Here is a 48108-nt window from a genome sequence, read left to right as displayed (position 1 = left end):
GATGAAAAAGTCAGGGGTGCTTACGAGCAGCTGAGTAACTATGGAGCTATCGCCGCCTGAAAGTGTCCGCGGTATTGCGGAAGGAGAGGGACTCAATAGGGAGCGTCAGGGCGTCTGGTTTATGTCGTGCGGCAATCCAGACCTGCACAAACAAGCCATCTTGAATGGTGGCGGGTTGATGGCTATTGGTGCGCACCTTAATGCGCCGGGAGCGATTGGCCAGGCTGATGGAGGGGCTGACAGACCAAACCTTGCCGACCATGATGTTGTCTGTCGGTATGGAGGCTCGAGCACTTTGATAGAGAGCATTGCTGTTGGCGCTGACCCAGGCAACCTGATTTTCTTGCAGCATGCGGGCCGACTGTTCTGGAATGTCGAGGGTGATTTCAAAACGATTATCATCAACGACAACAATAGCCGAAGCACTTTCTCGATCACTATTGCTGGCAACGCCGGCGGGTGGATAATAATAATTGCCTTCACGCAGGTTCATAACGGTAATCAAGCCATCAAAGGGGGCAAACAAACTGTCTTTGCTGAGGGTGACCCGTGCACCTTCCAGCTCCGCCGATAGGCTTTTGATCTCTGCGCGGGCCGAGGCTTCCGCACTTGTTGCCGCGCTGACGGCGGCTTGAGCATTGAGCAGGGCAGTGCGGTCACGATCGAGGGTGTCCTGGGATATCAGCCCGTCTTTGAGCAGTTGCTCGGTACGGTTAAAAGCTATCTCGGCCAGATTCAGGTCGTTATGGCTGCGCAGAGTGTTGGCCTTGGCCTCTTCACTGCGCTGGCGGGCAGACTGCAGACGAGCGGCCAGGCTATCGGCTGTTGCTGAGGTAGTGCGGGAATCCATACTGGCCAGATGCTGGCCTTTTTCTCCGGGAACCTTTGGGCCGGATACCCGCGAACCTTCCCGTAAGCTGGTGTGGTTTTCATCGTCTCCGATAGCGACAACTTTGCCCGCCCGTTCGAAGTTCAGGAACGCTTTGCGCTGGGCTTCTGCTGTGCCTTCTGCAAATACCCAGGCTGTGAGTGGTTTAGGTTCAACGGTAATGGCGCTGACCGTGGTAATCCGCTCCTGAGTATTCATTGCCGGTGGTTGCATGTAGCCATTCAGGCGATAGGCAGCCAATGACGTTACAGAGAGGACCACCGCAAGCCTGATAAGGTTTCGTTTTTTCATAGTTATCTTGGGGGAGGAAAGGAGAAATACCCTATTTGTAATGCTTTCATAATACATACATTCACAAATGTATGTAAGTTTAAGGTGTCTATTTCAGCTTTTTTTGAAGGGGTTTGCTTGCAGCACTGTTAGTGTAAATGCCACGCCAGTCAATTATTTTTGAAGCCTTTGTATTTCGCAAGAAAGGTGTATAAATGAGGCCATTGACAGCTACGCTGAAGAGTTTTTTGCCTTACATTACCGGACAGCAGGAAGCAAGAAGTTTCTCTTTGCCTGGCGTACCATTCTCCAATGTTCGACTTGCTCCTCTGGATTTTACTCAATGCAATCATTGTCTGGATCGGCGGATAGTTGCAAAACTCCCATGCGGACACAATCTGTGCTCTATTTGTGTTGAAGGGAGAACCAGCTCTGAAAACAAGGAAGATATTCTTTGCCCCTGTTCACAAAGCATTGTCCCTTACAGAGTAAGACTCTGCTTTTGCCTGGCAGGGCTCTTTACCTCAAAACTGGCATATCTCTCTGCCTCAGAAAAAGTGCTGTTAGACTCTCTGCTGCAGGCTGTTCGTTCCACTGATGAAGAAGAAAGAAGTGAAGCCTTGAACCGCGCCTACTCGATTGTGGTGTGCAAAGGTAAGAAGATTGATTTAGAAGCTTGGCATTTCGGGCTGGATAGAGAAAACCCAGTCAGCCTGTTTCACCTTGCTGTATTCAGTAACGACACAGAGCTTGTAAAAGCCATGATGTATCATAGTGGTGTGCTTTTGGGGGATGGATATGCGGACTTATTACCGTGGTTCTATAGAAACCATCCGATGGGAGAGAGGGCCGGGCCAAATAGCACAGTCCTGCCGATGATTGAGCTTCTTGTACAAAATGGAGTCGTTAACTGTAAAGACAATGGGTCAAGTCTATTTCGTTTGGCTCTGGAAGCGGCAGATACTAAGGTGCTTCAGTTTCTTATTGAATCAAACGCCACTCCTGACCCTCTGAACTGGGAGTATGCCTTCCTGGCTCCCAATGCAGAAATACTCGAACTCTTGATCAAAGAAGGAATCAGCTGTGAAGAGGTTAATGCTCTTGGAGAAACAGCACTTCACAACGTCATACGCACACAAAAATCACCCTCTAACATCGAGATGATCAAGGTCTTTATTAAATATGATAAAGGTAACTTTTTGGCTATTAATGACCGGGGTGAGACTCTTTTGGATATGGCGATTGAGCGATGGGATAGAGGTTTAATTTGCACGCTGCTCGCAAGACACACAACACAACAATGGTTAGAAGCATCCCGGAAAGACAGCTCTGTAAATAAGCTTGCAACACAGGCCTATTGTCTGAAAAAAGGGAAGTCATTGGATATAACCAAAAACCTTATAGATGGCTGGGTGAAAAATTCAGGCCATAGCGCACAATCGCTGGCTCGCTTGCCCTATGATGATACAAATGAAACTCTGTTTGAACTTGCTTGTCGCATAGGGAATACCGAAATTATTGAAGTCCTGACAGGCTATGGCTGCTCTCTCTTTACAGCTGAAGATGGTCGTCGTCCTCCTATAGATATTTGGTACCAATCTCGGGCTAAGATTTCCGAAAATGAAACGATTGAGCTTTTAAGTTGGTTGACTTCAAAGAGATACTTTCAGCAGAACTTTGACGAGCGTGGCAGCAGAGTGAACTGGCCGGTTGATGAGCATCATAACACTCTATTATCTCTTGCGGTTCAGGCAGGCTATAAACGGGCAGTAAGCCATCTAATAGCTTCAGGTGCTGATCCTTACGTCACCAACAGCTATGGCAAGAAACCTATAGATTATGTTAGTGATGATGTGCGCAGAGACATTAAAATCCTGTTAGTCTACCCGAACTGGGCATTTCTGCAGTCTTCGCATTCTCGAAAACGCCCAGGCCTCACTCTCGAAAGTGCACCAGCCCCGAAACGCACCAGAGAAATTTGCCTGGTCATGTAGCGAAGATTTCAGGCCGACAGGAAAAGCGTTATCCTAGCGCCATTTTTGTATAGACGGACCTCAACTCCATGCCTTTGTTACGTTTCGACGATGTTTCTGTCGCCTATGGTGACCAGCCACTGCTGGACAAAGCCAGCTTCCAGATTGAACCCGGCGAGCGGGTGTGTCTGATCGGTCGCAATGGTGCCGGTAAATCCACACTGATGCGGTTGGCTTCCGGGAAGATCCTCCCGGATGATGGTGTTGTACGCAAAGACGACGGCGTTAAAGTCGGCTGGCTTAACCAGGATCTGCCACTGGCGGATGATCAAACGGTATATGATGTCGTAGCTGGTGGACTTGACCGTGCAGGTAAGCTTTTGGCTGAGTGGCATACGCTGGCGCACCACATTGAAACCGATGCAGATATGAAGCGTTTTGAACGCGTTCAACATGAGCTGGAAGCCTTGGATGGCTGGCAGTTACAACAACGTGTTGACCAGATTCTCGAACGGTTGCAGCTGCCTGCGGACAAAACCATGGGTGAGTTATCTGGTGGTTGGCGTCGTCGGGTGGAACTGGCCCGAGCTCTGGTCTCTGATCCTGATATTCTATTGCTGGATGAACCGACCAACCATTTGGATATCATCACTATCGCCTGGCTGGAAAAGCAGATGAAGGATTTCCGTGGGGCGCTGTTATTTATTACCCACGATCGGGCATTTCTGAAATCTCTCGCTACTCGCATTATTGAGCTGGATCGCGGCAATTTATCCAACTGGGAGTGCAACTATGAGGAGTATTTGGAGCGTAAAGCCCATGCTCTGGAGGTTGAGCAAACCCAGAATGCTTTGTTTGATAAGAAGCTGGCTCAGGAAGAAGTTTGGATACGACAGGGTATTAAAGCTCGTCGTACTCGGAATGAAGGTCGGGTAAGAGCATTGGAGAAGCTACGCTCTGAGCGAATGGAGCGTCGCAACCTGCAAGGCAAAGCTGACTTTAAAGTTGAGTCGGCTGACCGCTCCGGAAAACTGGTTGTTGAAGCGACAGGCCTGACTCACGGTTACAGTGATGGCCTGTTGATGAAGGATCTTGATTTCACCCTGATGCGAGGTGACAAGATCGGTTTGATTGGTGCCAACGGTGTCGGTAAATCCACTTTGCTGAAAATCCTGTTGGGGGATCTTGAACCCCAGAATGGCGAAGTGAAGCGCGGTACCAAGATGGAAGTGGCTTACTTCGATCAAATGCGTGGCCAGCTTGATCTTGAGAAAACGGTTATTGATAACGTTGCAGAAGGGCGGGAGAAAATCTCCATTAATGGCCGGGATCGACATATCATCAGCTACTTGGAAGATTTTTTATTCCCTCCCCAGCGTACCCGGGTACCTGTAAAAGCATTGTCTGGTGGTGAGCGTAATCGTCTGCTTCTGGCTCGCCTTTTCAGTAAACCTGCCAACGTACTCGTGCTCGACGAACCGACCAACGATCTGGATGTGGAAACTCTGGAGCTGCTGGAAAGTATTCTGGTTGAATTCCCAGGCACAGTATTGCTGGTGAGTCACGATAGGGATTTTCTGGATAATGTCGTCAGCGGCTCTCTGGTCTTTGAAGGCAATGGAGTTGTTCGGGAATATATTGGTGGTTTTGAAGACTGGTTACGCCAGGGTGGTAGTATTGATCGTCTGTCTGCTACAGGTGATGGCGGTAAGGTCACGACCATGGAGGAAGTTTTAAAACCAGTAGAAACTCCCATTGCTGAACCAGCACCGGTTAAAAAGAAAAAGCTAAGTTATAAACTGCAGCGTGAGCTGGACATGCTGCCTGGTGAAATTGAGAAGCTGGAAGAAGAGTTAGCGTCACTCGAGGAGCAGACAGCTTCTAATGCCTTTTATCAACAGGATCAGGAGGCCGTGCAGTCAACTTTGGCGCGCCTCACTGAAGTGAACGAACGACTCGAAGCCAAAATGGAGCGCTGGAGTGAGTTGGAAGATATGCAGTAGTTAGCTCAACGCTTTCCATGAAGTTTGCACCAGTCTCTGCAGGACAACCTGCAGGGATTGGGGTTCTGGCAGCCACCAAAGTTCAGCGGCGCAGAGTGCTGTCATCACCACAGAGGAGGTCGGTGACTTTCTTGCAAAAGGTTTGATGGCGGAGCCAAAGGACTTTTTTACCTTTCCTTTTCCGATATTGATTGAGTAGAGTTCATCCAGTATCAGGTGAATAATAAATCCTGTTCCTGCAAATAACCCCATCATATAACCGGTTTGGACCGGCACACTCAGAAAATGGATTGAGATGAAAATGGTTGATAGCGAAGTGGCCAAAGCTGCCAGAAGGGAGTGGCAGTTACCCCTGTGAACCATGATTTTGCTGCACAGGGGAATAATCATCAAACGGAGCGCCAGAAGGGTCCCGGTTACTGTGGCAAGATTCCACAGTAGTGGGGTTGTTTCACTAAGATGATTCACCATAACTGCGGCAACAGCGACTAGAAATAGACTGGATAACAGCTGCAGGGAGAGTGAGCTTTCAGAATCGATATCGGGCAATAAACCGCTAAGTGTTCCAATACCCCAGAGAATCATCGCTGTCACTGGAGTGACCAGATCTGCATACAGTGCGGTGACTGACAGCGCACCAGTAAGAGTGCTGGCAACGATCAGGTGAGTCTGGAATGAAGCCATCGAGTATTGACGTGTAGTATCTGGCTGGAAATTACCCGATTGTAGTCGTTTACATTGGATAAAGATATGTAGGTTTCTTATCTAACTCTATGAAAAGTAGAGGTTTGCAGGATGGGATCAGTAGGGAGAGCTGCCATTGCAGCTCTCGTAAAATGGTTGATCAGCCGTGCTTGCCAACCCTTACAGCCAGTACATCACAAGATGCACCGTGAAGAATACTGGTGGAGGTTGAACCCAGAATCAGAGCAAGGCCGTGGCGTCCGTGACTACCGACCACAACAAGATCTATGTCTGCTTCTTCAGCGATACGGTGAACTTCCCGTTCCGGGCGCCCATAAACTACATGCTGCTCACCTTTTTCGACATGGATTTTGTCAGCCAGCTTGGCGATGCGTTCTCGTGCCTGTTGGGTAATTTCATCTTGAAGAGTAGTGAGATCTAGGGGGATATCGCTGCCATAAGCAACACTGAGAGGTTCAACAACATGAACGAGGGTGAGCTTGGCGTTGTTGGCTTCGGCGATGCTGCGCGCCTTTTCCAGAACCGCATCAGCTTCTTCGGTCAGGTCAATGGCCACCAGAATATGTTGATAAAGGCTCATGTTTGGATTCCTTAGGGCTCGTTATTGTCAAGTTCTTCCCAAGAACCCTTTAGCGGAATGCGCTGCAGGGGCTTGTTCCTCGGCTTGTTCACATATGATTCCTTGAGAACTGGCTTGAATCTACTCCATTCCTGCTCCTGTCTATTCCTGCTCCTGTCCGAGTAGCCCTCTCGAGTGTACCACGCCGAATCTGCCTCCAGTCTAAAACAAAACCGTACGCTGTGTGTGACTTGGCTCATCATTTTCCGATGAATACTTATATTTTCAGGGCATAAAAGCATTTTCTGCACAGCGTTCAGTTATAAAACCCATTGGGGGCGCTGAGTTGATGAACATCCTCAATGATTCCGCCAGGGTCATTAGCCCCCATCCGGTTTGTTGCCTTTTCCGGCTTTCCGAATTCGCGATCCAGTTCGAGCTGTCTTGCAAATCCCGAGCGGTAGTGTTCCGCCAGCCTGCTGGCTTTCTTGTGACTTTTATCTTTGTACTCTATCCATTCTGCCTGCTGTTCCAGAAAGGCGATCACGTCTTCTCTATCTATAGCTTCCAGCCAACCGCTAAAAGCCTTTTTAATGGACTGTTCTCCCAGAAGGCACAGGTTCTGCTGGTTAAAGGCCTGGGATGCCAGATGCTCCTGCATCAGGGCGCTCTTGCATTCAATGGAGAAATATTCAGGGTTTGATATTAAGGTAAAGAACTCTTCGAAGTTTGCAGTTTTGAACCATCCAGGTTTTTTGAGCCTGAAAGAGAAGGGGCTTATATCAGTGAAATCATATCGGGTGTAACTTCGATCTTGAACTGTTGGAAAAAGCAGTTTGACACTGTTGTTTTTTCCTTTGGCTTTCGTGTAAAGATAGTGAGCAAATGCTTTCCAGATGTATGGAAAATAGAAGTCACCCATCACATCACTTTTTAAAATATGTCCCGGAGGAAGTTCCCAGGTTGTCAGACCGTTATAATCAGGGGATTGCAGTTTTCTACTCAAGCACCCTTTGAATGTATGCATGAGCTCATGAACAGGTGCAATAATCATGGCAGGGCGTAGAACAGGCTTAGACTTGCTGATCTGAAAGGGAGACTGCTGCTGGATCATGCGCTCCAGGTTCAGCTTGCCTGGCGGTGTCATCCTGTAACCTATATCGGGCACCTCTCCCATCAACTGCCGATTCAGGGGAGTGGATTCCACATGGTGGAGCTTTTTCCAGGTAGCCTCGTACAGTCTCTGGAGAGGCGGTGTACGATGATTTGGTTTTATCTCGAGGCCTTTGTTCTGGCGTATTTCTTTGGTGAGTATCCCTTCGTAGTAATGAACCATATTTCTTTGCAGCTGAACGTCGTGAGCATGTTTCATAAGCACATTGACGCAGTGCACCGGAGACATCAGGAAGTCTGCGGGGAGCCATTTTTTTTGTACAACAAAATGTGTCAAGGTGCGGTGAATGCTCCAGATTTCCTCAGAATTTTCTTGAGTAGCCCTTTGGTCGAGATACCTAAAAAAACTAACGATAAACAATTGTTTGCGCTCGGTATCTGTACAGTAAGACCAGTACTCCTCCAGCCAGCGCTGTACTTCCCGCACTGTCAGGCTGCCATCGACAGCAATAACTGCGGAGGTACTTTGGCAGAATGTTTCTATCAAATAGCGGTATTTTGGGTGACTAGGCGGATATGTCAGCCATTTGGCGACAACTTCCGCAGTGTGGTCTGGCGAAAAACCAATTGCTTCCAAGGAGTTGTGAAGGGGTATGTCCGGAAAGTCCGGCTTTTCCTCAACGATCTTGCTGGGGTTTTTAACAACACCTTGCAGGTTAATGGAACGCCAGGTAAAACCTCCATTCTCTGAAATTTCAATACGCCCGGTACCAGCTTCACTATCAGTGATTCGGGCTGGAATACCAAACCAGGTTGCGAGTAGCCAGAAAGCGAACCTTTTCTGCTGCGGGGCATATGGTCTGTACAAAAACAACGCTTTTATTGTGTCTTTACACGTGCCGACGCATATGTCGCACTCTGTTTCGAATGACTGCAAAAATGTCTCTATAATCGTAAGTTTGTCTTCTAGCGGATAATCGCGGCAATAGCTGAGTTCTAAGAAAGATTCATAACGTTCGTTTTTTTCCTTTTTCCACTCATCACATAGCGCGTTCATGTGATGATTGACCCAGACTGCTGGCGACACGGAATTTTCCAGAAAGAGCTGTTCATTATCAACGATAAAACGGGAAGGTTCCGGCTCTATCAGAAAGTCGACATGATAATCTTCTCTCTGTTGGGCACCCGGTAAGTCGCCACCCCATAGTTTTATCAAGAACAGGCCAGTTCTTCGATCCTGAACAAGTTCAAATCTGCATGCGGGAGTCACTCTTATGCAGACTATTCGGGTTTGAGGGTGGTTTGCCAGCCCCGGTAAAATATGCCACTGGTTATCCCCCAGAGGGACTGCCTTCCGCCCCTGAACCTGGGGAGGGTGTACAAGAGTTGTGTCTGTGAGTTCTGTGTACTCAACATCACTGTAACCACATTCACTGAGGGGGTTCACTTTATAAAAGAGAGTCTCATCCTCATTATCGAAATCCGGTATAAGAATCTTTACCCGATTATCTGCTGCCGCCAGCCCTTTATAATAAGGCGTGACTGTATAGCTGCGGGTATCGTCTGCAGAAGGCAGAGCGAGGGATATCTGTTCTCTCCTTTGGGCTCCTGAAGGCAGAGCCAGGGAGGTTCTTTCTGTCCTTTGGGGTTCTGAAGGAAGTGGGCCGATATCAGTGGTGGTTTGGCAGCTCGTTGGCCATTCCTCTTTGATCGGCGTCGCCAGAATAACAAGAACTTCGCGATAAATAGCCAGTGAGGGTTTGAAAGCAATATCTGCAAGTTGTTTTTTTACCTGAAGAAGGATGGGCTGGTTGTCTCCCCTGTTCAGGGTTTTCTGTTCAATAAGTGTTGGTGAAAAATGTGAGATGATGGCCAGTTTCTGAGTTTCTGTCAGGGGAGCCGTGAGCAGTAATGACTGGGCAAAGGATTGCTTCCAGTAGGCCAGAACAGCCCTGGCCAGAGTATCTCCCCGTTGAGGAAATTCGGTAGGCATTCGTGACTCTTTCCAAAGGCCTTCAATAATAACTGCGGTGGCTCGAATGAATGCCTGCTCCGGGTTGAGACCGCAGCCGATACGTAGCTGGCCTGTTGCTTTGTCATAGGATTCTGGCTGGCCGTAAGTCATATAAATCGGGCCGGATTTTGGGAAGCAGTGGTAGAGTGTTTTTAACAATGCAGGCTGGCATGTTGATGACGCCGGGTCATCATCAGTCTCGTCAGTATCCATCTCTTCAGCCCTTGTTAAATCGCTTTGGGCGACGCCTGCCATCAGTAGGTAGGGGTGATACTGTTTTTGGAACAAAATCTGCACATCTTCGTCCGTGCAGTGCACGAGCCGGGAGAGATGCTCCAATAACGAAACAAGATCGCTGGTACAGGGAAGAGCAAGGCAACCGGACTTTATCGCCATTGCTCGAAGAGTGCAGTGTTGCCGGGTCACTGATGTGGCAAGCGTCTCATCCAGTTGAGTTCTGTTTTTGGCAATTCTCAGTAAATCACTGTCGCTGTAATCCCCAATTCTGTGTCGAACAAAACGGCTGTAGAGAGCAGGAGAGAACACCTCTCGTCCGGCAAACTCATGGGGGTTTATCGTACCTATCAAAAGAAATCCGGGGTGTGCATGTCCGGTTAAAAGGTCATTGAATTCTTCGAGATACTGGCTGGGGATCCTGTTTACCTCAGAGATCACAACAATATTTCCAGACTCCGCCGCTTCTCTGACGATCTCTTTCAGATCATCCCAGTGGCTCAGCCCGGCATTCATGTGAATGTAAGAGCGGTGATTCTGCTCTTTAATGACCATGTGATTATGGATATGCCGCCATAGCTCATCTTTCCCACGCCCTGGCGGTCCTTCAACCAGCAAGGCGTGTTTTCCTGGCATCAATTGGTTTTTTCGTACCTCTGACAGGTTTTTTTTCATCACCTGCCAGTATTTTTTGGCCAGAGCCCGAGTTGCTTCCCCCTCGAAGGTAAAGGTTGAGCTGAACGGGAGCGACCGGTAAAACTGATCAAACTCCTGCTCAGTCAGTTGATAAACCTGTTGCTCAATATTTGGGGCTGCATCTGCTGCGCAGATACCACCATGGATTTGATACCAGATGTACAGGCTATCCAGTTTTTGTCTGTCAGGGGGCAGTCCTCCAGCCAGGGTTTCATGGCAAGCCTTCCAGATCAGCTCGCTTAAAACCTGATCTGAAACGCATGTCTTTCCGTTTTGCAGCCACAGAGTCAGCAAGTCACAGATCTCATGGAGATCCCTTGCTGTCAGTTCATGATCTGGAAGTAATACCTGATACTGCTCCCATAGCAGCAGAATCTGTTCAATAGCCCTCTCTTTCTGCCCACCAGGATGGGAGGATTGCTCAAACAGAGGAGTCAGACTCTTTCCCAAAACACTGTGTTGGAGAACGTGTCGAGGTAGAGGTTGATAAAACAGTGTCACGGCCTGGTGGCGCAGAGAGGCTGGAAGTGATCTGCCCGGTGCTTTTTCTGTGTTCCCGGTCATGATGACTTTATGCTGTCTGGTGATCACAACACGTTCCCCTTTATAGGTGATATAAGGGGGAGTGCTGGCGAGCCCCTGAAAAATAGCCCATAGCTCAGGAGGTGCAAGATTGGCTTCATCAATAATCAGAATACAGCTTTCACCTTTTGCTACTGATTGTCTGGCCCATTGCAGAATAGGGCCTTCAACAGTCACGGTTTTTATATCACTGTATTTTTTCAACAGGGAGATGATTTCCTCACCATTGAGAGGAAAGCGTTTTTTTATCCTGCTCTTGCATGCGGGGGTGAGCTCAATGGTGAGGTATTCATCCTCATCCATGGTGTTTTCGCTGTCACACTCATCATGAATCAGCTGATACAGAGCCTGGACAACATCATTACCATAGCTCTCATTCAACGCCTGCACAGAACGCTCATTCAACGTGGCGACATGCACAGCCTTCTGGCTGCGCAGCAGGGTCGACTGGTTCGACTGAGGGCCTGGGTTAATAATGACAGGGGTCGTATTGCCTGCCAATTTTGAGGCAACGACATTGGCCGTATAAGATTTCCCTGAGCCTGCCTCACCTTTGAGGACAACAATATTGTTGACATCCAGTGCCTGCATCAGTTCCCGTTCGCGCACCTTTTCCCAGAGAGCAGGATTGCTGATTGAGGTGCGCTGCAGGTCGTCAACCAGGGAATGAAGACCTGAGTTAGAGTTATCATCCTCCATCGCTTCGGGCTGTTGTGTGGCGTTGTATCGTTGGGTTTTCCTGTATTGAATGGATTGCGCACACTGGGCGCGATCAAAGTCCGGTGGCAAACTTTTATGCAGATTGGACAGTCGTAAACGTTGGCTTAACAGCTTCCGGGATACCTCCGGGCAACAGGCCACCAACGCCCGGGCAATGGGTATATACAGGTGTGTCCTGGTGAAATCTTTGTTTGGGTATGTAGCCGGTGCTGGCCACTGGTTGACAGCTCTGGAGAGTTGCCAGAAGTGGCTTTTCAGGATGTCCAGATCAATCTCATAGTTGTGTTGTTGAAGAAAGGCTTTCAGACAGGTTTGGTCAACCCAGGGTGTTGATGGTTCGGGAAATCCTGAGGATGGGTCTGGTGGAAAATGCAGATCAAGCATCTGCTGTAGAAATGCGTATACCTCATCATGGCCTTGATACTCGTTGATGATGGCAACCTTGATAGCTTGACGCCAACACTCCTGCGTCAGAGTATCCAACTGCCAGAGTTCTTGCTCATGGAGAGCATATTTCAGGACTTTCTTCAGCACAGCCGGACAGTATTGTGGATGAGGGAAGGGCCAGAGCCGTCTTGAGCTGGATGACACGGTATGGAAGCATTCAAGAAACGTGTTTAACTGCAGACACTGCTTGCTGTTAACCGTTTTATCAAGCCCGTATTGGTCCAGCAGTGTCTCGCTCCACTGGGAAATAACACGGTTGGATGTTGGAAGCCTGGTCCACACTGGGGATTGGAAAGCTCTGCTATTTGCTCTGATGACATAAATTTGGGCTTTTGGAAAACTGTAACGTTTGCCGTTGATAATCAGGCAGCAGGGGCGTTGCAAAAGTCCTTCCAGCTGGTTTTGAAGCTTTTGATTACAGGTCAGGTTATTAATAATGATGGGCTGTCCACACTGGAGAGCCTGATAGAATCCTGAGGCTTTTGTCTCAAATGTTCGTCGACGAATAGACGCAATGTTGATATCACCGACAATGTCATGGAGTGAAAGATCGGGTGTAATCGTCAGCAGGAATGGCTCTTGCTTTTGTTTCTGCATAATATTGTGGCAGAGTTGCTCTGTCTCATGGTGTGGAAAGTCCACCCTGTAAACTGCAACCTGCTTAAGCATCTGCTCGTGCATCTGCTCATGGGGCTGGTCCCTGATAGAAAGAGGCTGTTCAGCTGGCGCGTCTGTACAGACTTTTACCGGGCCAGACAGTCGCCTTTTCTGTTGCAGTTTTCCGATCCTTTGTTCAAGGCGATGCCACTGCTCTTCCGATAACTTTGACGACACCCGCAGCCCAGAATGATTCTGAAGGATATCGGCGAGTGTGTCATAAATAATGCCCCTGTTATTAATCACAGCTGCGGTGGCCAGACACTCCTCAAAATTGTCTTCATTGATGATAAACATCGAGGCATCAGCCGGTTCACCCCATTGAAAGAATGTGTGGGGCTGGCTTGTTGTCCGGTTTTTGTCATCCAGTTGATGAAGATTGAGTGATCCGGTTGATATCTGTCTTCCGTTGGCCACGAAGTAACCTTTATGGCGCAGTTCCATAATGGCCAGTTCAAAATCAGGATTTCCCCAGGGTGCATTCTTGAGAACAACTTTCCGTTGAGTCTCTTGATTTTCCACTCCATGAAGGACTCCAGGCTGGTAGATTGCCTTGCCACCTGCATTAATAAGTGCTTTACCAAAAAGAAGAGCTCTCCAGTCGGGGCAGAATTGAAAATCAATAATCCAGTCGTTTTGGGTTATCTGCTGCGTGGTTTCCAGAACCGGGATGTCTTTCAGGGGCGCTTGAGTGTCCATCCCGTCCAGAGTCCAGGAATGGGTCGACTTGCACTGCCGCCTCCAAAAGTCCCCTCTGGCTTTACCGGTGCTACTGCCTCCCAGCTCGATATGCATATCTTTATTAACCATGACGACGCACTTGCACTTTTTTCCAAGTGCTCGTCCCTGGAAGGTCGGAACCTGATCAAACAGTTCATTAAGCTCTGCAAGATTCCCAGCTCCCATTTGACGGGTATCAATGAGCAGAACAAGTTCCTTCTCACTGTAAATGAGCCCTTCCTGCTCCTGCTGCTCTCCACCTTCATCGCTTTCAGGAAGGATGACCTGCCGCAGCAGTTTGTGGTCATCAAAGTCATTGGGGTGTCGAATCAGGAACACGGGAGCTTCGGGGTGCTTATTGGCACAGAGGTTCAGAAGATTTTGATAGTCTTGGTCGGTCTCAATATAAAACGTATCACTGATTAGCTTTTCCCACTTGGGGATGAGGGGTTCCGGCGAGGGAGGCGTTACTGGGTCTACTTCCATTTGGGAAGCAACAGATATCTCGCATATGCGCTTTTGCCTAATACCGGGCTGTTCGATAGGTCTTTTTCTTGTAGGTAGACGCCTTGTATCAGGACTGCATTCTACTGGCCCGGGGGGCTCTGAAAATAGGATGGCTTGATTATTTCCACTGTGACGAGATTGCTCTATATCTCTTCTGTCCATGATTGATAACTCCAGTGCTGAGTGCTGAGTGCTGAATCCACGGAAGGTCGTGATAAAGTCGCAGCAGGCTATAACATCAGAACCTTTATTTTTTCATGGGTTTTCAGGGCGTCCCTGAACGGTTAGTCACTCTGTCTGGTTCGTTAGATTCTTCAAAGGGCTGCTGGGAATTCAGAGCGTGGAGGCCTGGTCTGGATGTTGTGCAAAGTCACGTGAGGACAGAAAGGAGCTGCAAAGAGTGATCGAACAACTTGAGCCGATCTTGCCGGATATGATGCCAGGCAGGAGAGGGGGAGGTAAAGCATTCACCATCAAGAATGCCCAGCGCTAAACCTGCTGGGCTACCCGCCTAATCCGTAGTCAAAACACCTCAATAAGCATTTATACTTGCACTAGGTTCAAACAAGCGTTTTAATTCTCCCCGCAACATCGGGACGTGGGATGAAAACGCAAAGTTCCCCCCACAGTTCCCCAGAATGAAATATTTAGAATTTGTGGTTTTGAAAAAGCCATATAAATCAACCGAGTAGAGGTTGTTCTATGATCTATGACGGTCAGGCCATCACAGTAAAACTACTGGACGATGGTATTGCTCAGCTCGACTTCAACCTGCAGGGGGAGTCAGTCAACAAATTTAACCGAGCCACACTTCAGGAGCTCAAAGAAGCGACTGAATCGCTTAACGGCAATGGTGACGTTAAAGGTGTTGTTGTTACCAGTTCCAAAGATGTATTTATTGTTGGTGCTGACATTACCGAATTCACGGAAATGTTCGCATTGCCCGAAGAAGAGCTGGTTGAGGGCACTGTAGCCACCAACGCTATCTTCAGTGCTTTCGAAGACCTGCCGGTTCCTACTGCTGTTGCCATTAATGGCATCGCGCTGGGCGGTGGTTTTGAAATGTGTCTGGCAGCGGACTACCGGGTTATGTCTACCAAAGCCAAGGTTGGTCTGCCAGAAGTCAAACTGGGTATCTTCCCGGGCTTCGGTGGTACTGTTCGCCTGAGCCGCCTGGTGGGTTGCGACAATGCGGTTGAGTGGATTTGTGGTGGTACTGAAAATCGCCCTGATGCAGCGCTGAAAATCGGCGCGGTTGATGCGGTTGTTGAACCTGAGAAGCTGTTTGAAGCTGCCATTGATGTGGTTAAGCGCTCTATCGCTGGCGAGCTGGACTACAAAGCCAAGCGTCAGGAGAAGCTGGAAGGCATCAAGCTGCCTATGATGGAACAGATGATGGCGTTCAATTCCGCTATCGGTTTCGTTGCTGGCAAGGCTGGCCCGAACTATCCCGCTCCTGTCACGGCTATCAAGACCATTCAGAAGCATGCCGGCAAGAAGCGTGATGATGCTATCCGCATCGAAGCCAAAGGCTTCGCCAAGATGGCAAAAACCAGCGTTGCACAAAACCTGGTTGGTTTGTTCCTGAACGACCAGGCCCTGAAGAAGACTGCTAAAGACTTTGAAGCGAAAGCTGGCAAGGTTGAACAGGCGGCTGTTCTGGGTGCTGGCATCATGGGTGGCGGTATTGCTTACCAGTCCGCTCTGAAAGGCACGCCAATCATCATGAAAGACATCAATCAGGCCGGTATCGATCTGGGTCTGAATGAAGCCAAGAAACTGCTGACCAAGCGCGTTGATCGCAAGAAGATGGATGCGGGCAAAATGGGCGATGTTCTGAACGCCATCAAGCCCACTCTGTCTTATGGCGATTTTGAATCTGTCGACGTTGTTGTGGAAGCGGTTGTTGAAAACATCAAGGTTAAGCACGCCGTTCTGGCCGAAGCTGAGAAGCAAGTGAAGCCTGGCACTGTTCTGACCTCTAATACCTCTACAATCTCCATCACAAAGCTGGCGGAAGCTCTTGAGCGCCCTGAAGATTTCTGTGGTATGCACTTCTTCAATCCTGTGCATATGATGCCGCTGGTGGAAGTTATCCGTGGTGAGAAGTCCAGCGAAGAGACTATCGCAACCACGGTTAAGTACGCCAAGCAGATGGGTAAGACTCCGGTTGTCGTAAACGACTGCCCGGGCTTTTTGGTGAACCGCGTTCTGTTCCCGTACTTTGGTGGCTTTGCCGGTCTGCTCCGCGATGGTGCTGACTTCCAGAAAGTCGACAAGGTTATGGAAAAGTTTGGCTGGCCTATGGGCCCCGCTTACCTGATGGACGTTGTCGGTATTGATACCGGTGTTCATGCTGAAGGTGTGATGGCGGAAGGTTTCCCTGAGCGCATGAGCCGTGACTTCAAGAGTGCCATGGACGTGATGTTCGAAAACGAGCGTTATGGTCAGAAGAACGGTGTTGGTTTCTACAAGTACGAAACTGACAAGCGCGGCAAGCCCAAGAAGGTTGTTGATCAGGCCGCTTACGAGCTGATCGCGCCTGTCTCCGCTGAGTCTAAAGACTTTGATGCTGAAGAGATCATCGCCCGCTGCATGATTCCTATGTGCCTGGAAGTTGTGCGCTGCCTGGAAGACAAGATTGTTGAGACGCCAGCAGATGCCGACATGGGCTTGATCTTCGGTGTTGGCTTCCCTCCATTCCGTGGTGGTGCGATTCGCTACATCGAGGAAATGGGTCTGCAGAACTTCGTTGACCTGTGCGACAAATACGCTGACCTTGGTGCGCTGTACGCGCCGACCGAGAACCTGCGCAAGATGGCCGCTGAAGGCAAGACTTTCTACTAATAGTCTTGAAGAATTTAGGAGCAATAAAAATGAGTCTGAATCCAAGAGACGCGGTTATTGTTGATGCAGTGCGTACCCCGATGGGTCGCTCTAAAAACGGTATGTTCCGCAATGTTCGTTCAGAGAAGCTGTCTGCCGAGCTGATGATTGCGCTGATGCAGCGTAATGACGCTCTGAATCCGGCGGAAATTGAAGATGTGATCTGGGGCTGTGTAAACCAGACCAAAGAGCAGGGCATGAACATTGCCCGTAATGCGGCCATGCTGGCGGGTATTCCACGCACTGTGGCGGCCCAGACAGTCAACCGTTTGTGTGGTTCTTCCATGCAGGCACTGCACACGGCTGCTCAGGGCATCATGACCGGTAACGGTGATGTGTTCGTAGTGGGTGGTGTTGAGCACATGGGCCACGTAAAAATGGACCACGGCATTGACCTGAACCCTGAAGGTTCCAAGCACTACGCCAAGGCGTCCAACATGATGGGCCTGACTGCGGAAATGCTGGGCCAGATGAACGGTATCAACCGTCAGATGCAGGATGAGTTCGGTGTGCGTTCCCACCAGAAAGCCTGGGAAGCGACTCAGGAAGGTCGTTGGGATAACGAGATCATTGCCATTGAAGGTCACAATGCCGAAGGCTTTAAGGTCAAGTGCACCGTTGATGAAGTGATTCGTCCGGAAACGACTCTGGAAGGTCTGCAGGGCCTGCGCCCAGTGTTTGATCCCAAGAATGGTACCGTGACGGCTGGTACATCCTCTGCCTTGTCGGACGGTGCGTCTGCACTGCTGGTTATGTCTGCAGAGCGTGCTCAGGCCCTGGGTCTGAACATTCGCGCCAAGGTTCGCAGCATGGCTGTGGCTGGCTGTGAAGCGGCTGTGATGGGACGTGGTCCTGTTCCTGCTACTCAAAAGGCTCTGAAGCGTGCAGGTCTGGATATCAATGATATTGATATCTTCGAGCTGAACGAAGCTTTCGCTGCGCAGGGTCTGGCGGTTATGAAGGAACTGAAAATCCTTGATCGCATGGAAGACAAGGTCAACCTGAACGGTGGCGCTATTGCTCTGGGGCACCCGCTGGGTTGTTCTGGTGCTCGTATTACCGGTACTCTGCTGAATGTCATGGAAGGTCAGGGCGCGACTCTGGGCCTGGCAACCATGTGCATCGGTCTGGGTCAGGGCATTGCGACTGTGATCGAGAGAGTGTGATTAAGCGGGTTTAACCCTCTTATTCTTCTCTATTAAAATTAGCCCGCTGCTTCGGCAGTGGGCTTTTGTGTGTCTGCCTGTTTTCTTTGCCAAGAAACTGATTGCCTTCTTAACTGTGAGTGTCAGGGGTTGGTCAGGGAAACAGGGGTATGAGTGTTCTTGCAGGTGTGGAAAAGCAGTCTTGGGCGTGAAGACATGGAGGGAGTGAGGGCGAAGATCACCGTGGAGTTAAAAGAAAAATACAATGACGCACGACTTGCTAGCTTACCACTCTTTGTTGAGACATTAGAGACAGGGGAAAGGGTAGGTCATGTCAGGGGCAGGTTTAACCATCTTTGTGGGGAGAGATATGAAAGTTGTGATGGTGATGTGGTTAACTTTAATTTAGAAGCTAGTAATCTGTTTTTTGATGAAGACGCGATAGGTGAGCTTCTGGGGGAGAGCTTCCAGACTGAGCCCTACAGGCAAGAACTTAAGAGTCGCCTTTTTGAATCCGTGAATGGTGGGGATGCCAGAGAGTATTTTTTAAATCGCTAGCAGCTGGCGGAAGAAAATAAAAATACTATTCAAACCTTGTCTGATTTGAAAAGAGCTGTGTAATCTATAAGAAAATCTTCTTGTAATCTTCCGTATTTGGTGGATGCAAATGTGAATTTATAGATGTGCGAAGAGTAGGCTATACATTATTTTTGGAGGTTTCTTGCAAAAGAACCTTGACCACAGGCACGGTAAAAAATATATAGTTGTGCAAATTTTTTGATTCTCCCTCTCGGACATTTGCCCGAACGGGTGACAATACAGGATGTGAGTTGATCGTTTATGGGTAAATCTCTGGTTATTGTGGAGTCGCCTGCCAAGGCGAAAACCATCAATAAATATCTGGGCAAGGATTTTGTGGTGAAGTCCAGTGTTGGGCATATCCGTGATCTCCCGGTCAGTGGTGGCCAGCGCAAGCCCGTTGATGCCAAAGCCAGGGCTAAGGCTGCGGCTGAGACTCGTAAACTCTCCCCGGAACAAAAAGAAATTCGCAAAAGAGAGAAAGCTCGCCAGCAACTTATTGAGCGTATGGGGGTTGATCCCGAGCGTGACTGGAAGGCGAAGTACGAAATCCTTCCAGGGAAAGAAAAAGTTGTTGATGAGCTTCGTCGCTTGGCAGCCAATGCCGACACTGTTTATCTCGCAACGGATTTGGATCGTGAGGGGGAGGCTATAGCTTGGCATCTGCAGCAAACTATTGGCGAAGGTGTTGCCGCTTATCGTCGGGTAACCTTTAACGAAATTACCAAAGCCGCGATCACAGAGGCTTTTAAAGAACCTGGTGAGCTGAATGTTGATCGTGTGAATGCTCAGCAGGCTCGCCGTTTTCTGGATCGGGTTGTGGGTTATATGGTTTCGCCACTGCTCTGGGCAAAGATTGCCCGGGGATTATCTGCAGGGCGTGTACAATCCGTTGCGGTACGTTTGATTGTTGAGCGTGAGCGGGAAATTCGTAAGTTCATTCCTGAAGAGTTCTGGGAAGTTTATGCAGACCTGAATGCTACTGGCGGCAGCAAAGTGCGTTTTCAGGTTGAAAAGCAAAAGGGCGAGAAATTCCGTCCTGGCAATGAAGAACAAACTAACGCTGCAGTCGCCGCGCTCAAATCTGCCAGTTTTAATGTTGCCAGTCGTGATGACCGCCCAACAACAACAAAGGCTCCTGCACCTTTTATTACTTCAACCCTGCAGCAGGCTGCCAGTACCCGCTTGGGTTTTTCGGTTAAGAAAACCATGACCTTGGCTCAGCGTCTCTATGAAGGCGGCCACATTACTTACATGCGTACCGACTCCACCAATCTCAGCTCAGAAGCTGTTGGTGTTGTGCGTGATTATATTGATGACCATTTTGGGAAAGATTATCTGCCAGACAATCCACTGGTTTATTCCAGCAAGGATGGAGCGCAGGAAGCTCACGAGGCCATTCGTCCTTCTAATGTGGCGGCGGAGCCAAAAAAGGTAAAAGGTCTTGAACGTGATGCTGAGCGACTGTATGAGTTGATTTGGCGCCAGTTTGTCGCTTGTCAGATGCCCCCAGCTCGCTACCTGAGTACCAGTGTTATTGTGAACGCTGGTGACTTTGAGTTGAAAATTCGTGGTCGCACCTTAAAGTTTGATGGTTTTACCAAGGTGTTGCCCCCTGTTTCCGGAAAGGTAGAAGATGTAATTTTGCCAGAGATGAAAGAGGGCGATATTCTCGATCTTCAGAAACTCGACCCCCGTCAACTATTTACCAAGCCTCCTGCCCGTTTTTCCGAAGCCGCCCTTGTACGCGAGCTGGAAAAGAAAGGAATTGGTCGTCCATCAACTTATGCTTCCATCATCTCCACTATCCAGGATCGTGGTTACGTCACCCTGAAAAACCGTCGCTTCTATGCGGAAAAGATGGGGGATATTGTCACCGATCGGCTGGTGGAAAACTTCCATGACCTGCTGGATTACAACTTTACTGCCAATATGGAGGAGGATCTTGATCATGTGGCGAACGGGGAATCTGATTGGAAAAACCTGCTAAATGGTTTTTATAAGGATTTCAGAAGCAAGTTGGAACAGGCTGAGCAGAAAGAAGGTGGCATGCGGGCCAATGAGCCTGTGATGACAGATATTGAATGTACAGATTGCGCTCGTCCAATGCAGATCCGTACTGCTAGTACTGGGGTTTTCCTGGGTTGTTCCGGTTATTCTCTGCCGCCAAAAGAGCGTTGCAAGAAAACCATGAACCTTGTTCATGGTGATGAGGCCATTCACGCGGATGATGAAAACGCAGAAGTGAATGCGTTGCGGGCCATGCACCGTTGCCCGATCTGTTCAACAGCTATGGAAAGTTACCTTCTGGACGAACAGAGAAAGATTCATATCTGTGGTAACAATCCCGATTGTTCTGGATATGAGATCGAAAAAGGTCAGTTCAAGATTAAGGGCTATGAAGGTCCGGTCATTGAATGTGACAAGTGCGGTGCGGATATGCAGTTGAAGTCTGGCCGCTTTGGTAAGTACTTTGGTTGTACTGCTGAAGAGTGCAAGAATACCCGCAAGTTGCTCAAGAGTGGCGAAGCGGCACCGCCGAAGATGGATCCGGTGCCAATGCCTGAGCTTCAGTGTGTGAAGGTTGAGGATCATTATATCCTTCGTGATGGGGCTTCCGGACTGTTTCTGGCTGCCAGCAAATTTCCGAAGAACCGGGAAACTCGTGCGCCATTGGTAAAGGAGCTTCTGCCCCATAAAGATGCTATTGATAAGAAATATCACTTCCTGATGTCTGCGCCTGTTTCAGATCCTGATGGGAATCCAGCAATGGTGCGTTATAGTCGTAAAACCAAGCAGCAGTATGTTATGACTGAAGTAGAAGGTAAGGCCAGTGGCTGGCAAGCCTTTTACGTTGATGGAAAGTGGGACATCAGAGATAAGCGTAAAAAGAAATAACTGATCCTGTCTGATTGCAATAACGGCCACGCAGAAATGCGTGGCCGTTGTTTCATTTGTGTCGTTTAAAAGGCTGAAATTTTTCCACGATAGCGATACTCTGCATGCACTTGGAGAGGGGTATGGCATGAGCGAGAAGTTGCAGAGTTTCACTAATAGCAAACTGGTGATGGCGCAGTCAGCACTGAATGCTATGGAATCTGAGCAGGGAATCAGTCGGGAAAGTTTTCGTCAGGCCTTTCTTTTCCATATTTCTGGTGTGGTCAGCGGCCTTGTTGGAGAGGTGTTGGAAGCCAGTCTGGTGCAAATTGGTAGGCCCGTGGAGTTTGTGGAGGCGGAACAGCTACTGAAGGAGCGCAATGTGCTTTCCGGTGGTATTCAGCAGATAAGAAACCTTGTCGAGCACGGCTGGTTAGGCCCTGTCTTTGAGGATCTCAGACTGGCGCAGTTAACTGTGGAGTTGTCTGAGGCTCAGTCTGTTAATGTGATTGCAAGCTCTTCCGGAACTGGAAGTCGCGGAAATGAAGCTGAGAGTATCAATTCTGTGCGTCAGCTGGTGCAGGATATACGAGGGCAGTTGCAGGAGTGGTAAATCACTTCAACCTTAGCCTTTTCGTTGTCTGATAATGATACCTGCACAATCTCCGGCGGAAGCTGACTGCTCGAGTTGTGCCATTGCTTTCTGGTCTATACCGTGAGTCCAGTTGATAACAGTATGACTGTTGCCAGCAGCAAGAACTTTATTGCTGAGATTCAGGCAGCCCTCATTATTTTCCGCCGTTAGCAGAAGAAGGTTATTAATAACAACGCCAGTGGTTTTCAGCCACTGGGCTATATCTTTTGCCTGCAGGTTTGCACAAACCAGGGTAAGCCAACGATGATCATCACTTCTGCTTAGTTGTGTCAGCATGGGGGCGACCAGTGCCGCCATGCTGAACCCCAGTGACGGAAGGATAACTTCACTGATACGTTCTTCCATGGTGATTGTGGAAGGTTGTGCTTTGGTATCGGAGCAGTTTTCAAAGAGAGTATTCTGAGTCTGCATGGTGTAATCCTGCCGTACGGGGTGGGTATCAGTGGCGAATAACGCCGACACTCAAACCTTCAATTTCCAAATGTTCATGGGACAGATCAACTTTAATGGGTTGAAAGTCACTGTTTTCCGGATGAAGCCAGACAATGTTTTTCTTGCGCTCAAAACGTTTGACTGTTACTTCATCTCCCAGACGGGCAACAACAATCTGACCATTATGGATATCTGTGGTTTTATGTACGGCCAGCAAATCTCCATCCATAATGCCAATATTTTTCATGCTCATACCTTTTACTCTGAGCAGATAGTCAGCCTTGGGGTGGAAGAAATCCGGGGCGAGAGTGCAATGATTCTCGATATGCTCCTGAGCCAGGATAGGGGATCCGGCTGCCACCTGTCCAACTATGGGGAGGCCAGATTCAGTAGTCTGCCCTTGAGGTTCATTGGCAGTATTCGCTGGAATGCGTATTCCACGGGAGGTTCCGGGAATGATTTCAATAGCACCTTTACGGGCAAGCGCTTTTAAATGATCTTCCGCCGCGTTGGCAGACCGGAAACCCAGTTCTCGAGCAATTTCCGCTCGAGTGGGAGGAAAGCCTGTTTCATCAATGTGACTCTTGATGACATCCAGAATCTCGGATTGTCTTTTGGTCAACTTGATCATAGTTTTATTTGTCTGTGTTTTTATACAGTACCTGTGATTATATACAGCTTTTTTGTTTCTGCAACAAACTGTGAATCAAATCAGGCGGGAATAAAGGGGTTGTGCTTGACAGGAACTGTATTTGAATAAAGCATGTGTTTAAAACATTTGTTTTGTTCGGGTGAGGTTGCAACCAATGGCACAAACAGACACAGTAGAACGGATTCTGGATGCAGCAGAGTCTCTGTTTGCCGAAAAGGGGTTTTCAGAAACATCTCTTCGAACTATTACGAGTCGTGCAAAAGTGAATCTGGCTGCAGTGAACTATCACTTTGGCTCTAAAAACGTACTTATTCAAGCCGTCTTCACACGTTTTCTTGATCCGTTTGCTGAGGGTTTAGGTAAACGCCTGGATCATATTGAAAGCACTGGTGAGGAGCCAAGTCTGGAAGAGCTTATCAGCATGCTTTTTATTGAAGTGCTGCGAGTCAAGCCTAGAGGGCAAAACGATCTAAAAGTCTTTATGCGGTTACTGGCTTTAGCCTATGCTCAGGCTCAGGGGCATTTGCGCAAACATTTGCAGGCTATTTATGGCCATGTTTTTACTCGCTATTTCCGTTTGTTGGTCAAAGTTGCACCAGGCCTGCCGGAGAATGAATTGTACTGGCGTATAAACTTTATGATGGGTTCCGTTATTTTCACAATGTCGGATTTCGATACCCTCAATGCTATCAGTGAGGCTGAGAATGGTACAACGGCCAGTATTGAAGATACCCTGAAACGTCTTGCTCCTTTCCTTGTGTCCGGCATGCGTGCGCCGCAACCTGCTGATCTGGAGAAGTAAATGTTGATCACAGTCGATATTGGCAAACAGCTACTGACTCTTGAAATGGGAGAAGTTGTTCGGCAATGGTCTGTGTCTACCGGTCTGAATGGAACAGGGCAGTTGAGTGGCAGCCTGCAAACCCCTCTGGGCAAACATTATATCCGGGCAAGGATTGGTGATGGCCTTCCTTCGCGAGCGGTTCTGAAAGGGCGTCGTTTTACCGGTGAAATTTGGACCCCAGTGCTTCACAGTGAGCAGCCGGGTAGGGACTGGATTTTGGGACGAATTCTCTGGCTCTGTGGTAAAGAACCAGGATTTAATCGTTCAGGTGATGTCGATACCCAGCGTCGTTATATTTATATTCATGGAACACCTGACTCAGAGTCGATGGGTGTTCCTCTTTCCCACGGTTGTATCCGGATGAATTGCGATGACCTTCTTGAGTTATATCCATTGACCTACTCCGGGATGATTGTCAACATTCACCAGTGAGTGCGGCAAGCCTGAGCTCTTTCCAAAAGCCTGTGCAGAGGTCTTATATGTCTGATTGTCTTGAAGGGGTGCTGGTGTTTGATCTGGAAGGTCAAACGCTGTCGGACAGAGAAAAATGTCTTCTAATACATCCGGCTGTAGTCGGGGTTATTCTCTTTTCCCGGAACTTTCAAAACCGCAATCAACTCGTTGACCTTGTTGATGAAATTCGATCGATAAACGCCGGTCTCCTGATAATGACAGATCAGGAAGGTGGTCGGGTTCAACGTTTTCGCAGTGATGGGTTTACCCGGGTTCCGGCCATGGGAATCATCGGTGAACAGTGGAACAAAGATCCTCACCAGGCTGTTTATCTTGCTCGTGATACGGGGTGGCTGCTTGCCAGCGAACTTCGCGCTTCTGGAATAGATCTTGGCCTTTCTCCTATCCTTGATCTGGATCGTGGCATCAGTCGGGTCATTGGCGATCGAGGTTTTTCTGCTGACCCCGAAATTATTTCCAAACTTGCAGCTGCTTTTATCTCTGGGCTTCATGAGGCTGGTATGGCTTCTGTTGGGAAACATTTTCCCGGCCATGGTGGCATTGGTGTTGATTCTCATATTGGTCTTCCCGTTGACCGTCGCTCCCTGGAAGATATTGAAGAAGATCTGATGCCATACCGTAGCCTTGTTTCAAAAGGGCTTGATGCTGTTATGCCAGCACATGTGTGCTTTTCTGTCGCAGATGAGCAGCCTGCAGGGTTTTCTGAATACTGGTTGCAGAATGTTTTGCGCGAAGATATTGGTTTTGACGGCGCAATATTCAGTGATTGTTTGAGTATGGCTGGTGCCCGTGTGGTCGGTAATATTGTTCAGCGTTCTGAAAAAGCATTACTGGCAGGGTGTGACGCAATTCTTGTGTGTAATAACCCGGAAAGTGTTGATCAGGTTGTCAATGCGCTGGAAAAGGGTGCGATTCATTTCCCTGAGAGCCCTCTCAGAAGAAAACGACTTGAGAAGATGCGTGGGGCTTCCTCCCAATCCTGGAAAGAGCTGGAATCCAGTACTCGCAGAGTTGAAATTATTAACAGCTATCAAGCTTTGTAGTTGTTAGCAATGCCAGCCTTGCTTACTTTCCATAAGGCGATTGATTAAGAGACTGTGGTAAGCAGTATGAGCAATGTATTAGAAGCCGTTCAGGCATGGTTCGCAGCCCAGGGTAGCTGGGTGTTTCAGGTGTTTATTGTCTTGCTGCTAACGGCAGTGGCGCATTTGGTTGTGCGGATTGTTTTTGGGCGACTGGAACAAGGCCTGAAGAAAACTGCCAACGTTTGGGATGACGCATTGCTCCATGCCACCAGAAAACCTGCTATTGCCCTTGTATGGGTTGTTGGATTGATGTGGGCTGCAGATATTGCCCGGCAGGAGTCTCAGGCTTCCATTCTTAAAGGTATGGGGGCTCTTTACGATCTTGCCATTGTCACTATTGTTTCCTGGGCTGCCATTCGTTTTATTCGTGAAATAGAGGCCAAATATGTTGGCTCGACAGACCCTTCTCAAGTGGATGAGACTACGGCAATGGCTATCAGTAAGCTGCTGCGTGCTGTTGTCATCGTCACCTCGGCCTTGGTTGTTCTTCAAACTATGGGCTATAGCATTTCCGGTATTCTTGCTTTTGGTGGTATTGGTGGTATCGCTATAGGCTTCGCGGCCAAAGATTTACTGGCCAACTTTTTTGGTGGCATGATGATCTATCTGGATCGCCCCTTTAAGGTGGGAGACTGGATTCGCTCTCCAGATAAAAATATTGAAGGTACAGTAGAATATGTGGGTTGGCGTCAGACCCGTATCCGAACTTTTGATAAGCGTCCTCTCTATGTGCCAAATGCCACGTTTAGCAATATCTCTGTAGAAAACCCGTCCCGTATGGAAAATCGTCGGATTAAGGAAACGATTGGTCTTCGCTACAGTGATGCCCGCGCCATGCCTGCTGTTCTTGAAGAGGTTCGTAGCTATCTTGTGAGCCATGAAGAGATTGATACCAGCAAGATTCTTATGGTGCACTTCAATAGTTTTGGGCCGTCTTCACTGGATTTCTTTATCTACTGCTTCACTAAAACCTGTGACTGGGCACGCTTCCATCAAGTAAAAGAGCAGGTGATGATCGACATTCTCGATATTATCCATCGCCATAATGCTGATGTGGCCTTTCCAACGCGCACCCTGGATATTTCTGCGGCTGATCTGGCCGGTGCTATTCCTGCTCAGATCTCAGGGGTAGAAAGTGCGCAGTAAAGTATTTTTTAAACAGTACTGAATATTGCTCGAGCCGCCATAAAGTTGGCGGCCATTCATAAAGCAATCTTCAATCTGTTGGTTTCCTGCTCTCTTGCGTTCCAGTGACGCCTGCCTGACACCCCCGCACTGCTATAACTTCAACATTACCCAGTCAGAAAAGTCGGTTGTACATGGATGTACTGATTGTTGAAGATGCCCGGGATCAGCGGAAATTATTATCTGCCGTTATACGCCGCCTTGGGCACACCGTTCATCAGGCAGAGGATGGTGTTGAGGCCTTAGCGGTTCTTACTGAGCGCAGTGAAATCAGCATAGTGATCAGTGATTGGATGATGCCTAATATGGATGGCATCAGTTTGTGCGAAGCCATTCGTGATGGGCGCTTCCAGCGTTATATCTATTTTATTCTTCTTACCGGTAAAACAGATCGGGATGCCACGGTAAAAGGTCTCTCGGTGGGAGCTGATGATTTTCTCCGCAAGCCAGTGGATTATCAGGAGCTTGAGGCGAGACTGAAGTCTGGTGCACGGGTGATCTCCCTCGAACAAAGTCTTGAGCTGAAAAACGAACAGCTTGCCAAGACTCTGACTTCCGTTGAAAGCGATCTGGAATCCGCGGCCAAAACCCAGGAAAGCCTTCTGGCTCCACCGGCAGTGATACAGGGGGTTGGGTTTGACTGGCACTTTCAGCCCAGCCAGATTCTTGGTGGTGATATGTTTGGCTACCATGCTCTGGATGATGAGCATGTGATGTTTTACCAGCTGGATGTGGCTGGACATGGAATACCTTCCGCATTGTTTTCATTTACCTTAAATAACCTGCTGATGGATATGGATGCCCATACCACCATGTTGCGGGAGCAAATTTCTAATCCTCCTTACTATAAAGTCCGGCCATCAGAGGATGTTGTTGCCAGCTTGAATCAGCGTTTTCAGACAACTGCGGAAACCATGCTTTACTTCACCATGATTTATGGAGTTATTCATACCCCGACTGGCAAAGTCAGAATGACCCATGCTGGTCATCCGGAAACCCTTTGGCTCAGGCCTGCCGATGGCGAGTTGCACCCAATAAAGGACACTGGTTTGCCTGTAGGAATGATGCCGGGGATGAGTTGGAGTTTCTCTGAGTTGACCCTGAAAAAGGGTGATCGGCTGTTTATGTACTCCGATGGTATTACCGAGTGTGAAAATCCGACAGGGGAGCAGTACGGCGATCAGCGCTTGCGTGATGCACTCTATGGTGGGCGACAGATGCCGATGAAAGAAATGATAGACAAAGTCTGGTCAGAGCTGAGCGACTGGCGGGACTGCAACACTTTTGATGATGATGTGACGTATCTTGTGCTGGAGTACCAGGGAGGTTAGCACTATGGGATTCAGTAATCGCCAGGAAGCAGATAAAACTGTTGTAGAAGTTGATGAGTCACGGCTTGATGCCAGTCTCGCAACACCGTTTCGGGATTATATCTTTGACTTGATCGGGCAGGGGCAGAAAGATCTGATAGTGGATTTATCCAAGGTGGATTTTATGGATAGCAGCGGATTAGGGGCAATCGTTGCTGCACTAAAGCAGGTTGGCGGAGATGGAGCGATTCAGCTGGCCGGCCCTCAGAAATCTGTCCATGACCTTTTTGATCTGACTTGTATGGATAAAATTTTCAAGATTCATGGCTCGGTTGATGATGCACTTTCTGATAGCAGCAAACACTGATAGAGGAGGCCGGGGTGAAAGAATCTACAGATAAGCAACCCCGGAAGGGTGGTTCGACACCGACTGGCGCCAAGGGGCAATGCCTTTCCCTCAGCATCAATAGTCAGATAGAAGACACAGTGCTGGTTGCTATGGCCATCCGGGGCGTATGTGCCATGACCGGGCTTTCTGCGGAAGATATTAACCGTATTGAGTTGTGTGTGGTTGAAGTGGTGAATAACGCTATTGAGCATGCCTACGGCGGTTGCAGCGGCAGCCTGGTGAATGTGGATGTGTTTGTTGAGCCGGGCAAGGCTCTTGAAATTGTTGTGAAGGATCAGGGGAAGGCTATGCCTGCATTGGGTGAAGTGCAGGGCGTACAGGTTCCGGATCCTACTGATCCGGATACCTGGGCGGTATCCGGAAGAGGCTTACCTATTGTCGATCAGTTGATGGATGCCATTCGCTACGAGACCAGTGATGATGGTAATGCATTTCATATGATCAGGCAGCTCAGTTAACAGTTACGGGGGCTGCTTCTTCACTTCCGGAAAGTTCTTCGAGCTCCGCTGTAATCACTTCTTCTAGTTCTGGCTTTTCCCATGGCGTAACTCTGATCAGCAACCCTGCCTGCGGACTATCTATATAAACTAACTTGCCCGGTGTCAGCCGTTTGCTGGATTTCAGGGGCATACTTGCCGAATAGTTTAAAATGTTTTCAGGCCAGAGTAACTGTTGTGGTTTAACTTCAACCTTAGCCTGAAGAGGGCCAGGTAAAACAATGTCAGTTATTTCTGGTTGTTTGAACGGAGAAACCAGGAATGGAGCGCCGGCAAGGATCTGCGTCATTGGACGAACCGGATTAAGTGTATTCACCCATAGTTCAGTATCCGCATGAACAAAGCGTTTCAAAGAGAGTTGTAAAACACCTTCAATCTCTCGACTGCTGCCAGACTGTTGACCTGCTGCGATATAAATAGAGACAGGCTCACCTTCCTTAACAAGAGGCATCCGCCAGCTGCTTTGCCAAAGTGGCCGGTAGTCTCTGGAGCGACGCAGTATTCCTGCTGCCTTACCCAGTTGGGATTGATCCTTCGGTAGAAGGACAAAAGCATCCTGATTCAGATCTGGCTTTCTATCAGTAATAGGTTCAACTGGTTCTAGAGAGGGTAGGTGTTCCGACTGCAAAACAGGAGCCGCAGCAGGAACCGGTTGACCCAGATAGTCATCTGGTACAGCTAATGTCGCGTCGTCGTTAGTCAAACCTGCTACGGCTGGTTCTGGAATCAGCACCTCTGGAGGTGTTGGTTGTGGAAGAAAAGCGGCTGGTATAGTCAGTTGCTTTTCGTTGTAAAGAACCACGCTATCCAGAGGCAGGTTGTGGGGCGTCGCGGGAGGCAGCTTTTCCTGATCCTGTTGACTTTTTTGGCGAAATACGAGTACATCGAACTGATACCAGGAAGGCTTTTCCTGTATTTCAGCATCGATGATGGCGACTTCTTCCTGAGCCTGTAGCATTGGCGATAGTGCTGCCATGAGCCCGCAATACAGCCACGTTTTCCTGAATTTATTTCTCTTCAATGAAGTTACACCTTGCATCAGGCCAGTCTGTCCAGAAGATTCTGAGTGATCTTGAAGCGCTCCTCAACCTTTTCTGACCCTTCAAGCAATCTCAAGGTGGAAGAACCTTCCAGTCTCCACAAGTGAGATTGCTGTTGAACCAGTAAAACAATTTTCATAGGGTCAATATTTGGAGCGGAGTTGAAATCCACCCGGCCGCCACGGGCACCGATATCAATACGTTCAATGCCAAAGGCCTCGGCACGATGACGAAGGCTGGTTTGACGGAACAATTGTTTCACAGGCGCTGGCAATAGGCCAAACCGATCAATCAGCTCGATCTGGAGATCTCTTAAAGTCTCTTCGTTTGCAGCAGATGCTATACGCTTATACATGACTAATCGGGTATGAACATCCGGCATATAGTCATCTGGAATCAACGCTGGAGCTCTAAGATTGATCTCTGTGCCGTGGGCGAGGGGGCGATCAATATCTGGGGTTTTACCGGACTTAATAGATTCGACAGCTCGTTCCAGCATTTCCATAAACAGGGTGAAGCCCACGCTTTGAATCTGGCCAGACTGTCCTTCCCCAAGAAGCTCACCAGCTCCACGGATTTCAAGGTCGTGGGTTGCCAGGGTAAACCCAGCGCCAAGATCATGAGCTTGTTCAATGGCTTCCAATCGTTTTTGAGCATCTTTGGTGATGCTTCTTGGTGGCGGTGTAAGCAGGTAAGCATAGGCCTGGTGATGGGAGCGGCCAACTCGCCCACGTAGCTGGTGAAGCTGAGCCAGACCAAACTTGTCGGCACGGTCAATAATAATGGTGTTGGCACTGGGTATATCGATACCGGTTTCAATAATGGTGGTGCACACCAGAACATTGTGGCGTTTGTGGTAGAAGTCCTGCATCACTGATTCCAGTTCCCGCTCACGCATCTGGCCGTGGCCTATACCAATACGGGCTTCCGGAATCATCTCTGCTAAATCACTGGCTACCTTTTCGATGGTTTTGACTTCATTATGCAGGTAGTACACCTGCCCGCCACGCATTAATTCACGCAGAATCGCCTCTTTAATCAGTAGCTCGTCAGACTGGCGGACAAAAGTTTTTACCGACAGCCGCAGCGCGGGAGGGGTTGCAATAATTGACAGATCTCGAATGCCGGACATGGACATGTTCAGGGTTCGTGGAATCGGCGTGGCTGTCAGAGTGAGAATATCAACTTCGGAACGCAATGATTTCAGGCGATCCTTATGGCGCACACCGAAGCGATGCTCTTCATCGATGATAAGCAGGCCTAGATTTTTGAAATGAATATCCGGCTGTAGCAGTTTATGGGTACCGATAATAATATCGATCTGCCCCGTTACCAGTTTGTCTTTCATTTCAGTAATTTGCTTGGCTGATTTGAAGCGGGAAATCACCTCTGTTGTCACCGGCCAGTCAGCAAAACGATCTCGGAAACTTTCGTAGTGTTGCTGGGCGAGCAATGTTGTAGGAACAAGAATGGCAACTTGTTTGCCGCTATGCACAGCCAGAAAAGCGGCCCTCATGGCTACTTCGGTTTTACCAAAGCCAACATCACCGCACACTAGTCGATCCATCGGTTGTGGTGCTGTCATATCAGCAATCACAGAGTTAATAGCCGTTTGTTGATCCGGAGTGGTTTCAAAGGGAAAGGCTGAACAGAACGTGTCGTAATCCGATTCCGGAGAGCTAAAGGCAAAACCCTTCCGGGCTTCACGGCGGGCATAAATATCCAGCAATTCCGCTGCACTGTCCCGGGCTTTTTCTGCCGCTTTACGACGAGCTTTGGTCCATTGTTCGCTACCCAGTCGGCTCATGGGAGCCAGTTCGTCATCGGTTCCTGTGTAACGGGCAATCAGGTGAAGTGAAGCTACCGGAACATAAAGCTTGGCTTCGTCCGCATATTCCAGTTGAAGAAACTCCTGAGTTTGACTATCAACTTCAAGGGTCATCAAGCCTTTATAACGACCAATGCCATGATCAATATGAACAACAGGTGCACCTTCCCGCAGTTCGCTGAGATTGCGAACAAGCTGGTCGGTATGATCCGTCGCGCCTTTGCGCAGACGGCGCTGCATTACCTGACCGCCCAATAGCTGGCTTTCGCTGATCAGGGCAATATCTGGATCAACAAACCAGAGTGGATTATCCAAAGGTGCAGTGGTGATAGCGATAGGGGCTGAGCCCTGAACAAAACTTTGCCAGTTATCCACCTGTTCAGGCTTGATGCCGGCCTTGGCAAGAAGATCCAGCAGGTTTTCGCGGCGACCGGCTGACTCTGCGGTAAACAACACTCTGCTGTTGCCTTCCAGAAAATTCAGCAGGTTTTGCAATGGTTGTTCTTTACGTGGTTCTGCTGCCAGCTCAGGAGTTGGGCGCACAGGGATATTTTCTTTCCCTGCCTTTTGTAGCTGAGCTTCTTCGGTCAGAGTTATTCGAGGGTATTCCAGCAGGTGCCCAAACAGTTCGTTCTCGTTTAGAAAAACTTTTGCCGGAGCAAGCAGGGGACGCTCAGGATTTACCCGGTGATTTTCATAACGGCTGTCGGTTTCGGCAATAAACTGCTGAACAGCGTTTTGTATATTGTCATCTGTCACCACCAGAGTTTTTCGGGGTAGATGATCAAACAGGGATTCTGTTTCCTCGAAGAAAAGATCCAGAAAGTATTCAATGCCTGGCGAGGGAATGCCTTCGCCCATATCGGTATACATGGGGCAGGCGCGATAATCGACATCAAAAGCATCACGATATGCAGCACGAAACCGGTTCTGCGCACTTTTGTTCAGAGGGAATTCGTGAGCCGGCAGTAGCTGAATACTATTAATGTCTTCCAGAGACCGCTGGGTTTCCGGGTCGAAGGTTTTCAGTGTATCGACTTCATCATCAAACAGGTCAATACGATAGGGCTGGTCACTACCCATTGGGAAAATGTCGAGTATTGAACCTCTTAAAGCATACTCGCCATGGGTTAAAACAGTATCGACATGGCTGTAGCCTGCGGTTTCGAGATTCAGGCGATACTGTTCCCGATCGAATATGTCTCCCTTGCTGATCATCAGGCTGTTGCCCTGCAGCCATTGGCGGGGTGGCAGTCTGTGGAGCAGGGTGGTAACCGGCACGATCAAGACAGACTGTTTAACCGCAGGCAAGCGGAAAAGAGTTTTCAACCGTCGGGAAATAATATCCCTGTGGGGTGAAAACGTATCGTAGGGCAGGGTTTCCCAGTCTGGGAAGTGCAGAAGTTCAATGTCTTTACCCTGACCCTCAGTATCCAGAAAGAACCCTAACTCCCTCTGCAGTCGATCAGCATTTTCAGTATTTGAAGTAATGATCAGGGTTAATCCCTGATTCTTGCGAGCAATGTCGGAGATTGCGCAGGCACCGGCAGCACCGGTGGCTTGACCCCAGTAACGCCTGTCCGCTGGTCGTTCTGGTAACGCAAAGTCAGTCAGGATCATGAACTTCCTGTTTTCTGGTCATGAGGAAAGGCTGGAATTTTAAGGTGTGTCGAAGGATTACTCCAGCTTCGCAGGAGCAGGAAGGAGGGTGTTGGCTGGCAGTAGTATAAAAACAAACACAAATCCAACAAAAACAAACATCAATGAACGGTTTGGGTTGCGGAAAGCCGAAGTGATCTGGATAATGGCCGCACACAAAACCGGTGGGTTTAGTGCAGGTTTCATGGGTGTTTATGGAGATAAAGTAACCATGAGCCGAAAGTGCTCAGTAGGAAATACATGGGCGCTTTCACGATAAAAATACTGCCACCACCGGGACAACAAAGAGTGAAGCAGCAATTCAAAGGCAGGTGAACCCGTCGTGACTTCCGATACCACCAGAGAAACCCGTAATGAATGGATCGAGCGTGAAGCTCTGACTGAAGCCATGATTCCCATGGTTGGTCGGCTTTATCGCGAAAATCATGTGGTGACTTCGGTTTATGGTCGCCCACTGATCAATCGTTCTGTGATTGATATTATTAAAGCCCATCGATTCGTTCGGCAGATGGAAGGGAGTGAACTTGCAATCCGCGATACTCACGCGGTTCTCGAACAGCTTTCAGGCTTGAATCTGGCGGAATGCCGTATCGATATCGGCAAACTGGCCATGAAGTTCCGCCGTCAGGATAAAATTGCTGAGTTGGATGATTTCCTGAAAGAAGAACTGAAAGAAGTCATTGGCGGTCGCTCTGGAGAGCGTAGTGAAGGGCAGGATGTCGTTCTGTATGGCTTTGGTCGTATTGGCCGTTTGATGGCCCGCCTGCTAATTGAGCGTTCCGGTGGCGGTGAAGGCTTGAACCTGCGGGCCATTGTTGTCCGCAAAGGTGGTGCCGCTAATGATTTGCAGAAGCGCGCCAGCCTGCTGCGTCGTGATTCTGTTCATGGCTCCTTTAAAGGAACCTTGACCATTGATGAAGAAAACAACTGTATCGTTGCCAATGGTGTTCGTATACAAGTGATTTACGCCTCTTCTCCAGACAGCGTCGATTACACAGCCTACGGCATTAAAAACGCGATTATTGTTGATAACACAGGTATGTGGCGTGATGAAGAAGGTCTGGGCCTGCATCTGAAATCTCCAGGTGCATCCCGGGTGCTGCTGACAGCACCTGGTAAGGGTGATATCAAAAACATTGTTTACGGCGTAAACAGCGATATGGTTAGCACGGATGATCGTATTCTCTCCGCTGCATCCTGTACCACCAATGCCATCACTCCTGTGCTGAAAGCCCTGATGGACAAATACGGCATTGATAATGGTCACGTGGAAACTGTTCACGCTTACACCAACGACCAAAACCTGATTGATAACTACCACAAGGGCAGTCGCCGTGGTCGCAGTGCTGCTCTGAATATGGTTATCACAGAAACTGGAGCCGCCAAGGCGGTAGCCAAAGCCTTGCCAGAGCTGAAAGGTAAGCTGACTGGTAACGCTATCCGGGTACCAACACCGAATGTGTCTATGGCGATTCTGAACCTGAATCTGAAAACAGAAACAGATGTTGAATCGTTGAATGATTACCTCCGCTGGAGTTCTCTGCACTCCGATCTGCAAAAGCAGATTGATTATGTGAATTCTGCTGAGGTTGTTTCCAGCGATTTTGTTGGCTCCCGTTATACCGGCATTGTTGATGGCGAAGCCACCATTGTTGATGGCAAACGCGCTGTTCTCTATGTCTGGTACGATAATGAGTTTGGTTACAGCTGTCAGGTTAACCGCATTATCCATGAGATGGCCGGTGTCAGCTCAAGAGTCTTCCCCAAGGGTTAATTCATTCTCTTGAGATAACTCGTTATCTGGCGCTGACTCTTCCGGGTCAGCGTCATCTTCTGGAGTTGATAATTCCTCTCTGTTGCTTTCCGTTTCCCTTATTAAGTTGGTGAATTCCTGATTGAGGGCTTCCAGCTCATTGACTTCATCATTGACTTCAGGAGTGTGCGGGGCTGACCTATCAGTTCTGCTGACACCCAGAAGAGTGCTCATCCACTCGGTTAATGTGGTTGCGATTGATTGCCGGTTTCCTTCTATGGCTTCAGCCTGACTGCCAAAGTTATGTCCTGATTCAACATTGAGTTCACCGTGATAAAGAGATTGGAATGGAGAGTATCTTACATATTTTCTTGTTAAGTAATGGATGACACCGCTACGCTCCCAATCTGGTCGCATAACGCCCTTCATAAATGTCAGGTAGCCAACCCATTCCCCCAGTTCGGTTGTTAATGAAGAAATACCACTTACGGCTTGCTTCATGGTTGGGAATTCATTCCAGTACATATAGGTTGTTAATGCCAGCGCGCTTGTTGCTCCCACTAAACCACCCCAGTAAGGTTGGTTTCTCCTTGTGATTTTACCCTCCAGCAGGAAGTAGTCTCTGGTTGCGTAGAGCGCATACTGATTAAACAACAGCGTAAAACCGGTTAAGAAACGAGACCCCCAGTCTTCTGTCAGGCATGCCGAAAGAATAATAGGCATCATGAAATTTGGATTAAGTAACTGGGCTGCTGAGGTGTTGCCCGGTTTGATATTTAGTGAGTACAGGAGCATGGCACCCATTGCGGTCCAGATCAGGGGGCGCTTGTTTTTTACATAATGCAGGGTAAACAGCCCATCCATTAACACCGACCAGTAATTGCTTTGCTGCCAGTTTCTATAGGTGCCGGCAAACATGCCGGCAGCGTAACTGTTAAAGGATGTGTGTCTGCTGAGTATGCCGGCAGAGATCTGGGCAGAAAGCCCCAGCATGGCCGCATAACTGCCTGATGCCAGCGCCATGGGTGTGTTCTCTTTAGCCAAGCTGTAATAAGCGAGATTGCCGACAACCGGAGCAACAAGCAGGGCATTAAGGAAAGGCTTTGCCTGTGGGTACTGATTCAAAATGTGCTGGGTCATGGTAATGATCTGGGGAATAATTATCCCTTCCTGGCCAGCGTCTAGCGAATGGTTAGAAAACTCCACAAGGGGCATGTAAATATAAGATCGATAGTAATAGAGAGTTATGGCGATCTTTGCCAAAAAGGCCGTGCTCTCAGGGGATAGGTCGTCATTGTTTAACTCGTTAGCCATATTGGCTGCTGCAGTTAAAGGGGACTGGGTAAGTTCATCGATTAAATGAAGTTGCAACAGTTTCCGCTGGGCTGGCGTCAGTTGTGTAGAGAGGAATTCGTGAAAAACTCTCTGCACATGCTGCATTTCCAGTTCAGCGTAAGTTGCAGTAAGTGGATTGAGTTTCAGTCGCCCCTGAAGAGTTTGATCCATCGATTGGTTATAAATAAGTTTTGGGCCATCATCTGTATCTACTACTTGGTAGCCCATAGCCTCCTGAAGAAATATTTCAGAAGGGTTTTCTTCATAATTCTGAACTGCGTTGTCTTCTGTTTCAGCGTCTTCTCTTTCCCTGCTGACCTGCTCACTTGCTAAGGCAGAAGGTTCCTTGTTAGGTGCTGGTTCTTCAGGTGTTGCGACAACTTCTAACGACGATGAGGCAAAGTCTGCGGGAGCGTTGACTACGTGTAGAGAAAGGGCAATTGTAGCGGTCAGGCACGCCAACCACTTGAATTGTCCGAATCGTTCTTTCGCGTAAAGCTGGAATTTTGCTGTCATTTATTCTGTTGAATCCTGTCATTGCAGCTCTAAACCCTTAATTCCATATGGAATATTGACGCTTCGGTCATTATAATCGCCGCTGGAATACATGGGGGGGTGAAACTTGGTGTTGGGATACTTGGTTTATCCGTATATCTGTCACCCTTTCACTGAACACCGTTTCCAGACTTTTGCCAAAACACTCACGAGAATTTGGTAAACCAAGGCGGGCGGAAAAATAGAACAACAGTTCAGTGTTTGCCAGTTATCACCAGTTTTTGTGAAACTCCTGCATATACCAGGTTGGGTATTACGTATGATCAAAATTAAACAGGGCCTGGATTTGCCGATTTCCGGGTCGCCGCAGCAGGTTATCGAGGATGGTGTGCAGATACGCTCTGTCGCTGTTGTCGGGCCTGACTATGTTGGCATGAAGCCAACAATGGCGGTGTCAGTTGGAGATCGGGTCCGGGTTGGAGACCTGTTATTTACCGACAAGAAGACAGAAGGTGTCAGATACACAGCGCCTGCAAGTGGTGTGGTTTCTGCCGTGAACCGTGGTGAAAAGCGTGTTCTACAGTCCGTAGTGATTGATGTTGAAGGTGACGAAACTGTAACCTTCAGCAGCTTTACTGCCGACCAGCTCAGTTCCCTTGAACGTAAGCAGGTTGCCGACCAGCTCGTTGAATCAGGGCTCTGGACGGCACTTCGCACCCGACCATTCAGCAAAGTTCCTGCGCCTGGATCTGCCCCCCGCGCTATTTTCGTAACCGCTATGGATACTCATCCATTGGCGGTTGATCCTGTGCTGGTTATCTCTGAGCAGAAAGAGGCCTTTGAAAACGGCCTGACTGTTCTTAAGCAGCTGACCGATGGTGCTGTATACCTTTGTAAGGCTCCAGGGGCCGATATCCCTGCAGGCCCTGCCAAGGTAGAAGAGTTCGCCGGCCCTCACCCAGCCGGTCTCGCGGGCACTCATATTCACTTCCTCGAGCCTGCGGGCGCTGAGCGAATGGTGTGGAGTGTGGGTTATCAGGATGTGATTGCTATCGGTAAGCTCTTTACTACCGGACAAATCGATCCCGCTCGCGTTGTGTCTATTGCTGGTCCTCAGGTTGAGAAACCTCGCATTGTTCGTACCCGTTTGGGTGCAAACCTCGATGAGATGACTGCCGATGGTTTGAAGAATGGCGAGAACCGTGTTGTATCCGGTTCCGTTCTGGGTGGCCGTACAGCCCATGGCGTTTTTGCTTACCTCGGGCGTTACCATAATCAGGTGTCTGTACTCGCCGAAGGTCGTGACCGTCCTTTCCTTCATTACTTCTCGCCAGGTTTGAATCGCCATTCCGTGATGCCGACTTACCTCTCCGGCTTGATGAAGAAGGTATTTCCGTTTACGACCACAACTAATGGTAGTGAGCGTGCCATGGTGCCGGTTGGCTCTTACGAAAAAATCATGCCTTTGGATATTTTGCCTACACAGCTACTGCGTAGCCTGATTGTTGGTGATATCGAAGTCGCTGGTCAGTTAGGCGCCTTAGAGCTGGATGAAGAGGATCTGGCACTGTGTACTTATGTGTGCCCTGGCAAATATGAGTATGGTCCTATTCTCCGGGATAATCTGACCCGAATTGAGCAAGAGGGATAACCCACGTGCTGAGAAAACTGTTAGACAGCCTGGCCCCTCATTTTGAGAAGGGCGGAAAATATGAGAAGTTCTATCCCTTGTTCGAGGCGATAGACACTGGACTTTACAGTCCACCCAGCGTCACTCATACCAGCTCCCATGTTCGTGATGGTATTGATCTCAAGCGGATTATGATCACCGTATGGGCATGTGCCTTTCCGGCCATGCTTTTTGGTATGTGGAACGTAGGTTATCAGTCCAACATGGCCATTGCCGGTGGCTTGTCTGCTCCGACAGACTGGCATAGCTGGTTCTTTGTTGGTCACGATCCTGCGAATTTTCTCCATAACATGATTTATGGAGCCGCTTACTTTCTACCGATTTATGCCGTTACCTTTGCGGTGGGTGGATTCTGGGAAGTTCTGTTTGCCACCATTCGTAAGCATGAAATCAATGAAGGCTTCTTCGTTACCTCTATCCTGTTTGCCCTGATTGTTCCTCCATCCGTGCCTTTATGGCAAGTGGCCCTGGGGATCACTTTTGGTGTTGTAGTTGGTAAAGAAGTATTCGGTGGTACAGGTAAAAACTTCCTGAACCCTGCGCTGACTGGCCGAGCCTTCTTGTTCTTTGCTTATCCCGCCCAGCTTTCGGGTGATGCAGTCTGGACTGCCGTTGATGGTTTTTCCGGTGCAACAGCACTGAGCCTGGCGTCACAGGGCGGTGTTGATGCTCTGATGCAGAATGGAATCACCTGGTTTGATGCTTTCTACGGAAGCATTCAGGGTTCTGTGGGAGAAACATCGACTCTAGCAATTTTGCTAGGTGGTGCAGTCATGCTGATCATGGGCATTGCGTCCTGGCGTATCGTCGCAGGTACTGTTCTTGGCATGGTTGCTATGACACTGGTATTCAATGCCATCGGCTCTGATACCAATCCTCTGTTCGCTGTCCCCTGGTACTGGCACTTTGTTCTAGGTGGCTTTGCCTTTGGCCTGATCTTCATGACCACAGATCCTGTATCAGCGTCTATGACTCATACGGGTCGTTGGTTCTTCGGTATTCTAATCGGCGTGATGGTGACACTGATTCGTGTTATCAACCCTGCGTATCCTGAAGGCATGATGCTTGCCATTCTGTTTGCGAACCTGTTTGCGCCATTGATTGATCACTTTGTCGTTCAGGCTAACATCAAGCGCCGGGAGGCTCGCCTTAATGGCTAATAACGATACGATTAAAAAGACCCTCGCGGTTACCATTGGCCTGTCACTAGTGTGTTCAGTGCTGGTCTCTGGTGCGGCTGTTTTTCTGAAACCGCGTCAGGATGAGAACAAACTGCTGGATGTTCAACAGAATATTCTCTCTATCTCCGGTCTGGTTGCTGATCCCAAGGCCTTGAGCCGCGATGAAATTGCTGCTCGCTTCAAGGAAGTCACACCAAAACTGGTGGATGTCGAAACAGGTAAGTTTGATACGTCTGGCATGAATGCTGTGACGTATGACCAGCGAAATGCGGCCAAAAACCCTGCTGAGTCACGAACTCTGACCCCACAAGAAGATACTGCACAGATCAAGCGTCAGGCGAAGCTTGCCAAAATCTATGAAGTTCAGCGTGATGGAAAGCTGCAAACGTTGATCCTGCCCGTTCATGGTTATGGTTTGTGGTCCACCTTATACGGTTACATGGCGCTTGATGCAGACCTGAAAACTGTCGTTGGCTTTGGCTTTTACTCTCATGCTGAAACACCTGGTCTGGGTGGTGAGGTCGATAACCCCAAGTGGAAAGCCAGCTGGAAGGGAAAGGAAGTCTTTGGCAGCAATGGTCAGGTTGATATCACAGTACTAAAAGGTTCTGTGAATCAGGCTCTGCCAAGTGCCATTCATGAAATTGATGGATTGTCTGGTGCCACTCTAACCAGTCGAGGTGTGAACAACCTTGTTCAGTTCTGGCTGGGTAAAAACGGCTTTGGACCCTTCCTTGCCAACCTGAAGAAGGGGGAGGCTTAATATGAATCCGATTAGCTCCAAAGAAGTCCTGATCTCACCGATCTTTAACAACAACCCCATTGCTCTGCAGATCCTTGGTATCTGTTCTGCTCTGGCTGTTACCACCGGTATGCAGACGGCACTGGTGATGACTGTGGCAGTGACGCTGGTGACAGCGTTTGCCAACCTGTTTGTTTCCCTGATTCGTAACCACATCCCCGGCAGTATCCGGATCATCGTACAGATGACCATCATTGCCTCACTGGTTATTGTTGTGGATCAGGTACTCAAGGCTTATGCCTATGAGACCAGCAAGCAGTTGTCTGTATTTGTTGGCCTGATTATTACCAACTGTATCGTTATGGGTCGGGCGGAAGCCTACGCCATGAAGAATCCGCCACTGCCTTCTTTTATCGACGGAATCGGTAATGGTCTGGGTTATGGTGTGATTCTGCTGGTTGTTGCGTTCTTCCGGGAATTGCTCGGTGCCGGCAAACTGTTCGGAGTTGTGATCTTCGAAACGGTAAACAACGGTGGTTGGTATAACCCCAATGGTCTGATGCTGCTGGCTCCCAGTGCGTTCTTCCTGATCGGCCTGTTTATCTGGGCGCTGCGGACTTGGAAGACTGATCAGGTAGAGGCTGAAGAGATGAAGATGGCTCCTCACAACACTGCTTCGGAGGCTCACTGATATGGAACATTATCTGAGTCTGTTCGTTAAGGCGGTTTTTGTTGAAAACATGGCCTTGGCGTTTTTCCTGGGCATGTGTACTTTCCTGGCTGTCTCCAAGAAGATCCAAACGTCTTTTGGTCTGGGTGTCGCTGTTGTCGTAGTCCAACTACTGACTGTGCCGTTGAACCAGTTAATCTTCCAGCATGTATTAAAAGAAGGCGCTTTGGTTGAAGGCGTTGATCTGACCTTCCTGGGTTATATCACTTATATCGGTGTTATTGCTGCGGTTGTTCAGATTCTGGAGATGTTTCTGGATAAATATGTACCTGCTTTGTACAGCGCCCTGGGCGTATTCTTGCCACTGATCACTGTAAACTGCGCCATCCTTGGTGCCACATTGTTTATGGTTGAGCGGGATTACACCTTCGGAGACAGTGTTGTTTATGGCGTTGGCGCCGGTGTTGGCTGGATGCTGGCCATCGTAGCGCTGGCCGGTATTCGTGAAAAGCTTAAGTACAGCGATGTGCCTCCGGGCCTGCGCGGGCTGGGCATTACCTTTATCACAGTTGGACTGATGTCTCTTGGCTTCATGTCCTTCTCTGGTGTCCAGCTGTAAGGGGAGAGCAGAAATATGGGAAGTGAACAGATCATAATGTTGGGCGTTGCCCTCTTTACCGTGATCGTACTCGCTCTGGTTCTGGTTATTCTGGCGGCCCGCTCCAAGCTGGTCAGCACAGGAGATGTCACCATTGGCATCAATGATGACCCGGAAAAGAGTGTAACGGTTCCGGCTGGTGGTAAACTGCTCCAGACTCTTGCTGGCAACGGTGTTTTCTTGCCATCTGCCTGTGGTGGTGGCGGTACCTGTGCCCAGTGTAAGTGTAAGGTTCTCGATGGTGGTGGCTCTCCACTGCCTACTGAAGAGCCGCACTTTACTCGTGGTGAGTTGCGTGAAGGTTGGCGTTTATCCTGTCAGGTTGCTGTTAAGCAGGACATGCAGGTAGAAGTTGAGGAAGAGCTGTTTGGTGTGAAAAAGTGGGAATGCGAGGTTGTTTCTAACAACAACGTTGCCACTTTCATCAAGGAGCTGGTTCTGAAACTGCCTGAAGGTGAAGACGTTAATTTCCGCGCCGGTGGTTATGTCCAGTTGGAAACTCCGGTTCACGAAGTTGATTACAAAGACTTTGATATTGACGAAGAGTACCGTGGTGACTGGGACAAGTTTAACTTGTGGCAGTACAAGTCCAAGGTAAATGAGCCGGTCATCCGTGCTTACTCCATGGCGAACTATCCAGAAGAGAAGGGTATTCTGAAGTTCAATATCCGGATTGCTTCGCCGCCTCCGGGTATGGATGTGCCTCCTGGTCAGATGTCATCTTTTGTGTTTAGCCTGAAGCCTGGTGACAAAATCAGTGTCTACGGTCCTTTTGGTGAATTCTTTGCCAAAGATACCGATGCTGAAATGGTGTTCGTGGGTGGTGGTGCTGGTATGGCGCCTATGCGTTCCCACATCTTTGATCAGCTTAAGCGCCTGAGCTCTACACGTAAGATCTCCTTCTGGTATGGAGCACGTTCTCTGCGTGAAGCCTTCTATACCGAAGAATATGACAAGCTGGCGGAAGAAAACCCCAACTTTGAATGGCATTTGGCTCTGTCTGATCCTCAGCCTGAAGATAACTGGGAAGGTAAAACCGGCTTTATCCATAATGTTCTGCTTGAGAACTATCTTAAGGATCATGCTGCCCCTGAAGACTGTGAGTTCTACATGTGTGGACCTCCCATGATGAACGCGGCAGTTATCAAGATGCTGGAAGATATGGGTGTAGAAAAAGAAAATATCCTGCTTGATGACTTTGGTGGTTAACCAATTTCACTGGTCTGGCATTCAGAAAGGGTCGGCTTTGCCGACCCTTTTTTATGGACGTCTATTCATAGCCTATTAAGCTAAAAGGGTAATCAGGGAGGATTATCATGGGTGTAGAGTCAGCAAGACAGGCTTTTGCCAGCCGGAAAGAACATAACTGGAGCGTGCCTAAGGCTCTTCTTGAGACTGTTAAGGCTTTATTTGCTGGGCATAAGGTTGTTTCACCTTCGACAGATCAAGTCAGATATACACCAGATGTTAATAGAGGAAATGTTAACTTTGAGTCTTTGAAGAACAGGCAGGTTTCGTCAGACGAATTTATTGAATCATCCTATATTAGTGTCGGTTCATCTGAGGTAACTGACATTCCAAATGATATGCTCAATTCTGATGCTGTTCACTATAGAGTTAATCGTGATCAGCCCCATGCTGGTCAGCAGATAGGGTTGGGAGTCAGAGCAGAAGGGGCTGGCTCTGATAGACTGGCTCCTAGAGAGCCTGAAGATGATGGCTATGTTCGTGCTGTTTTTGATCCATCAGTTTTGATTGATTTGGTTATTGGATTGTCTGAGAGAGACAGTGTGTCAGATGAAATGGTAGCGCAGACTTTTGGTATTTATGTAAGGGAAAACAGACTTACCGAATCTCAAGTGAAGAGTGTTCTGGATGAGTTGGGAAAATCCGACAAGATTCCCGATGAACTGGGTCCATTGCTAGAAAACAGCAGTCAAGGTGCGTTGAAATTGTCTCCCTATTATCAATTGGCTGTTGATCTTTTGGATCAACTTTACTTTCAGCATCAAGGTGATGAAGATGGGTTCAGTGATGAAGTCAAGTATCTGTATTCATATGAAGACAAACTCATGCAGACCCTTTCTGAAAAATGCACAGGTTCCATTGCCGACAATAAGCTTTTGTTGGATGGAGAGAGCGTTGGGTGGGTAAAAGAGGCTATATCTCATGCGGCTCGCAAGGATATGGATCTTTCAAAGTTGGATATGATTTTGCCATTAACCGAGTTGTATAAAGCTATTGAAGAGAAACATCGTAGCTAACAATTTTATGAAGGTCATCTCTAGGTGGCCTGTTACCTCGATGTTTAAAACACTTCTTGCAAATATTAGGTGATCTCCCTGCAAGACTGTACAATTTGCATTGAAATATTGTTGCAGTATGTTGGATGACCAGTGTCTAAACGTTTTTCCCTGCTTGCAGGGGTGATCCTCTGTCTTATTATTGCCTTCTTCATTTTTCGCCCTGCCCAAGAACGCATTTTCGAAAATGCCGGCCGGACTATGGGTGCAACCTAGTCTGTAAAGTATGTGACAGACAAAGCAAATAATTCCGAAGTTTTGTCTGATATCCAAAATACTCTTAATCAGGTCAACCAGGGGATGTCCACCTATATTTCTGATTCAGAAATTATGCGCTTGAACAAGTATCCTGTTAACGAAGCTTTTGCGGCTAGCCCGGCACTCTTTCATCTAGTAGAGCAGGCCATCCATATTTCGGAAATTTCTGACGGTGCTTAGGCAGAAACCGGTTATCAATCACTGATTCTCGATAGCAAAAACCGTACAATAACCAAATCCAAGCCTGTTTTTGTTGACCTTTCCTCTATCGCAAAGGGGTATGGAGTTGATCAGGTTGCCCGTGCTCTCGAAGGAGTTGGGCTTACCAGTTATATGGTGGAAGTTGGCGGCGAAGTTCGCTTGCGGGGTAAAAAGCCCGACGGTCAGCCCTGGAAAATTGCTGTGCGGGAACCGGTTCTTGATAATCAGATTCGAACAGTTGTGACCCTCGACAATTGGGGGATTGCAACGTCAGGTGATTACCTGAACTATTACGAAGTGGAAGGTGTGTATTTTTCTCACCTTATAGATGCCCGTACAGGCTATCCTGAGAAGCACCGTTTGGCCTCTGTGGCAGTGCTCAATATCGTGCAGGCTATGCAGGGTCTGATTACCTTTTTCTCCGGTATTCAGAATAGTTTCACCAGATGTGCTGTTTTTCCCTCCGAGGTTAATCGTTAAGCGAGGAGAGGTCTGTTGGGTATAGTCGGCAGAGTTCAGGCCTTCGTAGTTCACGGTGTCTGTGCAGTCGCCACCGTAGTATTGGCCTTTGTGCCTGTTGGATAAAAGTCCCTGGTCGTGGCCATTGATGGTATCCACTACAAAAACATCGTCACCACCGCGGCCATGAAGGTTGTCGACAACCCCGCCGCCATTCAATATGTTCTTGCCTTCATCGCCTTTCATGGCATCCCAGCCCTGACCACCAATAAAGCGTTCAACACCGGTCACACTGCTGAGAATGTTATTGCTGTCGTCTGCATCATATTGAAGATCCTGACTGATCTGAACTTCGCTCTTTTCCAGATCAAGGAACAGGCGACCGCTTCCCTGATAGATATAGGTGTCCAGACCTTCACCTCCATCAATGGTGGCTTTTCCTGCACCACCGCGCCATGGCCACCTGTTGCTGTGGTGGTGGAGTTTTCTGCTCTCAGGTCAAACAGATCATTGCCATCTTCGCCGTTGAAGATGTTGGTGCTGTCCTTTCCGGCTTCCAGAATGTCATTACTTGCACCGGCATGAATGGCATTGGTGCCTTCGCCGGTATTGATCCGGTTGGCGCGCTCATCCCCTTGAACGGTGTCATTGCCTTCACCGGTCATCAGGCGATCAAAAGAGACGAATGCTGAGGACGTTTCACTATTGAGTGTGGTTTCAACATTAGAGAACTCAATGCTGCCCAGTTTTGTGGCGAAAAGGCGGTGAGTCGCACTCTGGTCTTTTGCGGCGATACGGTTGATCAGAATGTTGCTGCCGCCATCACCGCTGGCCAAATCGTTGATGTTATTGACGACGATCACATCGTCACCAGCACCACCATTCACATTGTCGTCCCAGCTGCCTGTACGGTTTTTGCCACCGTCCAGATAGTTGTTGGCGTTATTGCCGGTTATGTTGTCACGGAATGCAGTGCCGATCACATTTTCCGTGCCACCGATGTCCGTCTCATAATTGAGGTGGCCATGGCGAGCAGCCAGCATATAAACAAAGGAGTGTCCCCACCCCAGCTCGTTGGCTGACTGGCTTGAGGCGTTAATCAGATGGTCATACATCACTTTGCTGGCATTGTCGATCACGCGGTATTTGAAGGAGCCGTGATCGTGTCGGCCGTTGTGAATGTAGAGGCTTGTGACGAGCAGGGTGTCGTGTTTAACATTGTAACTGAAGTTACGCAGCTACGAATGATCGTAGCTGCTTGAACGATGCCTGCAGAGCAGACATATAGATTTTCGCTCTGAGCTGAAAATGGTTCATCTTCGGCTTTAACGACAGGGCTTCCAGTCGGAAGGCCGAGTAAATCGATAGAAAAATATGATTGCTTTGGGTTCTGACAGTATGGGCTGGCGACTTGGCCATGGCCGCATTGGATTTCAGGGTTTTATGGAAGACTTCTGTTAACACCAGTTCCTAACGGACTCTTTCCACCGTCTTTTGTAGATCGTTTTCAAGCTCTCGGCGTCACAATCCAGATCGCTGCTCACCAGATAGAGTATGCCTGTGCTGCCATCCTTGTTTTTAAAGACTTGGCGGAATAGCAGAACAGGAAAATTGACTCCAGCTATCCAGCCTGTGACAGGCTTATCTTCCATGAAATTCACAGTATCTATGCGTTGTGATCGGCCTTGCTTTTTATCTTCCAGACTGAGGGATACCAGCCGGTTTGACTTCATGGCCATCAGGAAATGTTTACCACAATCCTGATGAACAAAATGCATGTTTTCTTTGGAGCTGGACCAGCTATCCGCGAGAACATAGCGGAACTTCAGGGCATTTTGACAACAAACCTGTGGCTGTGGTCTTGCCATAGGATGAAAGCAAATAGTCAGAATACAGTTCGATTAGGTCATGTCTCATGGCGGTAATAATGCCAAACTTTGATGTTCAGTGCGTAACTTCAGTTAATTAGGTTTATTACGTAAACGTGGGCTCTGTTCACACTAACTGTGGGTTGAGCCAATGGGACGCTTCCTGATCTAACAAACTCTCTTCTGAGAAGATATGTGTCTTTAAAAATCGCTTCCACCCCAAATAGCGCGATAAATATTTCGTTGCCACACCTTTGAAAAAACCATTGATCCAACGTTTGAGCTCACTGTGATAAGCGTTGACCGTCTGGATGTGATAAACCTCCTCTCGCACATACTGGCCTGCCGTAGTGACCAACTCTTTCAGCGTCACGTTGAGTTGGTCTGCCAGTTTTTCATGGGACAGATGAGCATCCGTGCACAGGGTGCTGCCTGGTAAAATCCGTCCTGCCAGTTGCGTGAAGAGTTCATCGTTACTCACATGTTCGAGAACGGCATCGGTTACATGTTGCTGACGGTCGCAGGCCACCATGACGGGAATTTTTCTGATTGTTCCTGACTTTTCACTGGCATTCTCCGACGGCTTTTTCTTGCGCCTGGATCGACCACCTCGTTTGCGGGCTGCAGCACCCAGCCCCCGCTGCCCTTTGCGGGATTCCCGGGAAAAGGTTTCATCCATTTCCGAGATACCCGACAACTGACCTGTTGTGTCGGCTTCAACCACTGCCATCAGGCGATGACGGAGATAAAACGATGTTTTCAGGGACACGTGACATTCGGCAGCAGCCGGGCGTAACGTGGTTCCTCCATCCATGCAAGACAAGTAGGCATCCAGCTTTTCACGAATAC

The 48108-nt window shown here is 48.7% G+C and carries 35 protein-coding genes and 1 pseudogene; 23 read left to right on the top strand and 13 right to left on the bottom strand.

Translation table 11 applies throughout. The features are described 5' to 3' along the window. Nucleotides 1–46: 46 nt before the first annotated feature. Nucleotides 47–1180 (bottom strand): hypothetical protein, encoded by a 1134-nt coding sequence (locus tag QMA35_RS09420; protein ID WP_281646894.1) that lies wholly within the window; start codon nucleotides 1178–1180, stop codon nucleotides 47–49. A 194-nt stretch (nucleotides 1181–1374) separates the two neighbouring features. Here QMA35_RS09420 and QMA35_RS09415 point away from each other — a divergent pair, with 194 nt between their 5' ends. Together QMA35_RS09415 and QMA35_RS09410 are read left to right on the top strand one after the other, a co-directional pair. Further along, entirely contained in the window at nucleotides 1375–3153 is a 1779-nt protein-coding gene (locus tag QMA35_RS09415) for a hypothetical protein (RefSeq protein ID WP_281646893.1), read from the top strand. A gap of 68 nt (nucleotides 3154–3221) precedes the next feature. Further along, entirely contained in the window at nucleotides 3222–5135 is a 1914-nt protein-coding gene (locus QMA35_RS09410; RefSeq protein WP_281646892.1) for an ATP-binding cassette domain-containing protein, read from the top strand. On the opposite strand, the gene QMA35_RS09405 is transcribed toward QMA35_RS09410, so the two are convergent. From QMA35_RS09405 to QMA35_RS09395, 3 genes are all read right to left on the bottom strand, one after another. Next, a complete protein-coding gene (locus QMA35_RS09405; protein ID WP_281646891.1) occupies nucleotides 5136–5819 on the bottom strand; it encodes a metal-dependent hydrolase in 684 nt (227 codons plus the stop codon). 160 nt (nucleotides 5820–5979) lie between these two features. Next, complete coding sequence (locus tag QMA35_RS09400) at nucleotides 5980–6420, bottom strand: universal stress protein (RefSeq protein ID WP_281646890.1); 441 nt, start codon at nucleotides 6418–6420, stop codon at nucleotides 5980–5982. Between the two features lie 295 nt (nucleotides 6421–6715). Further along, nucleotides 6716–14068, bottom strand: a complete 7353-nt coding sequence (locus tag QMA35_RS09395; RefSeq protein ID WP_281646889.1) for an AAA family ATPase — start codon at nucleotides 14066–14068, stop codon at nucleotides 6716–6718. A gap of 723 nt (nucleotides 14069–14791) precedes the next feature. Between QMA35_RS09395 and fadB the strand changes: the two genes are divergently transcribed. From fadB to QMA35_RS09370, 5 genes are all read left to right on the top strand, one after another. Continuing rightward, nucleotides 14792–16936, top strand: a complete 2145-nt coding sequence (gene fadB, locus QMA35_RS09390; RefSeq protein ID WP_281646888.1) for a fatty acid oxidation complex subunit alpha FadB — start codon at nucleotides 14792–14794, stop codon at nucleotides 16934–16936. A 29-nt stretch (nucleotides 16937–16965) separates the two neighbouring features. Next, entirely contained in the window at nucleotides 16966–18141 is a 1176-nt protein-coding gene (gene fadA / locus QMA35_RS09385; RefSeq protein ID WP_281646887.1) for an acetyl-CoA C-acyltransferase FadA, read from the top strand. Between the two features lie 153 nt (nucleotides 18142–18294). Further along, nucleotides 18295–18678, top strand: coding sequence for a hypothetical protein (locus QMA35_RS09380; RefSeq protein ID WP_281646886.1), 384 nt, complete (start codon nucleotides 18295–18297; stop codon nucleotides 18676–18678). A gap of 282 nt (nucleotides 18679–18960) precedes the next feature. After that, nucleotides 18961–21597 (top strand): type I DNA topoisomerase, encoded by a 2637-nt coding sequence (gene topA / locus QMA35_RS09375; RefSeq protein WP_281646885.1) that lies wholly within the window; start codon nucleotides 18961–18963, stop codon nucleotides 21595–21597. Nucleotides 21598–21724: 127 nt separating this feature from the next. Further along, nucleotides 21725–22189, top strand: coding sequence for a hypothetical protein (locus QMA35_RS09370; protein WP_281646884.1), 465 nt, complete (start codon nucleotides 21725–21727; stop codon nucleotides 22187–22189). 12 nt (nucleotides 22190–22201) lie between these two features. Here QMA35_RS09370 and QMA35_RS09365 read toward each other — a convergent pair whose 3' ends face one another. Continuing rightward, nucleotides 22202–22642: a SulA-like leucine-rich domain-containing protein gene (locus QMA35_RS09365; protein ID WP_281646883.1), complete on the bottom strand. Its 441-nt coding sequence runs from the start codon at nucleotides 22640–22642 to the stop codon at nucleotides 22202–22204. Nucleotides 22643–22670: 28 nt separating this feature from the next. Next, a complete protein-coding gene (gene lexA, locus QMA35_RS09360; RefSeq protein WP_281646882.1) occupies nucleotides 22671–23294 on the bottom strand; it encodes a transcriptional repressor LexA in 624 nt (207 codons plus the stop codon). 175 nt (nucleotides 23295–23469) lie between these two features. On the opposite strand from lexA, the gene QMA35_RS09355 reads away from it, so the two are divergent. From QMA35_RS09355 to QMA35_RS09325, 7 genes are all read left to right on the top strand, one after another. After that, nucleotides 23470–24117: a TetR/AcrR family transcriptional regulator gene (locus QMA35_RS09355; RefSeq protein ID WP_281646881.1), complete on the top strand. Its 648-nt coding sequence runs from the start codon at nucleotides 23470–23472 to the stop codon at nucleotides 24115–24117. Beyond that, nucleotides 24118–24591: a L,D-transpeptidase gene (locus QMA35_RS09350; protein WP_281646880.1), complete on the top strand. Its 474-nt coding sequence runs from the start codon at nucleotides 24118–24120 to the stop codon at nucleotides 24589–24591. It abuts the gene before it with no gap. 47 nt (nucleotides 24592–24638) lie between these two features. Then, on the top strand, nucleotides 24639–25676 hold the full coding sequence (nagZ, locus tag QMA35_RS09345; RefSeq protein WP_281646879.1) for a beta-N-acetylhexosaminidase: 1038 nt from the start codon (nucleotides 24639–24641) through the stop codon (nucleotides 25674–25676). A gap of 66 nt (nucleotides 25677–25742) precedes the next feature. Next, on the top strand, nucleotides 25743–26864 hold the full coding sequence (locus QMA35_RS09340; RefSeq protein WP_281646878.1) for a mechanosensitive ion channel family protein: 1122 nt from the start codon (nucleotides 25743–25745) through the stop codon (nucleotides 26862–26864). Between the two features lie 173 nt (nucleotides 26865–27037). Then, a complete protein-coding gene (locus tag QMA35_RS09335; RefSeq protein WP_281646877.1) occupies nucleotides 27038–28234 on the top strand; it encodes a SpoIIE family protein phosphatase in 1197 nt (398 codons plus the stop codon). 4 nt (nucleotides 28235–28238) lie between these two features. Next, complete coding sequence (locus QMA35_RS09330; RefSeq protein WP_281646876.1) at nucleotides 28239–28580, top strand: STAS domain-containing protein; 342 nt, start codon at nucleotides 28239–28241, stop codon at nucleotides 28578–28580. 14 nt (nucleotides 28581–28594) lie between these two features. Beyond that, a complete protein-coding gene (locus QMA35_RS09325; RefSeq protein ID WP_281646875.1) occupies nucleotides 28595–29080 on the top strand; it encodes an ATP-binding protein in 486 nt (161 codons plus the stop codon). Here the strand turns inward: QMA35_RS09325 and QMA35_RS09320 are convergent. Together QMA35_RS09320 and mfd are read right to left on the bottom strand one after the other, a co-directional pair. Further along, a complete protein-coding gene (locus tag QMA35_RS09320; protein ID WP_281646874.1) occupies nucleotides 29073–30095 on the bottom strand; it encodes a CsiV family protein in 1023 nt (340 codons plus the stop codon). The genes QMA35_RS09325 and QMA35_RS09320 overlap by 8 nt on opposite strands. A gap of 62 nt (nucleotides 30096–30157) precedes the next feature. Further along, nucleotides 30158–33607 (bottom strand): transcription-repair coupling factor, encoded by a 3450-nt coding sequence (gene mfd / locus QMA35_RS09315; RefSeq protein WP_281646873.1) that lies wholly within the window; start codon nucleotides 33605–33607, stop codon nucleotides 30158–30160. Nucleotides 33608–34034: 427 nt separating this feature from the next. Between mfd and QMA35_RS09310 the strand changes: the two genes are divergently transcribed. Further along, on the top strand, nucleotides 34035–35420 hold the full coding sequence (locus tag QMA35_RS09310; RefSeq protein WP_281646895.1) for a glyceraldehyde-3-phosphate dehydrogenase: 1386 nt from the start codon (nucleotides 34035–34037) through the stop codon (nucleotides 35418–35420). On the opposite strand, the gene QMA35_RS09305 is transcribed toward QMA35_RS09310, so the two are convergent. Next, entirely contained in the window at nucleotides 35397–37250 is a 1854-nt protein-coding gene (locus QMA35_RS09305) for a hypothetical protein (protein WP_281646872.1), read from the bottom strand. The two genes, QMA35_RS09310 and QMA35_RS09305, sit on opposite strands and share 24 nt — an antisense overlap. Before the next feature lie 298 nt (nucleotides 37251–37548). Here QMA35_RS09305 and QMA35_RS09300 point away from each other — a divergent pair, with 298 nt between their 5' ends. The 8 genes and pseudogenes from QMA35_RS09300 to QMA35_RS09265 all read left to right on the top strand — a co-directional run bounded on the left by QMA35_RS09300 (nucleotide 37549) and on the right by QMA35_RS09265 (nucleotide 45412). Further along, nucleotides 37549–38880: a Na(+)-translocating NADH-quinone reductase subunit A gene (locus QMA35_RS09300; protein ID WP_281646871.1), complete on the top strand. Its 1332-nt coding sequence runs from the start codon at nucleotides 37549–37551 to the stop codon at nucleotides 38878–38880. A gap of 5 nt (nucleotides 38881–38885) precedes the next feature. Continuing rightward, complete coding sequence (locus tag QMA35_RS09295; RefSeq protein ID WP_281646870.1) at nucleotides 38886–40079, top strand: NADH:ubiquinone reductase (Na(+)-transporting) subunit B; 1194 nt, start codon at nucleotides 38886–38888, stop codon at nucleotides 40077–40079. Continuing rightward, nucleotides 40072–40863, top strand: coding sequence for a Na(+)-translocating NADH-quinone reductase subunit C (locus QMA35_RS09290; RefSeq protein ID WP_281646869.1), 792 nt, complete (start codon nucleotides 40072–40074; stop codon nucleotides 40861–40863). The genes QMA35_RS09295 and QMA35_RS09290 overlap by 8 nt, the downstream gene beginning before the upstream one ends. 1 nt (nucleotide 40864) lies before the next feature. Next, on the top strand, nucleotides 40865–41533 hold the full coding sequence (locus QMA35_RS09285) for an NADH:ubiquinone reductase (Na(+)-transporting) subunit D (protein WP_281646868.1): 669 nt from the start codon (nucleotides 40865–40867) through the stop codon (nucleotides 41531–41533). A 1-nt stretch (nucleotide 41534) separates the two neighbouring features. Then, nucleotides 41535–42131: an NADH:ubiquinone reductase (Na(+)-transporting) subunit E gene (nqrE, locus tag QMA35_RS09280; RefSeq protein ID WP_281646867.1), complete on the top strand. Its 597-nt coding sequence runs from the start codon at nucleotides 41535–41537 to the stop codon at nucleotides 42129–42131. Between the two features lie 15 nt (nucleotides 42132–42146). Continuing rightward, complete coding sequence (gene nqrF / locus QMA35_RS09275; protein WP_281646866.1) at nucleotides 42147–43379, top strand: NADH:ubiquinone reductase (Na(+)-transporting) subunit F; 1233 nt, start codon at nucleotides 42147–42149, stop codon at nucleotides 43377–43379. A 107-nt stretch (nucleotides 43380–43486) separates the two neighbouring features. After that, nucleotides 43487–44434, top strand: coding sequence for a hypothetical protein (locus tag QMA35_RS09270; protein ID WP_281646865.1), 948 nt, complete (start codon nucleotides 43487–43489; stop codon nucleotides 44432–44434). Between the two features lie 339 nt (nucleotides 44435–44773). Further along, nucleotides 44774–45412: pseudogene (locus QMA35_RS09265) on the top strand (FAD:protein FMN transferase). A 266-nt stretch (nucleotides 45413–45678) separates the two neighbouring features. Here the strand turns inward: QMA35_RS09265 and QMA35_RS09260 are convergent. The 4 genes from QMA35_RS09260 to QMA35_RS09245 all read right to left on the bottom strand — a co-directional run. After that, nucleotides 45679–46506 carry a hypothetical protein gene (locus QMA35_RS09260; protein ID WP_281646864.1) on the bottom strand — a complete coding sequence of 276 codons (828 nt, stop codon included), beginning with the start codon at nucleotides 46504–46506 and terminating at the stop codon, nucleotides 45679–45681. Between the two features lie 115 nt (nucleotides 46507–46621). Continuing rightward, nucleotides 46622–46855, bottom strand: a complete 234-nt coding sequence (locus QMA35_RS09255; RefSeq protein WP_281646863.1) for a hypothetical protein — start codon at nucleotides 46853–46855, stop codon at nucleotides 46622–46624. Then, on the bottom strand, nucleotides 46849–47259 hold the full coding sequence (locus QMA35_RS09250) for a hypothetical protein (RefSeq protein ID WP_281646862.1): 411 nt from the start codon (nucleotides 47257–47259) through the stop codon (nucleotides 46849–46851). Before QMA35_RS09250 ends, QMA35_RS09255 begins: the two co-directional genes overlap by 7 nt. 127 nt (nucleotides 47260–47386) lie before the next feature. Continuing rightward, a partial coding sequence (locus QMA35_RS09245) for an IS1595 family transposase (RefSeq protein ID WP_281646861.1) occupies nucleotides 47387–48108 on the bottom strand: 722 nt, incomplete at its 5' end.

The sequence above is a fragment of the Parendozoicomonas sp. Alg238-R29 genome, from assembly GCF_947331445.1.
Taxonomy (GTDB): domain Bacteria; phylum Pseudomonadota; class Gammaproteobacteria; order Pseudomonadales; family Endozoicomonadaceae; genus Sansalvadorimonas.
The sequence above is the reverse complement of the archived record's forward strand: the minus strand, read 5'-3'. Positions and strand labels throughout refer to the sequence as shown.

Bases quoted from the DNA above. Each gene is read 5' to 3' on its own strand.
- mfd (WP_281646873.1), bottom strand. From the start codon at position 33,607: ATGATCCTGACTGACTTTGCGTTACCAGAACGACCAGCGGACAGGCGT.
- QMA35_RS09340 (WP_281646878.1), top strand. From the start codon at position 25,743: ATGAGCAATGTATTAGAAGCCGTTCAGGCATGGTTCGCAGCCCAGGGT.
- topA (WP_281646885.1), top strand. From the start codon at position 18,961: ATGGGTAAATCTCTGGTTATTGTGGAGTCGCCTGCCAAGGCGAAAACC.
- fadB (WP_281646888.1), top strand. From the start codon at position 14,792: ATGATCTATGACGGTCAGGCCATCACAGTAAAACTACTGGACGATGGT.
- QMA35_RS09330 (WP_281646876.1), top strand. From the start codon at position 28,239: ATGGGATTCAGTAATCGCCAGGAAGCAGATAAAACTGTTGTAGAAGTT.
- QMA35_RS09410 (WP_281646892.1), top strand. From the start codon at position 3,222: ATGCCTTTGTTACGTTTCGACGATGTTTCTGTCGCCTATGGTGACCAG.
- QMA35_RS09270 (WP_281646865.1), top strand. From the start codon at position 43,487: ATGGGTGTAGAGTCAGCAAGACAGGCTTTTGCCAGCCGGAAAGAACAT.
- QMA35_RS09260 (WP_281646864.1), bottom strand. From the start codon at position 46,506: ATGTATGACCATCTGATTAACGCCTCAAGCCAGTCAGCCAACGAGCTG.
- QMA35_RS09305 (WP_281646872.1), bottom strand. From the start codon at position 37,250: ATGACAGCAAAATTCCAGCTTTACGCGAAAGAACGATTCGGACAATTC.
- fadA (WP_281646887.1), top strand. From the start codon at position 16,966: ATGAGTCTGAATCCAAGAGACGCGGTTATTGTTGATGCAGTGCGTACC.
- QMA35_RS09250 (WP_281646862.1), bottom strand. From the start codon at position 47,259: ATGGCAAGACCACAGCCACAGGTTTGTTGTCAAAATGCCCTGAAGTTC.
- nqrE (WP_281646867.1), top strand. From the start codon at position 41,535: ATGGAACATTATCTGAGTCTGTTCGTTAAGGCGGTTTTTGTTGAAAAC.
- QMA35_RS09365 (WP_281646883.1), bottom strand. From the start codon at position 22,642: ATGCAGACTCAGAATACTCTCTTTGAAAACTGCTCCGATACCAAAGCA.
- nqrF (WP_281646866.1), top strand. From the start codon at position 42,147: ATGGGAAGTGAACAGATCATAATGTTGGGCGTTGCCCTCTTTACCGTG.
- QMA35_RS09320 (WP_281646874.1), bottom strand. From the start codon at position 30,095: ATGGCAGCACTATCGCCAATGCTACAGGCTCAGGAAGAAGTCGCCATC.
- QMA35_RS09355 (WP_281646881.1), top strand. From the start codon at position 23,470: ATGGCACAAACAGACACAGTAGAACGGATTCTGGATGCAGCAGAGTCT.
- QMA35_RS09335 (WP_281646877.1), top strand. From the start codon at position 27,038: ATGGATGTACTGATTGTTGAAGATGCCCGGGATCAGCGGAAATTATTA.
- QMA35_RS09400 (WP_281646890.1), bottom strand. From the start codon at position 6,420: ATGAGCCTTTATCAACATATTCTGGTGGCCATTGACCTGACCGAAGAA.
- QMA35_RS09420 (WP_281646894.1), bottom strand. From the start codon at position 1,180: ATGAAAAAACGAAACCTTATCAGGCTTGCGGTGGTCCTCTCTGTAACG.
- QMA35_RS09310 (WP_281646895.1), top strand. From the start codon at position 34,035: ATGATTCCCATGGTTGGTCGGCTTTATCGCGAAAATCATGTGGTGACT.
- QMA35_RS09350 (WP_281646880.1), top strand. From the start codon at position 24,118: ATGTTGATCACAGTCGATATTGGCAAACAGCTACTGACTCTTGAAATG.
- QMA35_RS09405 (WP_281646891.1), bottom strand. From the start codon at position 5,819: ATGGCTTCATTCCAGACTCACCTGATCGTTGCCAGCACTCTTACTGGT.
- QMA35_RS09300 (WP_281646871.1), top strand. From the start codon at position 37,549: ATGATCAAAATTAAACAGGGCCTGGATTTGCCGATTTCCGGGTCGCCG.
- QMA35_RS09285 (WP_281646868.1), top strand. From the start codon at position 40,865: ATGAATCCGATTAGCTCCAAAGAAGTCCTGATCTCACCGATCTTTAAC.
- lexA (WP_281646882.1), bottom strand. From the start codon at position 23,294: ATGATCAAGTTGACCAAAAGACAATCCGAGATTCTGGATGTCATCAAG.
- QMA35_RS09415 (WP_281646893.1), top strand. From the start codon at position 1,375: ATGAGGCCATTGACAGCTACGCTGAAGAGTTTTTTGCCTTACATTACC.
- QMA35_RS09290 (WP_281646869.1), top strand. From the start codon at position 40,072: ATGGCTAATAACGATACGATTAAAAAGACCCTCGCGGTTACCATTGGC.
- nagZ (WP_281646879.1), top strand. From the start codon at position 24,639: ATGTCTGATTGTCTTGAAGGGGTGCTGGTGTTTGATCTGGAAGGTCAA.
- QMA35_RS09395 (WP_281646889.1), bottom strand. From the start codon at position 14,068: ATGGAAGTAGACCCAGTAACGCCTCCCTCGCCGGAACCCCTCATCCCC.
- QMA35_RS09370 (WP_281646884.1), top strand. From the start codon at position 21,725: ATGAGCGAGAAGTTGCAGAGTTTCACTAATAGCAAACTGGTGATGGCG.